This is a genomic window from Arthrobacter oryzae (assembly GCF_003634095.1).
GTDB lineage: Bacteria > Actinomycetota > Actinomycetes > Actinomycetales > Micrococcaceae > Arthrobacter > Arthrobacter oryzae.
Map to the genome: position 1 here is coordinate 680284 of NZ_RBIR01000001.1, position 57671 is coordinate 737954.

The 57671-nt window shown below is 67.8% G+C and carries 55 protein-coding genes (2 of these 55 only partly in view); 22 read left to right on the forward strand and 33 right to left on the reverse strand.

Annotated features, from left to right (window positions below):
- A protein-coding gene (locus C8D78_RS03215) for a YeiH family protein (RefSeq protein ID WP_120950402.1) crosses the window boundary here: on the forward strand, positions 1–960 show its 3' portion. 51 nt of this gene lie to the left of the window's left edge; the window shows 960 of its 1011 coding nt (coding positions 52–1011); the start codon falls outside the window, past its left edge; it ends in the stop codon at positions 958–960.
- 69 nt (positions 961–1029) lie between these two features.
- The gene (gene pepN, locus C8D78_RS03220) at positions 1030–3666 is read left to right on the forward strand and encodes an aminopeptidase N (RefSeq protein ID WP_120950683.1); all 2637 of its coding nucleotides are present in this window, start codon (positions 1030–1032) and stop codon (positions 3664–3666) included.
- Between the two features lie 26 nt (positions 3667–3692).
- On the opposite strand, the gene lplAB is transcribed toward pepN, so the two are convergent.
- From lplAB to C8D78_RS03245, 5 genes are all read right to left on the reverse strand, one after another.
- Complete coding sequence (gene lplAB / locus C8D78_RS03225) at positions 3693–4793, reverse strand: lipoate-protein ligase LplAB (RefSeq protein WP_120950403.1); 1101 nt, start codon at positions 4791–4793, stop codon at positions 3693–3695.
- Positions 4794–4918: 125 nt separating this feature from the next.
- Positions 4919–5176, reverse strand: coding sequence for a type B 50S ribosomal protein L31 (locus tag C8D78_RS03230; protein ID WP_018772953.1), 258 nt, complete (start codon positions 5174–5176; stop codon positions 4919–4921).
- Between the two features lie 238 nt (positions 5177–5414).
- Positions 5415–6224, reverse strand: a complete 810-nt coding sequence (locus C8D78_RS03235) for a TrmH family RNA methyltransferase (RefSeq protein ID WP_120950404.1) — start codon at positions 6222–6224, stop codon at positions 5415–5417.
- A 13-nt stretch (positions 6225–6237) separates the two neighbouring features.
- A complete protein-coding gene (locus C8D78_RS03240) occupies positions 6238–7023 on the reverse strand; it encodes a sulfite exporter TauE/SafE family protein (RefSeq protein ID WP_120950405.1) in 786 nt (261 codons plus the stop codon).
- A gap of 18 nt (positions 7024–7041) precedes the next feature.
- Positions 7042–7827 (reverse strand): ABC transporter ATP-binding protein, encoded by a 786-nt coding sequence (locus C8D78_RS03245; protein WP_120950406.1) that lies wholly within the window; start codon positions 7825–7827, stop codon positions 7042–7044.
- A gap of 132 nt (positions 7828–7959) precedes the next feature.
- Here C8D78_RS03245 and serB point away from each other — a divergent pair, with 132 nt between their 5' ends.
- On the forward strand, positions 7960–8898 hold the full coding sequence (gene serB, locus C8D78_RS03250) for a phosphoserine phosphatase SerB (RefSeq protein ID WP_120950407.1): 939 nt from the start codon (positions 7960–7962) through the stop codon (positions 8896–8898).
- A gap of 123 nt (positions 8899–9021) precedes the next feature.
- Here the strand turns inward: serB and C8D78_RS03255 are convergent, their stop codons facing one another.
- The 3 genes from C8D78_RS03255 to fabG form a co-directional block, all read right to left on the reverse strand.
- Positions 9022–9798: an SDR family oxidoreductase gene (locus C8D78_RS03255; RefSeq protein ID WP_120950408.1), complete on the reverse strand. Its 777-nt coding sequence runs from the start codon at positions 9796–9798 to the stop codon at positions 9022–9024.
- Between the two features lie 212 nt (positions 9799–10010).
- A complete protein-coding gene (locus C8D78_RS03260) occupies positions 10011–10430 on the reverse strand; it encodes an Hsp20/alpha crystallin family protein (protein ID WP_120950409.1) in 420 nt (139 codons plus the stop codon).
- A 241-nt stretch (positions 10431–10671) separates the two neighbouring features.
- On the reverse strand, positions 10672–11397 hold the full coding sequence (gene fabG / locus C8D78_RS03265; protein ID WP_120950410.1) for a 3-oxoacyl-ACP reductase FabG: 726 nt from the start codon (positions 11395–11397) through the stop codon (positions 10672–10674).
- 149 nt (positions 11398–11546) lie between these two features.
- On the opposite strand from fabG, the gene C8D78_RS03270 reads away from it, so the two are divergent.
- Genes C8D78_RS03270 through C8D78_RS03285 form a run of 4 tightly spaced genes read left to right on the forward strand, consistent with a single transcriptional unit; the run spans position 11547 to position 13624 of the window.
- The gene (locus C8D78_RS03270; RefSeq protein WP_120950411.1) at positions 11547–11999 is read left to right on the forward strand and encodes a DUF3099 domain-containing protein; all 453 of its coding nucleotides are present in this window, start codon (positions 11547–11549) and stop codon (positions 11997–11999) included.
- Positions 11996–12262 (forward strand): hypothetical protein, encoded by a 267-nt coding sequence (locus C8D78_RS03275; protein ID WP_120950412.1) that lies wholly within the window; start codon positions 11996–11998, stop codon positions 12260–12262. Before C8D78_RS03270 ends, C8D78_RS03275 begins: the two co-directional genes overlap by 4 nt.
- Positions 12263–13141, forward strand: a complete 879-nt coding sequence (locus tag C8D78_RS03280) for an SURF1 family cytochrome oxidase biogenesis protein (RefSeq protein WP_120950413.1) — start codon at positions 12263–12265, stop codon at positions 13139–13141.
- Between the two features lie 3 nt (positions 13142–13144).
- Positions 13145–13624, forward strand: a complete 480-nt coding sequence (locus tag C8D78_RS03285) for a YbaK/EbsC family protein (protein WP_120950414.1) — start codon at positions 13145–13147, stop codon at positions 13622–13624.
- A gap of 83 nt (positions 13625–13707) precedes the next feature.
- Here C8D78_RS03285 and C8D78_RS03290 read toward each other — a convergent pair whose 3' ends face one another.
- Complete coding sequence (locus C8D78_RS03290; RefSeq protein ID WP_120950415.1) at positions 13708–15306, reverse strand: ABC-F family ATP-binding cassette domain-containing protein; 1599 nt, start codon at positions 15304–15306, stop codon at positions 13708–13710.
- A 291-nt stretch (positions 15307–15597) separates the two neighbouring features.
- Here C8D78_RS03290 and C8D78_RS03295 point away from each other — a divergent pair, with 291 nt between their 5' ends.
- Genes C8D78_RS03295 through C8D78_RS03305 form a run of 3 tightly spaced genes read left to right on the forward strand, consistent with a single transcriptional unit; the run spans position 15598 to position 17689 of the window.
- Positions 15598–16272, forward strand: a complete 675-nt coding sequence (locus tag C8D78_RS03295) for a biotin transporter BioY (protein WP_120950416.1) — start codon at positions 15598–15600, stop codon at positions 16270–16272.
- Positions 16269–17060, forward strand: a complete 792-nt coding sequence (locus C8D78_RS03300) for an energy-coupling factor ABC transporter ATP-binding protein (protein WP_120950417.1) — start codon at positions 16269–16271, stop codon at positions 17058–17060. The genes C8D78_RS03295 and C8D78_RS03300 overlap by 4 nt, the downstream gene beginning before the upstream one ends.
- Entirely contained in the window at positions 17057–17689 is a 633-nt protein-coding gene (locus C8D78_RS03305; RefSeq protein ID WP_120950418.1) for an energy-coupling factor transporter transmembrane component T family protein, read from the forward strand. The genes C8D78_RS03300 and C8D78_RS03305 overlap by 4 nt, the downstream gene beginning before the upstream one ends.
- 449 nt (positions 17690–18138) lie before the next feature.
- Here the strand turns inward: C8D78_RS03305 and C8D78_RS03310 are convergent, their stop codons facing one another.
- Complete coding sequence (locus tag C8D78_RS03310; RefSeq protein ID WP_120950419.1) at positions 18139–19458, reverse strand: thiolase family protein; 1320 nt, start codon at positions 19456–19458, stop codon at positions 18139–18141.
- Positions 19424–20848 carry an AMP-binding protein gene (locus C8D78_RS03315; protein WP_120950684.1) on the reverse strand — a complete coding sequence of 475 codons (1425 nt, stop codon included), beginning with the start codon at positions 20846–20848 and terminating at the stop codon, positions 19424–19426. The genes C8D78_RS03310 and C8D78_RS03315 overlap by 35 nt, the downstream gene beginning before the upstream one ends.
- 58 nt (positions 20849–20906) lie before the next feature.
- Between C8D78_RS03315 and ypfJ the strand changes: the two genes are divergently transcribed.
- Positions 20907–21794: a KPN_02809 family neutral zinc metallopeptidase gene (gene ypfJ, locus C8D78_RS03320; protein ID WP_120950420.1), complete on the forward strand. Its 888-nt coding sequence runs from the start codon at positions 20907–20909 to the stop codon at positions 21792–21794.
- Positions 21795–21801: 7 nt separating this feature from the next.
- On the opposite strand, the gene C8D78_RS03325 is transcribed toward ypfJ, so the two are convergent.
- The 7 genes from C8D78_RS03325 to C8D78_RS03355 form a co-directional block, all read right to left on the reverse strand.
- A complete protein-coding gene (locus tag C8D78_RS03325; protein ID WP_120950421.1) occupies positions 21802–22449 on the reverse strand; it encodes a hypothetical protein in 648 nt (215 codons plus the stop codon).
- Between the two features lie 175 nt (positions 22450–22624).
- Positions 22625–22957 carry a metal-sulfur cluster assembly factor gene (locus tag C8D78_RS03330; protein ID WP_018772973.1) on the reverse strand — a complete coding sequence of 111 codons (333 nt, stop codon included), beginning with the start codon at positions 22955–22957 and terminating at the stop codon, positions 22625–22627.
- A 13-nt stretch (positions 22958–22970) separates the two neighbouring features.
- Complete coding sequence (sufC, locus tag C8D78_RS03335; RefSeq protein ID WP_120950422.1) at positions 22971–23768, reverse strand: Fe-S cluster assembly ATPase SufC; 798 nt, start codon at positions 23766–23768, stop codon at positions 22971–22973.
- Between the two features lie 88 nt (positions 23769–23856).
- Positions 23857–24216 (reverse strand): non-heme iron oxygenase ferredoxin subunit, encoded by a 360-nt coding sequence (locus C8D78_RS03340; protein ID WP_026537380.1) that lies wholly within the window; start codon positions 24214–24216, stop codon positions 23857–23859.
- A gap of 35 nt (positions 24217–24251) precedes the next feature.
- Entirely contained in the window at positions 24252–25538 is a 1287-nt protein-coding gene (sufD, locus tag C8D78_RS03345; protein WP_120950423.1) for a Fe-S cluster assembly protein SufD, read from the reverse strand.
- A complete protein-coding gene (gene sufB, locus C8D78_RS03350) occupies positions 25538–27001 on the reverse strand; it encodes a Fe-S cluster assembly protein SufB (protein ID WP_120950424.1) in 1464 nt (487 codons plus the stop codon). The genes sufD and sufB overlap by 1 nt, the downstream gene beginning before the upstream one ends.
- Positions 27001–27918, reverse strand: a complete 918-nt coding sequence (locus C8D78_RS03355) for a helix-turn-helix transcriptional regulator (protein WP_425266669.1) — start codon at positions 27916–27918, stop codon at positions 27001–27003. Before C8D78_RS03355 ends, sufB begins: the two co-directional genes overlap by 1 nt.
- Before the next feature lie 116 nt (positions 27919–28034).
- Between C8D78_RS03355 and C8D78_RS03360 the strand changes: the two genes are divergently transcribed.
- The 5 genes from C8D78_RS03360 to C8D78_RS03380 all read left to right on the forward strand — a co-directional run bounded on the left by C8D78_RS03360 (position 28035) and on the right by C8D78_RS03380 (position 32942).
- Complete coding sequence (locus C8D78_RS03360) at positions 28035–29003, forward strand: ABC transporter ATP-binding protein (protein ID WP_120950685.1); 969 nt, start codon at positions 28035–28037, stop codon at positions 29001–29003.
- A complete protein-coding gene (locus tag C8D78_RS03365; protein WP_244208219.1) occupies positions 29000–29812 on the forward strand; it encodes an ABC transporter permease in 813 nt (270 codons plus the stop codon). The genes C8D78_RS03360 and C8D78_RS03365 overlap by 4 nt, the downstream gene beginning before the upstream one ends.
- A 7-nt stretch (positions 29813–29819) precedes the next feature.
- Positions 29820–30764, forward strand: coding sequence for a COX15/CtaA family protein (locus C8D78_RS03370; protein WP_120950426.1), 945 nt, complete (start codon positions 29820–29822; stop codon positions 30762–30764).
- Positions 30765–30974: 210 nt separating this feature from the next.
- Positions 30975–31499: a hypothetical protein gene (locus tag C8D78_RS03375; RefSeq protein ID WP_244208220.1), complete on the forward strand. Its 525-nt coding sequence runs from the start codon at positions 30975–30977 to the stop codon at positions 31497–31499.
- A 339-nt stretch (positions 31500–31838) separates the two neighbouring features.
- Positions 31839–32942 (forward strand): acyltransferase family protein, encoded by a 1104-nt coding sequence (locus tag C8D78_RS03380; protein WP_120950427.1) that lies wholly within the window; start codon positions 31839–31841, stop codon positions 32940–32942.
- Here the strand turns inward: C8D78_RS03380 and C8D78_RS03385 are convergent.
- Both C8D78_RS03385 and C8D78_RS03390 read right to left on the reverse strand, forming a co-directional pair.
- Complete coding sequence (locus C8D78_RS03385) at positions 32939–33907, reverse strand: threonine/serine dehydratase (RefSeq protein WP_120950428.1); 969 nt, start codon at positions 33905–33907, stop codon at positions 32939–32941. The genes C8D78_RS03380 and C8D78_RS03385 overlap by 4 nt on opposite strands.
- 238 nt (positions 33908–34145) lie before the next feature.
- Positions 34146–35108, reverse strand: a complete 963-nt coding sequence (locus C8D78_RS03390) for a heme o synthase (protein ID WP_120950429.1) — start codon at positions 35106–35108, stop codon at positions 34146–34148.
- A 496-nt stretch (positions 35109–35604) separates the two neighbouring features.
- Between C8D78_RS03390 and tkt the strand changes: the two genes are divergently transcribed.
- The 6 genes from tkt (at position 35605) to pgl (ending at position 43869) form a co-directional block, all read left to right on the forward strand.
- Positions 35605–37722 carry a transketolase gene (gene tkt, locus C8D78_RS03395; protein ID WP_120950430.1) on the forward strand — a complete coding sequence of 706 codons (2118 nt, stop codon included), beginning with the start codon at positions 35605–35607 and terminating at the stop codon, positions 37720–37722.
- A gap of 63 nt (positions 37723–37785) precedes the next feature.
- Positions 37786–38901 (forward strand): transaldolase, encoded by a 1116-nt coding sequence (gene tal, locus C8D78_RS03400; RefSeq protein ID WP_120950431.1) that lies wholly within the window; start codon positions 37786–37788, stop codon positions 38899–38901.
- 6 nt (positions 38902–38907) lie between these two features.
- Complete coding sequence (locus C8D78_RS03405; RefSeq protein WP_120950432.1) at positions 38908–40545, forward strand: glucose-6-phosphate isomerase; 1638 nt, start codon at positions 38908–38910, stop codon at positions 40543–40545.
- Positions 40546–40560: 15 nt separating this feature from the next.
- Entirely contained in the window at positions 40561–42123 is a 1563-nt protein-coding gene (gene zwf / locus C8D78_RS03410) for a glucose-6-phosphate dehydrogenase (protein WP_120950433.1), read from the forward strand.
- Complete coding sequence (locus C8D78_RS03415) at positions 42120–43061, forward strand: glucose-6-phosphate dehydrogenase assembly protein OpcA (protein WP_120950434.1); 942 nt, start codon at positions 42120–42122, stop codon at positions 43059–43061. The genes zwf and C8D78_RS03415 overlap by 4 nt, the downstream gene beginning before the upstream one ends.
- Entirely contained in the window at positions 43051–43869 is an 819-nt protein-coding gene (gene pgl, locus C8D78_RS03420) for a 6-phosphogluconolactonase (protein WP_120950435.1), read from the forward strand. Before C8D78_RS03415 ends, pgl begins: the two co-directional genes overlap by 11 nt.
- Here the strand turns inward: pgl and C8D78_RS03425 are convergent.
- The 13 genes from C8D78_RS03425 to uvrA form a co-directional block, all read right to left on the reverse strand.
- Entirely contained in the window at positions 43822–44181 is a 360-nt protein-coding gene (locus C8D78_RS03425; protein WP_341867106.1) for an RNA polymerase-binding protein RbpA, read from the reverse strand. The two genes, pgl and C8D78_RS03425, sit on opposite strands and share 48 nt — an antisense overlap.
- Positions 44182–44346: 165 nt before the next feature.
- The gene (secG, locus tag C8D78_RS03430) at positions 44347–44604 is read right to left on the reverse strand and encodes a preprotein translocase subunit SecG (RefSeq protein WP_120950437.1); all 258 of its coding nucleotides are present in this window, start codon (positions 44602–44604) and stop codon (positions 44347–44349) included.
- A gap of 48 nt (positions 44605–44652) precedes the next feature.
- Positions 44653–45468, reverse strand: coding sequence for a triose-phosphate isomerase (tpiA, locus tag C8D78_RS03435; protein ID WP_120950438.1), 816 nt, complete (start codon positions 45466–45468; stop codon positions 44653–44655).
- Between the two features lie 97 nt (positions 45469–45565).
- On the reverse strand, positions 45566–46792 hold the full coding sequence (locus tag C8D78_RS03440) for a phosphoglycerate kinase (RefSeq protein WP_120950439.1): 1227 nt from the start codon (positions 46790–46792) through the stop codon (positions 45566–45568).
- Between the two features lie 10 nt (positions 46793–46802).
- Complete coding sequence (gene gap, locus C8D78_RS03445; RefSeq protein WP_120950440.1) at positions 46803–47813, reverse strand: type I glyceraldehyde-3-phosphate dehydrogenase; 1011 nt, start codon at positions 47811–47813, stop codon at positions 46803–46805.
- A 265-nt stretch (positions 47814–48078) separates the two neighbouring features.
- Positions 48079–48702 carry a superoxide dismutase gene (locus C8D78_RS03450; RefSeq protein ID WP_090956088.1) on the reverse strand — a complete coding sequence of 208 codons (624 nt, stop codon included), beginning with the start codon at positions 48700–48702 and terminating at the stop codon, positions 48079–48081.
- Positions 48703–48867: 165 nt separating this feature from the next.
- Complete coding sequence (gene whiA, locus C8D78_RS03455) at positions 48868–49848, reverse strand: DNA-binding protein WhiA (RefSeq protein ID WP_090577741.1); 981 nt, start codon at positions 49846–49848, stop codon at positions 48868–48870.
- A gap of 10 nt (positions 49849–49858) precedes the next feature.
- Complete coding sequence (locus C8D78_RS03460; protein WP_120950441.1) at positions 49859–50878, reverse strand: gluconeogenesis factor YvcK family protein; 1020 nt, start codon at positions 50876–50878, stop codon at positions 49859–49861.
- Positions 50878–51801 (reverse strand): RNase adapter RapZ, encoded by a 924-nt coding sequence (rapZ, locus tag C8D78_RS03465; RefSeq protein WP_120950442.1) that lies wholly within the window; start codon positions 51799–51801, stop codon positions 50878–50880. The genes C8D78_RS03460 and rapZ overlap by 1 nt, the downstream gene beginning before the upstream one ends.
- Before the next feature lie 118 nt (positions 51802–51919).
- Entirely contained in the window at positions 51920–53929 is a 2010-nt protein-coding gene (gene uvrC / locus C8D78_RS03470) for an excinuclease ABC subunit UvrC (protein WP_120950443.1), read from the reverse strand.
- A 116-nt stretch (positions 53930–54045) separates the two neighbouring features.
- The gene (locus C8D78_RS03475) at positions 54046–54714 is read right to left on the reverse strand and encodes a lysophospholipid acyltransferase family protein (RefSeq protein WP_120950444.1); all 669 of its coding nucleotides are present in this window, start codon (positions 54712–54714) and stop codon (positions 54046–54048) included.
- The gene (locus C8D78_RS03480; RefSeq protein WP_167467839.1) at positions 54701–55480 is read right to left on the reverse strand and encodes an HAD hydrolase-like protein; all 780 of its coding nucleotides are present in this window, start codon (positions 55478–55480) and stop codon (positions 54701–54703) included. Before C8D78_RS03480 ends, C8D78_RS03475 begins: the two co-directional genes overlap by 14 nt.
- A gap of 197 nt (positions 55481–55677) precedes the next feature.
- On the reverse strand, positions 55678–57671 hold the 3' portion of the coding sequence (gene uvrA, locus C8D78_RS03485) for an excinuclease ABC subunit UvrA (RefSeq protein ID WP_120950446.1). It continues 955 nt past the right edge of the window; only the last 1994 of its 2949 coding nucleotides appear in the window; its start codon lies beyond the right edge, outside the window; its stop codon occupies positions 55678–55680.

Genomic DNA, 57671 nt, shown 5'->3' on the forward strand with positions numbered 1-57671 from the left:
GCAGCGGCCGTTGCCGTCGCCGTCGCCGTCCATCTGCTGCTCCCCGCGGTGCCCGCAATGACCCTTGCCGTGGTGCTCGGCCTCATGGCGGCGAACCTTCCTGGCGTGGCAGCCTGGACCGCCGGGCCGGCTCGTCCCGGGCTCGACTTCGCCGGGAAGCATCTGATGCGGGCAGGAATCGTGGTGCTGGGCCTGAAGGTCAGCCTCGGCGATGTGCTCGGGCTGGGCTGGGCTGCGCTGCTGCTGGTCGCGGCCGTCGTGGCGGCTGCGTTTGCGGGCACCTACGGGATCAGCCGGCTTTTCCGGCTTCCGCCCCGCGTTTCGCTGCTCGTGGCCACCGGATTCGCGATCTGCGGGGCGTCCGCGATCGGGGCAATGGCGGCCGTTCGCCGGATCCGGCAGGAGGAAACGGTCCTGCCGGTCGCGCTCGTGACTCTGTGCGGAACGCTGGCGATCGGGGTGCTGCCGCTGCTGGCGCGGCCGCTGGGGCTCGATGCGGAGATCTTCGGGGCATGGACCGGCGCCTCGGTGCACGACGTCGGGCAGGTGGTCGCCACTGCCCAGACCGCGGGCGCCACCGCCTTGGCGGTCGCCGTCGTCGTCAAACTGTCCCGGGTGATCCTGCTGGCACCGGTGGTCGCCATCGCAGGGATCCACCACCGCCTGGGCGCGGAAGCCGACGGCGCCACCCGGCCGCCGGTGATCCCGCTGTTTGTGATCGGATTCGTGGCGTTGGCCGGCCTTCGGACCGCCGGCTGGCTGTCCCCCGCCGTCCTGGATGCCGCCGCTGCCCTCCAGGACGCCCTGCTGGGCATGGCGTTGTTCGGGCTGGGCTCGGCCGTCCGTGTGCGCCAGCTCCTGCACACCGGCGGCCGGGCGCTGCTGGCCGCGCTCGCGTCGTGGCTCTTGATCGCCCTGCTGGGCCTGGGCGCCGCCTTCCTGATGTTCCCGGCTACCTGACGTCCGTACCTTCCAGAGGTCCCCCGGCGGCGTGATCCGGCACACAGGCTGCCGTGATTAGATAGCTTGGTGTCGAACCAGAATCTAAGCCGCGACGAGGCCGCGGACCGCGCCGCCCTCATCACCACGCACAGCTACGACGTCTCCCTTGATGTCCGGCAGGCCGCTGACCCCAGCGTCGCCGGCTACCAGAGCCGCAGCGTCATCACGTTCTCGGCCAGCGAGCCTGGCGCGTCCACCTTCGTGGACTTCATCGCGGGCAGCGTGCACAGCGTCTTCCTCAACGGCAAGGGCCTGCCCGTCGCCGACGTCGTGGACGGTTCCCGGATCCGGTTGGAGAACCTGCAGGCCGAAAACCAGGTCACCATCACCGGGACCGCCCTGTACAGCACCTCCGGTGAGGGCATGCACCGCTTCGTTGATCCCGCCGACGGGCAGTGCTACCTCTATACCCAGTACGAACCCGCGGACGCCCGCCGGGTGTTCGCGAACTTCGAGCAGCCCGACCTGAAGGCCGAGTTCACGTTCCACGTCATGGCACCCTCGCACTGGCAGGTGTCCTCCAATGGCGCCGAGGTCCTGCGCACCGAGCTGACGAGCGACCCGGCCACGAGCCGCTGGGACTTCGCCCCCACCAAGGCGATGTCCACCTACATCACCACCGTCCTCGCCGGACCGTACTTCAAGGCGGAGGACGCCTGGAGCGGCACGCTGGCCGACGGCACGGTCCTCCAGGTCCCGCTGGCACTCTACTGCCGTGCCTCCATGGCCGCTTCCTTCGACGCCGGGGAGCTCTTCAGCCTCACCAAGAACGGGCTGTCCTTCTTCAACGAACTCTTCGACTTCCCCTATCCGTGGGGCAAATACGAACAGGCATTCGTGCCCGAGTACAACCTGGGCGCGATGGAAAACCCGGGACTCGTGACCTTCACCGAAAGCTACGTCTTCACTTCCCGGGCCGCAGACTCGCAGTACCAGGCCCGCGCCAACACCCTCCTGCACGAGATGGCGCACATGTGGTTCGGCGACCTCGTCACCATGAAGTGGTGGGACGACTTGTGGCTCAAGGAATCCTTCGCCGACTACATGGGCACCTTGGGTGTGGACCGCACCACGGACTGGGACACGGCCTGGGTAAATTTTGCTAACAACCGCAAAGCCTGGGCCTACGTCCAGGACCAACTCCCCACCACGCACCCGATCGTCGCCGACATCCCGGATCTGGAGGCCGCGAAGCAGAACTTCGACGGCATCACCTACGCCAAGGGCGCCTCGGTGCTCAAGCAGCTTGTGGCTTACGTCGGGTTCGAGGCGTTCATTGCCGGGTCCCGACGGTACTTCCGCGATCATGCCTACGGCAACACCACCCTCGCCGAGCTGCTGGCGGCGCTGAGCGATGCGTCCGGGCGCGACCTCGCCGAGTGGGCGCGCCAATGGCTCCAGACCTCCGGCATCTCGACCCTTTCGTGCGAGATCAGCCAGTCCGACGCAATCACCCGGGACGGGGATCCGCTCAGTGCCGTAGCCGTACTGCAGGACGCCGTGGATCCGGCCACCGGCCGGCAGGAGCCGCGGCCGCACCGCCTGCGGATCGGCCTGTACAACGTTGACGGCGCCGGCGCCCTGGTCCGCACGGACAGCGTCGAAACAGACCTCAGGGGTGCCCGGACCGAGGTGACCGCCCTGGCCGGCAAACCTAGGCCGGCATTGCTGCTGGTCAACGACGACGACCTCAGCTACGCCAAGGTCCGGCTGGACCCGCATTCCGAAGCCACCGTGCGCGAGTCCTTGGACAAGCTGCGCGACCCCATGGCGCGGGCGCTGTGCTGGACGGCGCTCTGGGACTCTGCCCGCGATGCGGTTACGCCGGCTTCGCTCTATGTCGACGCCGTCCAGCGGTTCGGGCCGGCCGAACCGGGAATCGGCGTCCTGCTCAACGTGCTGGGCAACGCCTCGACGGCGGTGGAACGGTATGTCGCCCCGGGACAGCGGGACGCGGTGCGCCGGGGCTTCCTCACCGCCGCGGCCGAACAGCTGCAGGCGGCAGCGCCGGGATCCGACCAGCAACTGGCCTGGGCCCGGACGTTGGCTTCCACCAGCCGCTACGACGCCGGCCGCCTCGACCTGGTCCGCGGCATCCTGGACGGCAGCACGGTGATCGAGGGCCTCGCGGTGGACGCAGAGCTGCGCTGGAACTTCTGGCATGCCCTCGCGGCACACGATCAGGCCTCACCGGACCAGCTGGACCAGGAACTGGCCCGCGACAACACTGCGGCGGGCAAGTCCGGGCACGCCACGGCCCTCGCTGCCCGGCCGCAGGCGTCCGTCAAGGCGGCAGCTTGGGAGGCCGCCGTCCACGGCACGGGGCTGTCCAACCAGCTCCTGAGCGCCACCATCGCAGGGTTCAACACCGGCGCGGCGCCGCTGCTAGCCGAATTCATCGAACCGTACTACGAGTGCCTCGAGCAGGTCTGGGCGGACCGGAGCATTGAGATCGCCGGCCGGATTGTCCGCGGCTTCTATCCCGCGGGACAGGACCTCGACGGCCAGGGCGGAACGCCCGGGACCCACCCCGTGCTGGTCCGCACCGACACCTGGCTTTCGACCCATCCGGATGCCCCGCGGGCCCTGCGGCGCATCGTCATCGAACAGCGCAGCCATCTGGACCGGTCGCTCGCGGCGCAGACGCTCTCGGCGGGCTTTTAAGGAACGGGCTTTTATGGAACGGGCTTCTATGGAACGCGGTGCAGCCACTCCGCTGTGCCGAACTTGGTCCGCACGCGATGGCTGGCGGCCTCCAGCTCGGCGTCGGTGACTTCGGACGGCGTCGCGCTATAGCGTTCGGTAAAGACGTCCATCATGGCCGCGACGATCTCGGCGCGGGCCATGCCGGTCTGACGCCGGAGCGGATCCACCCGCTTCTTGGCGCTCCTGGTGCCCTTGTCCGACAGTTTCTCCTGGCCGATCCTCAGCACCTCGACCATCTTGTCGGCGTCGATGTCGTAACTCATGGTGACGTGGTGCAGCATCCCGCCGTTCGCGAGCCGCTTCTGGGCCGCGCCGCCGATCTTGCCGTGCTCGGTCGCGATGTCGTTGAGCGGCACGTAGAAGGCGCTGATGCCGACCTTTTCCAGGGCCGCCATCACCCAGGCGTCCAGGAAACTGTACGAGTCCGCGAAGCTGATGCCGTCCACGAGGGTCTGCGGGAGGTAAAGCGAGTAGGTGATGCAGTTGCCGGCCTCCATGAACATCGCTCCCCCGCCGCTGATCCGGCGGACCACGCTGATGCCGTGCCGGGCCACGCCCGCGGGGTGGAGTTCATTGCGCACCGACTGGAAGCTTCCGATCACCACGGACGGCTCTTCCCAGTCCCAGAACCGCAGCGTGGGGTTGCGCCGGCCGGCGCCCACTTCCTCCGTGAGGACCTCGTCCAGGGCGACGTTGACGTGGGTGGGCAACACGGACGGGCCGATGATGTTCCAGTGGTGGTCCGCCCAGCCGGTCGCCTTCGCCAGGGCACGGCGCACGGTGACCGCGACGGCGTCGGTCGAAAAACCGAACAGCACGGCCCCTTCGGGCAGGGCGGCGCTCACGGCAGCCGCGATATCGGCGGCGCTCGAATCCGTGGGCAGTCCGGTGAGCGCCCGGTTGATCTCCGGCAGTGCCTCATCCGGTTCCAGGAAGAAATCGCCGCTCAGCGAGACGTGGGCCAGCACGCCGTCCACGACGTCGAAATCGGCGACCACCAGCTTGCCGCCGGGGACCTTGTACTCGCCGTGGTGACGGCCGCCGTCGTCGTTGCCGGAACCGGGGGCCAGAGGAAGGGATGTCATGACATCCATCCTGCCGCATGCGTCCGGGAACCCGCGAGACCGCGACGCCGGGAATGCGGCAGGTACGCAAGAAGGCCCGCACCGTTGCCGGTGCGGGCCTTCCATAAGACCTTGGGGAAAGAAGGTTACTTCTTGCCGCCGAAGCCCTTGAAGCGAGCGTTGAAGCGCTCGACGCGGCCTGCGGAGTCCATGATGCGCTGCTTACCCGTGTAGAACGGGTGGGACTCGGAGGAGATTTCGACGTCGATGACCGGGTAGGTGTTGCCGTCTTCCCACTCGATGGTCTTCGAAGAAGACACGGTGGACTTGGTCAGGAACTTGACGCCGGAAGCCAGGTCGTTGAAAACAACAGCTTCGTACTTCGGGTGGGTATTAGACTTCATAATTGGACCTTTGTTCGCACAACTGGATTTTGCCAGCTGCCAGGTATGAATGGGATAGCCGGCGGAATGTACCGGACGGCCAGCTATCAATCATAGCCGATGGCGCGCGGGCTGACGAACACCGTCGGCGCACGTCAGCCCGGCCCGGCAGGGGCTCGTTTCAAGGGTTCGCCGCAGTGATTCGCTGCAATGGTTCGCCGCAATGGTTCGACTCAGCCGTTCGACTCAGCTGATCGACTCAGTCCCGCGGGCGGAGCTCCCAGAACGCCACCGCCGACGCCGCAGCGACGTTGAGCGAATCCACCCCGGCGCGCATCGGGATCTTCACGGCGAGGTCGACGGCGGCCAGGGTACCTTCGCTCATGCCTGCGCCTTCGGTCCCCAGCACCAGGGCCAGCCGTTCCGGCCGGCGGGCGGCGAGCTCGTCGAGGTCGACGGCGTCATCCGTAAGTTCCATGGCCGCCACTGTGAAGCCCTGTTCCTGGAGCGCGGCGAGGCCTTCGGTCCAGTCCTCCAGCCGGGCCCACGGAACCTGGAACACTGTGCCCATGCTGACCCGTACGCTACGCCGGTACAGCGGATCCCCGCAGCGCGGTGAGACCAGCACAGCGTCCACGCCCAGGGCCGCCGCGGAGCGGAAGATGGCCCCCACGTTCGTGTGGTCCACGATGTCCTCCAGCACCGCGACGCGGCGGGCCCCCGCCAGGAGGTCCGCCAGCGGCACCGGCGCGGGCCGGTGCATGGCCGCCATGGCGCCCCGGTGGAGGTGGAAGCCGGTGATTTCCTCCAGCAGGGCGGCGGAGCCGATATAGGCCGGCACGTCCGGGTACTGCTCAAAGACATCCGCCAGGTCCTCGGCCCACTTCTCGGCCAGGAAGAAGGACCGCGGCCGGTGCCCCGCCGCCAGCGCCCGGCGCAGCACGCGGGAGGACTCGGCGATGTAGAGGCCTTCGGCGGGTTCCCGCACCTTGCGCAGGTGCACGTCCGTGAGCTTCGTGTAGTCGGACACCCGAGGGTCGTCTGCAGATTCGAGGTGGTAAAAGGTCACGGGCGGGTCATTTCTATTTGAACAGATTGGCAATCATGAAACCCAGTGCAACCAGGCCCAGGACGAAGATAACCCCGCGCAGGACCACCGGGGAGAGCCTGCGTCCCACTTTGGAGCCGATCACGCCGCCGATCAGGGAGCTCACGGCGATCAGTCCGACCACAGGCCAGTCGATCCGGTCGAAGGCGAAAAGAAGGTAGGAGCACGCTGCGACGACGTTCACGCCCAGGACCAGGATGTTCTTCATCGCGTTGGCGTTCTGGATGGTCCCGGTCATGAACACGCCCAGGATCCCGACCAGCAGGATGCCCTGGGCCGCGACGAAATAACCGCCGTAGACCCCGGCAAGGTACACCAGCCCCACGAGCAGGACACCGTGGCGGCGGTCCCGGATGGCGTGTTCCGGGTTTTCCTCCCGGTCTTTCACCCACCGCTGGAGCCGGGGCTGGAACGCCACCATCAGCAGGGCCAGCACAATCAGGACGGGGGCGGCGTAGTAGAAGACTTTTTCGGGCAGGTGCAGCAGCAGGTAGGCGCCGGTAACGGCGCCCAGCAGCGAGGCCGGGAGGAGCCGGAGAAGCTGCCGGCCGCGCCCTGTCAGTTCCCTCCGGTAGCCCCAGGCGCCGGCGGCGTTTCCGGCCACGAGCCCCATGGCGTTGCTGATCGAGGCGGTGACGGGAGGGTAGCCGAGGGCGATCAGCACCGGGAAGGTGACCAGGGTGCCGGAACCGACGACGCTGTTGATGGTGCCCGCCCACAGCCCGGCGAAGAAAATGAAGACGCTATTGAGGAGCTCCACGCGCGGTCAGCGGCCCCGTCAGCGGCTGGCGGTGGCGGTGTACCGGCCGGCGTTGACGGTGATGTCCAGCGGCAGGCCGAACGTTGCACTCAGGTTTTCGGCCGTGAGGACCTCCGCAAGCGGCCCCGAGGCCACCACACCGCCGTCGCGCAGGAGCATGGCATGCGTAAAGCCCGGGGGCACTTCTTCGAGGTGATGCGTGACCAGGACGATCGCGGGTGCGGCCTCGTCGCGGGCGAGTTCGCTCAGGCGTTCAACCAGGTCCTCCCGGCCGCCGAGGTCAAGGCCCGCCGCGGGCTCGTCGAGGAGCAGGAGTTCAGGATCGGTCATGAGGGCGCGGGCGATCTGGACGCGCTTGCGCTCGCCCTCCGAGAGCGAGGCGAAGGCGCGGTTGAGCAACGGTCCCATCCCCCACTCGTTCAGCAGCCCAAAGGCGCGGCGCTCGTCGTCGCGCTCGTAGCCTTCGCGCCAGCGTCCGGTCACGCCGTATGCGGCGGTGACCACCACGTTAAGGACCTTTTCCTGCTCGGGGATCTGGCTCGCCAGCGCGGCGGAGGACAGCCCGATCCGGGGCCGGAGTTCGAAGACGTCGACGGCGCCGAGGACTTCCTCGAGGATTCCGGCCTTGCCCGACGTGGGGTGGATCCGGGCGCCGGCCAGCTGCAGCAGAGTGGTCTTGCCGGCGCCGTTGGGACCCAGGATCACCCAGCGTTCGCCTTCCTTGACCTGCCAGTCCACCTTGTCCAGGAGCGTCTTCGCCCCACGTACAACGCTGACGCCGGCCATTTCAAGAACTTCACTCATAGGAGTAGACACTAGGACAAAACAGCGGATGACTGATAACCGGCGCCGTGGCATGCCGCGGCGCGTCACCGGGCCGTCGCCGGCGCGCAACGAATTCGGGCCGTCAACCGCCTGCTCGCTAGGATTGAGGCCATGACTTTGAACGTGACCGCAGTCAGCTACGGCCTGAAACTGTCCCTGCCCGACATCCAGCGGCTGCGATCGCTCCTGGCGGCCGCGGGGCTGAGCGTCGGCGAGGAAACCCGCGGCGGCGACGGCCGGTTCGAGGTGTACGCGGCGGACTGCGTGCTGCCCTCCCCTGCGCCGGGGGCCGGAGCGGCCGCTGACGCCGCGTCCCGGACGAACACCGCGGCCCTGCTGGCCGGCCCGCGCCGGGCGCTGGCGGAGTCCGGGATCGACGGCGTGGACACGGCACTCGTTCCGGCCGCACTGCGCGGCGCGGCGCGGAAGTTCCTGATTATGGATGTGGACTCCACGTTGATCCAGCAGGAAGTGATTGAGCTCCTGGCCGCCTATGCGGGCAAGCGCGAGGAAGTGACGGCGGTGACCGAGGCCGCCATGCGCGGCGAGCTGGACTTTGCCCAGAGCCTGCATGCCCGGGTGGCGGTGCTGGCGGGGCTGCCATCCGACGTCGTGGAGAAGGTCCGCGCCGAGGTCAGGCTCACCGACGGCGCCGCCGAGCTCGTGGCGGCGTTCCAGGCCGCCGGCCATGCCGTGGCCGTGGTGTCCGGCGGCTTCAACCAGATCCTCGAGCCGATCGCCGAGGACCTCGGGCTGCGGTACTGGACCGCCAACGAACTCGAAATCGTTGACGGCGCACTGACGGGCAAGGTGATCGGCGACGTCGTCGACCGTGCCGCCAAGGAGAAGTACCTGCGCGAATGGGCCGCCGCCGAGGGCATTCCCATGGAGCACACGATTGCCGTGGGCGACGGCGCCAACGACCTCGACATGCTTGGCGCCGCCGGAATAGGGGTGGCCTTCAACGCGAAGCCGGCCGTCCGCGCGGTCGCGGACGCCGCCGTCAACCTGCCGTACCTCGATGCGGTGCGGTACATCGCCGGGGTTTAATGCGTTAGCCGTCGCATTGGTCGTTGTTTTGGTGCTGTTGCTTTAACGGCAGGTGGCACGTCACGGCGATTTTCCTGGGAACATTGCCGTGACGTGCCACTGCCGGACAGCCGGCCGGGGCTCCTAGCTGGAACTCTTCTCCGCTGCCTGGGCTGCGGTCTTATCGAAGTAGTCGGCGCCGCCGACGTATTCGGTGTGCCCGGTCTCGACGTCGGCCGTGGCCATCTTGGCGACCTCGGCGGCAAACTCCTTGACCGAGTAGAGCTTGCCGGCCTCGGCACGGCGGGCCTCGATGGCGCCGGGGTTGGAACGGTCAAGCAAGGTCGCCGTGACGGTGCCCTCGATCATGTCGCCGGAAACGACGACGAGCGAGATGCCCTTGTTTGCCAGGTCCGGGACCAGGCCCCGCAGGGCGTCCTCGCCGGCGCGCTTGCTGCGGGCGACGGGCTCGTACTCGGGCATGGTGGTCACCGTGTTGATGAAGTGTGCCTGGTGGCTGGTGACGAAGACCACGCGGGAACCTTCGGGCATGAGGGGCACAGCGGCGTTGAGCATGTTCACCTGCGCGTCCCGGTTCAGCTTCAGCGCGTAGCCCTCTTCCATGCCGGTCTCCATGCCGCCGGAGGCGTTCAGGACCAGGAGGTCGAGCGAGCCGAAGTTCTCCATGGCGGCACTGGCCAGCGCCTGGACGCCTTCCTGGGTGGTCAGGTCCGCCCCGATCGCCACAGCGCGGCCGCCGGCGGCCTCGATCTCCGCGACGACCTTGTTGGCACGCGGCGCTTTCTGGCGGTAGTTCACCACCACGGCCGCCCCTTCGGCGGCGAGGAACTTGGCGACTTCCGCGCCGATTCCGCGCGACGAACCGGTCACGATCGCAGTCTTGTTCTCCAGCAGTCCCATACAAGCTCCTTTGTTCCAAACGTCCAAACACTGAGGGTCTGCAATCCATCATGCCAGCGAATTGCAGCTTTCCAGTTGTTCAGCGTCCACAAAGAAGCCCCGGCGGCGTAGTTCCCGGGGCATGGCGGACCGGCTGCACCGAACGCCCCGCCGCCCGGCCGACAGCGGAGGAGGTTCTGGGATCAGCGAGTGCCGCCTCGACCAGCGCCGTATCAGCTGCGGTCGATGGGGATCTTCCTGGTGGTTTCAACGGGCGCCACCTGGGGTGCAGGCGCGCGGACCTCCAGGACGCCGTCCTTGTACGTGGCGGTGACGTCTTCTTCCTTCGACCCGGCAGGCAGCGCGATGCTTCGTGAGGCCGAGCCGTAGCGGAATTCCGAGCGGTAGCCGGTCTTGCTCTTTTGCTCGGACTTTTCCTCCCGCTCCACCGAGATGTTCAGCATGCCCTCGCTAACCGAGACGTCGACGTCTTTGTCGGGATCGATCCCGGGCACCTCCGCCCGAACCACCAGGGTGTTGCCCTCCTGGAACTGCTCGATCTTGATGCTGGGCGCCAGCGTCAGATCGCCTTCAAGGAAGCGGCGTACCGGTTCCAGCATGTCCGAGGGCGTCCATTTGCTCAGATCACTCATGATGTTCCTCCTGCGTCCACGCCCCTGCCGCGGCAGGTCAGGGGCTGTGAAGCCATTACACGCTCCCGGGGCGGCACTGCCAAGGGCAAAAGGGCCCGGCGTCAAGGAATCAGTCGGCCGTCCCTTGATGGAGATGGAGACGACGACGGCAGGCGACGGCGGTATCCACCGTCGCCTGCCTGTCCCCGCCACACCAGGCACCGCCTGTGCGCGCGGGACGGCCGTGGGTCGTCGGTGGTGCCTAGTGGCCCATGCCGAGGCCGCCGTCGACCGGAATCACCGCACCGGAGATGTAGGAGGCCTCGTCGCTGGCGATCCAGCGCACGACGTTGGCGACCTCGGACGCCTCGGCGAACCGCCCGGCGGGGACCTTGGTCAGGTAGTCCTTCTGAGTGGCCTCGGGCAGCTCGGCCGTCATGTCCGTGTTGATGAAGCCGGGCGCCACCACGTTCGCGGTGATGCCGCGGCCGCCGAGCTCACGGGTGAGTGACCGGGCGATGCCCACGAGGCCGGCTTTCGAGGCGGAGTAGTTGATCTGGCCCGGAGCGCCGTACAAGCCGGACACCGAGGAAATCAACACCACGCGGCCCTTGCGGGCCCGGATCATGCCCTTGGACGCGCGCTTGATGACGCGGAAGGCGCCCGTAAGGTTCGTGTCGATCACGGACGTGAAGTCGTCTTCGCTCATGCGCATCAGGAGAGTGTCCTTGGTGATGCCGGCGTTGGCGACCAGTACTTCCACGGGACCGTGGGCGGCTTCGACCTCGGCGAACGCAGCGTCGACCGATGCTTCGTCCGTGACGTCCGCCTTGACCCCCAGGATGCCCTCCGGCAGCACCGACTCGCTGCGGAACGTGACCGCCACCTTGTCGCCGTTGGCCAGGAACGACTCGGCGATGGCCAGGCCAATCCCGCGGTTTCCGCCGGTGATCAGGACGCTGCGGCCGGTGGTGGGTGTCTCAGACATGTGGGGCTCCGGATTCTGCGGCGGGGACGGCCGCGCTGGGGGCTGGATTTTTCCTGCCTCCGATCTTAGCGTCCGGTTGGCACGCGTTTGGGCGGCTCCGCCGATGGTGAGAGAATCGGAGTAAGCCTTGGGAGCGTGATCTGACAGCCGTGACACTCAAAAACCGACCCGGTGTTCCTGTGCCCGGGAGGCCGGACGCCGAGTCCGGCGACACCGAGGTGCACAGCATCACGGACGCCGCTGCCGCGCACTCGGACGAGATGCGCCAGCGGATGATCAAGTACGCCATCGCCATGGGCATCCGCATGGTCTGCCTGATCCTCATTTTTGTCGTGGATGGCTGGTTCAAGCTCATCCCGGTTCTCGGCGCCGTATTCCTGCCATGGGTGGCCGTGGTGATCGCCAACGGCAGCGACAAAGCCGAAATTCACAGTGACTCCCTCCTGGACTATGCGCCGCGGGTAGAGCTGGACGCCCCGGCGACGGCGGAGACGGCCGGGACGGCCGCCAAGGACGACGACGACGCCTCGGCGACTCTGCTGCAGGGCGAGCTGATCGATGATGAGAACGACAACGACACGCACGGACGGGCAGCTCCATGAATCTCTTTGACCTGGCCGGGAACGGCGGCGGCGCCGCCGCGGCCCCCGGAACCGTCTGCTCCCGGAAGGCCTGCCGCGCCGCGGCGGAATGGCAGCTCCTGTGGAACAACCCCAAGATCCACACCCCGGAACGGCGCAAGATCTGGCTGGCATGCGGCGAGCACCGCGCCTGGCTTGAGGACTACCTCCAGACCCGCGGACTGTGGAAAGAAACGGCCGCCCTCGGCACCGTGCCCCTCGACCCGTCAGGCAGGATCGGCTGAATGTACCGCTTTCTCTTCTCCAGTAAGTGGCTGGGGTACTTGTTGCTGGCCGCAATCTTCGCCGCAGGCTGCGTGGGCCTGGGCCGGTGGCAGATGGACCGGCGCGCCGAAACCCTGGCCGAAATCAACCGGGTGGTCTCGAACTATTCAGCCACTCCCGTGCCCTTCGCCACTATCCGGGACCAGTTCAGCCGGCTCGATCCGGCCCGCGAGTGGACCCAGGTGGAACTGAAGGGACGCTACGACGTCGCCGGCCAGCGCGTGGTCCGCAACCGTCCGCTCAACGGCCAGCCCGGCTACGAGGTGGTGGTTCCGTTCAAGCTCGATTCCGGCGAAACCGTGGTGATCGACCGCGGCTGGCTGCCGATCGGCAACAACACCCCGGGCCACCCTGATTCCGTGCCGGCACCGCCGCAGGGACCAACGACCGTCGTCGCCCGGCTCAAGGCGGGCGAGCCCGCGCTTCAGCGCGGCGCCCCCGACGGCCAGCTGGCCTCGATCGACCTCGCCTCCTATTCCACCCAGCTCGGCTATCCGCTCCTGACAGGCGCATACGGCCAGCTTGCCTCCGAGTCGCCGTCCGTGCAGGCCATGCCTTTCCCGTTCCCCAAGCCGTCCACGGATGAGGGCACCCACCTCTCCTACTCACTGCAGTGGTTCGCCTTCGGCGTGCTGATGTTCGTCGGATTCGGCTACGCGGCCCGGCAGCAGGCCCGCAATGCCGCGATTGACGCGGAGGACGCCGAGGCCGAGGCCGCCGAGGGTGTGTTCCTGCATTCGAGCGGGCCCGCGGTGCGACGCCGCCAGGCCCCCCGCAAGCGCAAGAACGCCACGGCGGAGGAAGAGGAAGACGCCATTCTGGATGCCCAGGGATTCTGACCCGTGAATCCTGAGAGCCTTCCCGCGCCCGTGGCCAATGTGAAGCGGGCGCTCGTTGCGTTGGGCGCCCGGGACACTGTGACGGTGTTCGATTCGAAGGTCCCGACGGCGGCGGCCGCGGCTGCCGCGCTGGGCTGCGACGTGGCGGCCATCACCAACAGCCTCGTGTTCGACGTCGAGGGCGCGCCGCTGCTGATCCTGGCCAGCGGCTCGGCCAAAGTGGACGTCCACAAGGTTGCCGAGCAGCTGGGGACCGGCAAGATCCGCCGGGCCACCCCCGAGTTCGTCTTGGAGCACACGGGCCAGGAAGTCGGCGGTGTCGCCCCGGTCGGCCATCCGGAGAAGATCCGGACCCTGCTCGACGAGTCCCTGTCAGTCCACCGTGTCCTGTGGGCAGGGGCGGGCGACCACAACTCGATGTTCTCCATCAGCTACGAAGACCTGCACCGGATCACGGGCGCGGAAGAGATGCCGGTCCGTTAGCTCCCCCACTGGCCAGATGACCGCTAGCGGAGCGACGCGGCAAATCGAGCGCGGTGCGAAGCGTAAGGCGAGCCTGGGCCGCCTTACGCCAGCGTGATCAGGTCCAGGTAGTCTTCGTTCCAGTGGTCCTCGATGCCGTCGGGAAGCAGGACGACGCGTTCCGGGTTGAGCGCCTCGACGGCACCCTCATCGTGGCTCACGAGCACGACGGCGCCGGTGTAGTTGCTCAGGGCGCCGAGGATTTCGGCGCGGCTGGCGGGGTCCAGGTTGTTGGTGGGCTCGTCGAGGAGCAGCACGTTCGCGCTCGAGGCCACAATGGTGGCCAGCGCCAGCCGGGTCTTCTCGCCGCCGGAGAGCACACCGGCGGGCTTGTCGACGTCGTCGCCGGAGAACAGGAACGAACCCAGGATGTTGCGCACCTCCGCGTCGTTCATGTCCGGGGCGGACGAGCGCATGTTCTGCAGCACGGAGCGGTCCACGTCGAGCGTCTCGTGCTCCTGGGCGTAGTAGCCCACCTTCAGGCCGTGGCCGGCGACGACCTCACCGGTGTCCGGTTTGTCCACGCCGGCGAGCATGCGCAGCAGGGTGGTTTTGCCGGCGCCGTTCAGGCCCAGGATGACCACCTTGGATCCGCGGTCGATCGCGAGGTCGACGTCGGTGAAGATCTCCAGCGAGCCGTAGGACTTGCTGAGCCCGTCCGCGGTCAGCGGGGTCTTGCCGCACGGGGACGGATCCGGGAAGCGCAGGGCCGCCACCTTGTCCTGCGCGCGGACGGCTTCGAGTCCGCCCAGCAGGCGTTCGGCCCGCTTGGCCATGTTCTGCGCGGCGACGGCCTTGGTGGCCTTGGCGCGCATCTTGTTGGCCTGGTCGATCAGGACCTGGGCCTTCTTCTCCGCGTTGGCCCGCTCCCGCTTGCGGGCGCGCTCGTCGGTTTCGCGCTGGGTGAGGTAGCGCTTCCAGTCCATGTTGTAGAAGTCGATCCGGGCGCGGTTGGGATCCAGGAGGAAGACCTTGTTCACGGTGGCCTCGAGCAGCTCGGTGTCGTGGCTGATGACGATCAGGCCGCCCTGGTGGTTCTTCAGGAACTCCCGGAGCCAGGAGATGGAATCGGCGTCAAGGTGGTTGGTGGGCTCATCGAGAAGCATGGTCTCGGCGTCCGAGTACAGAATGCGGGCCAGCTCCACACGGCGTCGCTGTCCACCGGAAAGGGTCTTGAGCGGCTGGTTCAGCAGGCGGTCCGGCAGGGCGAGGTTGGAGCAGATCGCCGCGGCCTCGGCCTCGGCAGCGTAGCCGCCGGCGGCCAGGAATTCCGATTCCAGCCGGTCATAGCGGTTCATCGCCTTCTGCTGGACCGCGGCGTCCTCGCTCGCCATCTCTTCGTGGGCCAGACGGAGTTTGCCGACGGCAATGTCCAGGCCGCGCACGGACAGGATCCGGTCCCGTGCGAGCTGTTCCATGTCCGGGGTGCGCGGATCCTGCGGCAGGTAGCCGATCTCCCCGGTGCGCGTCACCTTGCCCGCGGCGGGCAGGCCTTCACCTGCGAGTACGCGGGTCAGCGTGGTCTTGCCTGCACCGTTACGGCCGACCAGGCCGATCTTGTCTCCCTTGTCGATCCGGAAGCTCACCTGGTCCATGAGGAGGCGGGCGCCGGCGCGCAGTTCGAGATCCTGGACGGTAATCAATGCAGGTAAGGCCTTTCACAACAGGGAACGCCGCGGCACAACGGGTGGAGTCTGGGCGGGGCCGGGGCAGGGCGGTGCGAGAGCACGGCCTCTACAAGTCTACCGGCACCACCTCCGCCCCATGACATGGGCCGGACCGCCGTCGGCGCGGGCGCCTCGCCCCGCCAATTGGCGGCGCCCTCCAGCATCCGGGACGTCGGTTAGTAGGGCACCTACAAAAACCCCGGTGCGCCCCGCCCGTACAGTCGGAATCACCAGACCGCTTTCCACGCAGCACTCGACAGGAACACCATGACGCAGACCGACCCCACCGTTACAGCCCTGAGCCCGCGCCGGAGCCGCTGGAATGCCACCGACCTTGGCCTGATCGCCGTGTTTGCCGCCCTGGTGGCCGGTTCCGCGCTGATTGCCGCCATTCCGGTCGGCGGTCTCGGCGTTCCCATCACGCTCCAGACCCTCGCCGTCATCCTCACGGGGCTGTCTCTGGGCCCGGGGCGGGCCTTTGCGGCGGTCGGCCTTTACCTGCTCCTGGGCCTCGCCGGCCTCCCCATCTTCAGCGGCGGACGCAGCGGGCTGGGCGTTCTCGCCGGGCCCTCCGCCGGTTACATCATCGGGTTCCTGTTGGCCGCCACTGCGGTGGGCGGGCTCGCCGCCGTCGTGCTTCAGCGCACCGCCCACCGCACCGGCCGGCTGCGCGCTGTCCTTCTGTTCGCCGCCGCCATGGTGAGCAGCATCATCTTCATCCACGGCCTCGGCATCCTCGGCATGATGGTCAACGCCAAGCTGGACTTCCCCAAGGCCTTCCTGGCCGACCTCGCGTTCTACCCCGGTGACATCGTCAAGAATGTCCTGGCCGTCAGCTTCGCCCTGGCCCTGCACAAGGCCTTCCCGGATCTCCCGCTCCGCCGCGTCCGATCGGCTGACGACCGATCGGCTGATGTCCGGAAGGCTGATGTCCGGCCGTGAGCCGCATCCTTCTGGACCGGGTGACGGTACGGGTCTCGGTCGACGGCCGCCCCGCACCCAAGACGCTCCTCCAGCAGCTCTCGCTGGACCTCACGGAACGGCGGATCGGGGTCATCGGCGCCAACGGCTCCGGCAAATCCACCCTCCTGCGGCTCCTCAACGGGCTCGTGGCTCCGAGCGAGGGCACGGTCCGGGTGGACGGGGCCGACACCGTCCGCGCAGTCCGGGAAGTCCGCCGCCGCGTGGGCTTCGTCTTCACGGACCCGCTCTCCCAGCTGGTCATGCCCACCGGACGCGAGGACGTGGATCTGTCCCTGCGGCGCTCCATCCGCAACGCTGCGGAACGCCGGGCCCTCGCCGAATCCGCCCTGGAACGGTTCGGTCTGCTGCCCCTGGCGGACCAGAGCATCTACGAACTCTCCGGCGGCGAACGCCAGCTCCTGGCGCTGGCTGCAGTCCTGGCCGTGGACCCGGAGGTGCTGGTCCTGGACGAGCCGTCCACGCTCCTGGACCTCCGCAACCGTGAACTCCTTCGGCGCACGCTCGCCGGGCTCCGCCAGCAGGTCATCCTGTCCACCCACGACCTCGAACTCGCCCAGGACATGGACCGCGTCCTGGTGGTCGACGCCGGGAGGATCGCGTTCGACGGAGGGCCGGCCGCCGCCGTCGCGCACTACCGTGCCTTGAGCGCTGAGGGCCTGCCAGCCGGGGGTACCGGCTCGGCGGGTGCCGTGGTTGCCGACGGTGCCGGTGTCTCGCCAGGGCGGCCCCGCCCGGGGCAGCCGTGAGCGGGCACGGCTTCCTCCTGGCCGCCTATGTGCCGGGCACTTCCTTGATCCATCGGTCGCCGCTTTGGCTGAAGTTCCTGCTGGTGGTCGGCTGCGGAATGGCCTCGTTTCTGATCGCCGACTGGGCGGTGGCGGCCGCCGCGCTGGCCGTGTTGTGCGGGGTATTTCTGCTCAGCGGAGCGGGGGCGGCCCGGCTGTTCCGGGCGGTGCGCCCGGTCCTGCCGGTCCTGTTGGCGATCGGCCTCTTCCAGTGGTGGCAGTTGGGGGCGCCCACCGCCGCGCGGATCGTGCTGAACGTGCTGATTTGCGTTGTGGCGGCCTCGATCCTGACCGCCACCACCCCGGTGCAGGAACTGCTGGACGGCGTGGCCTCCCTGGCCCGGCCGTTCCGGCGTCTGGGTGCGGACCCGGAGCGCTTCGCACTGACCATTGCCATCATGCTCCGCAGCATCCCGTTCGTTGCGGAGGCCTTTTCAAATGTGCGCGATTCCGCCCGCGCCCGTGGGCTCGAACGCAATCCGCGGGCCCTTGTGCTGCCCGTGATCATCACCACGGTGGCCTTCGCCCGGCAGACCGGCGAGGCCCTCGCAGCCCGCGGACTGGGTGAGCCCGGGGACGCGGACGACTAATCCACGCCTGACGCCCACTCGTGCAGTCCTCCGAGTGCCGCAGGGCCGCCTGCCCAGTGGACATGCCCCCTGCGCAGGAAATGCGCTCCCCGAGCGTGCGACATGCCCTCCCCTGGCCGCATCAGCTGGACAGATTGCCGCAATGTCCCGTGCCCGAGCCCAGCACTGGACATGTCCCCTCCGGATGGCCCGCTAAGCCGCCGCACGAGGGCCCGGCCAGTGGACATGCCCTCCCCTCGCCGCAGCGGCTGGACAGATTGCCGCAATGTCCCGTGCCCGAGCCCAGCACTGGACATGTCCGGTGGCGGGGGTGCGGGGCAGCGCATGTCCCGTGCCGGCCAAGGGGCATGCCCTTTAGTGCAGGCATCCGTAGGACATATGCCCACTATGTCCACCGGCCGCCGCGAAAAATGGGCATGTCCCCTGGGGGAGGCGGGCTGGGTGGTCTGCTAGGCGAGGCCGCGGTACCCGAATAGCGCCGCCGTGCCCATGCCGCCTGCGATGCTGATCATCGCCAGGGCAAGCTGGCCCTGCTCCCGGGAGCTGCGCGCCTGGGCCAGCAGACGGGTCACCAGGACCGCGCCCGAGGCCCCGTAGGCGTGCCCGAGCGCTAGGGCCCCGCCGTCGAGGTTGGCACGTTCCGGATCGATCCCCAGCTGGTCGAAACAGGCGAGTGTCTGCGACGCGAAGGCCTCATTGAATTCCACCAGGCCCACGTCCGCCGCCGTCAAGCCGTGCGCGGCCAGGAGCCGTTGGGCCGACGCGGCCGCGCCGATGCCCAGGAGCTGCGGCGACACCCCGGCCGTGTCGGTTCCCAAGACCAGCAGCCCGTCCGCGGCGCCCAGATGCCGCGCCCGCTGCACGGACGTGATGACGACGGCGGCCGCGCCGTCCGCGTCGGAGCATGAGTTTCCGGCCGTAACGGTGCCGCCGCGGGCGAATACCGGCGGGAACCGGGCCATCAGGGCCGGTCCAAGGCTGGACCTGGGGCCGTCGTCGGCGCCGACGGATGCTCCGGGCCCTGCGGCGAGCGGGACGAGCTCGGCGTCGAACCTTCCGGCAGCCGCGGCGGCCAGGGCCCGGCGGTGGCTGCGGAGCGCGAATGTGTCCTGTTGTTCCCGGCTGACGCCGTAGTGCGCGGCGACATTCTCGGCAGCCACTCCCATGTCCGGATCGCCGAGGCTGAGCGGGGCGAACTGGGCCCGGCTGTAGTAGTCCGGGGTGCCGTCAGCGTTGCGGTGCGCCCGGAGCGGGGCGGTGCTGATGCTCTCCACGCCGCCGGCCAGGTAAAGAGGGTTGCCACCCGCCGCGACCAGCCGCGAGGCCAGGACGATAGCGTCCAGCCCCGATCCGCACTGCCGGTCCACCGTGATGCCCGGCACCGTGACGGGCAGGCCTGCCTCCAGTGCGGCGAGCCGTGCCACGTTCCCGCCGCCGCCCACGGCGTTGCCGATCACGACGTCGGCCACGGACTCCGGGCCAAGTCCCGCACCCGCGTCGGCGAGCAGGCTGCGGAGCACCGGAGCGAGGAGTTCGTGGGCCCGCAGTCCCTTGAGGGCGCCGCCGGCGCGGCAGAGCGGCGTCCGGCGGGCGGCAATGATGACGGGCTGCCTGTCCTCCGGCAGCAGTCCGGGGAACGGCCCCCGGGGAGAAGGCGGGTGCCAGGACGCCTCCGGCCATGAGACAAGCGGCGCAGGAGGCACTGCCGACGCGGGCGCGGGGTCCGCGCGCTGCTCAGCCAAGGCGCCGGATCCGGGAATCGTTCCCATTCACCCAGTCGAGCAGAAGCTGCCGGCTGATCTTGCCCCGGTCCGTGAGGGGCAGTTCCGCCAGGGCAAAGTACTCCAGGGGGCGTTTGTTGCGGGCCAGAACATCCTCGATGCCGGACTTCAGCTGGGTGGCGGTGACCGCCCCATGGGAGGGAACCACGGCCGCCACCACGCGCTGGCCGCGGAGGTCATCGGCCATGCCGGCAGCCACGGCGGCCGCGACGCCCGGGACGGAGGCCAGCGCCATTTCGACTTCGTGCGGGTAAACGTTGGTGCCGGCGGTGATGATCATGTCGGAGCGGCGGCCCAGCATGTGCAGGGTCCCGTCCGAAAGGTACCCCTGGTCTCCGACCGTGTACCAGCCGTCGAAGCACCGCAGGGCCTCGCCGTCGTCACCCCAGAGATAGCCATTGCTGACCATGCCGCTGCGGACACAGATGTTGCCGTCCCCGCCGTCCGGGAGCTCGGCGCCGCGATCGTCCAGAATGCGGATGTCGACGCCGGGGAACGGCTTCCCGATGCCTGTCCCGCCCGGCTCGGCGGCCTCGCCCGGCCGCAATCCGGCGCCCGAGACGAAGCTGAGTTCTGAGGCGCCGTAGTACTCGAAAATGGTGGCGTTGGGGGCCCACCGCCGGGCCGCCTCCAGTGTGCGGGCATCCAGCTTGGACCCGGCGCAGATGATGCTGCTGATGCCGGAGGCATCGACCCCGCCGGCCAGCCCCCGCTCGCTGAGCAGCCGGAGCGTGGTGGGGACCAGGACCAGCCGGGTGATGCCGTCGTGGCTGACTGCCGCGTGGGCGGCGCCGACGTCGAAGTGGTCCAGGGTGTGGAATTCCGCGCCGGCGTACAGGCATTCGGCGAGGGCATAGAGGTTCAGGCTGGCCGCGAGCGGCCCGGGAGCCAGGGTCTTGTCGGCCTGGGTCAGACCGAAGAATTCGATCGAGGCGTCGAACGATTCCTGCCACGACCGCCGCGAGCGGGTGAACGCCTTGGGCACCGAGGTGGTGCCCGAGGTCAGGCCGATCAGGAACGAGGCCTCGGGCGGACCGTCAACAAGATCCGTCCCCCGTGTCAGCACCGGTGTCCGCGCCGGGTCCGGCCCGGCGTGGCCGACGCCGGCGATCCGGGCGGTGAGCGCATCCTGCAGCTGGACTGGCCACGCGGGGTCCAGCACGGCGCACTGGCGCCCGCCCGCGACGGCGGCCGCGAACTCCACGGCGAAGCGGATTGAGTTGTGTTCGGACAAGACGGTGACGGCGGGCGCCGCCGGCACCAGTGCCGCAGCCTGGTCGCGGAGGCGGCCCCAGGTGAGGCGCGTTCCGGCCACGACGACGGCAGTTTCGTCGGGGCGGTCGTCGGCCCAGCGCTGGAGTCTGTCGAGAAAAGGCATCGCCCCAACTTTACCGTTGCCAGCAATGCCGGCCGCCTGTGCGCGATATTGTGACTGCATGAGCTTCAATGACAATGCCCCGCTGGATTCGTCCCAGGTCCAGGACCGCCGGGGCATGGGCCGCGGCCCGATGATCGGCGGCGGGATCGGCGGCGGCATCATCCTGCTGCTCGCCGCCCTGTTCGGAATCAACCCCAGCCTCCTCGAAGGCCTCGCCGGCGCCACCCAGGACCCCCAGTCGCAGAGCCAGGGCTCCGCCCCCGCGTGCAAGACCGGTGCCGACGCCGATGCGCGCCTCGACTGCAGGATCACCGGCACAGTCAACAGCCTGAACGCCTTCTGGCCCGCGTACCTGGTCCGGTATGACACGAAATACCCGCGGCCTAAGGCCGTGATCTTCAGCGGGGGAACCAGTACCGGCTGCGGCGCCGCGACCTCCGAGGTGGGACCGTTCTACTGCCCCGTCGACACCACCGCGTACTTCGATCCGGGCTTTTTCCAGGAACTCGTGGACCGGTTCGGCTCGTCCGGCGGACCGCTGGCACAGGAATACGTGGTGGCCCACGAATTCGGCCATCACATCCAGAACCTGCGCGGCACCCTCGACCGGGCACAGCAGGACCCCCAGGGCCCGCGGTCAGGAGGCGTCCGGGTCGAACTCCAGGCCGACTGCTATGCGGGGCTGTGGGCGCACTACGCATCGACGCAGCCGGATCCCAAGACCGGCCAGCCCTACCTGGAGCCTTTCACCGGCAAGGACGTGCAGGATGCGCTCTCGGCCGCCTCGGCGGTGGGCGATGACCGTATTCAGAAGGCCGCCACGGGCCGCGTCTCGCCTGAGTCCTGGACCCACGGGTCCAGTGCGCAGCGCCAGAAATGGTTCTACCAGGGTTACACCACCGGGGACCTAAACAAGTGCGACGCCTTTGCCGTGTCAACGCCCTGAGGCACCCCTAAGGCTTCAGGCGTGCGCCGCCCCGCGCCGCGCCGCGCCGCGCCGGAACTTCCACGTAGGTCAGGAATCCGGCGTGGCCCAGATGCCGGTGTTTCGGGTGCCATACCGGCCGGTACAGGTGCCCGAACGGGTCCATCACCCGGACGGTGTCCAGCCGCTCGTTCCCGGCCAGGAGGCGGTCGACGTCGGCCAGTGCGCTGCGCCGCGTCGAAAGCCCGTCGATGTCCAGGCCCCACAGCCCGAGGTCGGCGTCGGTCCGGCGTTCGAGCTGCAGCGTCTCGAACAGTCCCGCCACGAGGTCGGCGAGCCCGGGCGCGTCGGCGCGCTGCAGCCGGTGCCGGTCGGGGTGCACCTCACGGGCATCGGCCAGGGCCTGGCGCAGCCAGTGGAACTCCACGCGCCCCAGCGGCGGTCCGATCCGCAGGTGCCGGTTCTCGTCCAGCTCGAGCCGGTAGGTGCGGGCGTTGCGGTCAATGATGCAGGGGGCCTCGCCGACGTATTCAAGGTCGGCCAGGAGTTCTTCCCGGGACCGGTAGTAGGAGAACTCGCCACTGTCCTCGACCACGACGAAGTCCGCGCCGGTACCGCCCGACGGGGGTGTCGGGCCGGGGCCGCCGGCATCCGGCCGTGGTGGGGTGACGTCCATTCCCAAGGGTCTCCTGTCGCAGGGATCCGGTCCGCCGCCGGTGCCGCGGCGGACTCGATGTCTTTATCAGACCACCGCGACGGCAATATGGGAACACAACAACGACGCCGGCCCACCGCGGTGCGGTGGTCCGGCGTCGTTCACTGCCCGGGCTGTGCCCGTTGGTGCGTGGGACCTAGATGTTGAAGCCCAGGGCGCGCATCTGATCGCGGCCGTCTTCGGTGATCCGTTCCGGACCCCATGGCGGCATCCATACCCAGTTGAGCCGCCAGTCGTCCACAATCCCGTCCAGCGCCTTGCCGACCTGCTCCTCGATGACATCGGTGAGCGGGCAGGCGGCTGTGGTGAGTGTCATGTCGATCAGCAGGGCGCCGTCGTCGTCTGAGTACTTCAGACCGTAGAGCAGGCCAAGATCAACGATGTTGACCCCGAGTTCCGGGTCGATCACATCCTTGAGTGCCTCTTCGACATCCTCGAGGCCCGTGCGGGCCACATTGAGTTCGGTCATCGTGAAGTCCTAACTAGGCCTGGGCTGCCGCGTCTGCGGCAGCGATGGTGGCCGCCCCTGCGCCGGTGGCGTAGCGGTCGTAGCCTTCTTCTTCGAGGCGGTCCGCGAGCTCCGGGCCGCCCTCTTCCACAACCTGGCCATCAACGAACACGTGCACGAATTCCGGCTTGATGTAGCGCAGGATCCGGGTGTAGTGCGTGATGAGCAGGGTGCCCATGTTGCCCTCGGCGTGGGCGCGGTTAACACCCTCGGAGACAACCTTCAGTGCATCGACGTCGAGGCCCGAGTCCGTCTCGTCGAGGATGGCGAACTTCGGCTTGAAGAGCTCCAGCTGGAGGATCTCCACGCGCTTCTTCTCGCCGCCGGAGAAGCCTTCGTTGACGTTGCGCTGGGTGAAGTCAGCGTCGATGCGCAGCTGCGCCATGGCGGCCTTGACGTCCTTCGTCCACGTGCGCAACTTGGGCGCTTCGCCGTCGATGGCCGTCTTGGCGGTGCGCAGGAAGTTCGTCATGCTCACGCCGGGAACCTCGACGGGGTACTGCATGGCCAGGAACAGCCCGGCGCGGGCCCGCTCGTCGACGCTCATCGCGAGGACGTCTTCGCCGTCGAGCGTAATCGAGCCCGAGGTGACGTTGTAGCGCGGGTGTCCGGCGATGGTGGACGCGAGCGTGGACTTGCCGGAGCCGTTCGGGCCCATGATGGCGTGCGTCTCGCCGGTCCTGATGGTCAGGCTGACGCCCTTCAGGATTTCCTTGGTGCCCTGCTCGGTGTCAATGCTGACGTGCAGGTCCTTGATCTCAAGAGTAGACATGTGCCTTGTTCTCCTCTGCACCGTGCCCTCCGGCACCGTGCGGTTTCTTGTCGATAAGTTTTAGTGTGCGGGCTGCCGGCGGCGGCAGCTAGCTGAAGTTCGGGGCCTCGGCGCCGTTGAGGACATTGGTGAAGTCCACATAGACCTCGTCATCCACGACGGTCACGGCAAAGACGGGAACAGGATCATAGGCCGGCAGCTGAAGCGGCTCGCCGCTGCGGAGGTCGAACTGGGAACCATGGCCCCAGCACTCGATCTTGCAGCCTTCGACCTCTCCCTCGGACAGCGAGATGTCCGCGTGCGAGCACGTGTCTCCGATGGCATGGATCTCCCCCATCGAGTCCTTCACGATCGCGACGGGATAGTCATCGATCAGGATCCGCAGCGCCTGCTTGAGTTGGATCTCACTGGCGTTGCAGACCAGCTCGCCCTTTGGCTGTTCAGTCATTGATGTGTTCCCTGTGTCCTCTGATGCCGTGCTGTCTAGTGGTTCGTTGCCGCGAGTTCGCGCTCGACAGCGTCCGTGAGGCGCTCTTCGATGGCCGGAACCTTGATCTGCTGGATGATCTCGTTCAGGAAGCCACGGACCACCAGGCGGCGGGCCACCTCTTCCGGGATGCCGCGGGCCATCAGGTAGAACAGGTGCTGGTCGTCAAACCGTCCGGTGGCGCTGGCGTGGCCGGCGCCGGCGATCAGGCCGGTCTCGATCTCCAGGTTCGGCACGGAATCAGCGCGCGCGCCGTCGGTCAGGACCAGGTTGCGGTTGGCCTCGTACGTGTCGGTGCCTTCGGCCTCCTTGCGGATCAGGACGTCACCTACCCACACGGTGTGCGCGTTGCGGCCCTGGAGGGCACCCTTGTACAGCACGTTGGACTTGCAGTTGGCGACGGCGTGGTCCACGAACAGGCGCTGCTCGAGGTGCTGGCCGGCGTCGGCGAAGTACAGGCCGAACAGTTCCACTTCAGCGCCGGGGGCGGTGAAGCGTGCCGACGGCGTGACGCGGACAAGGTCGCCGCCGAGGCTGACGACGATGTGCTTGAACTTGGCGTCGCGGCCGAGCTTGGCCTGCTGGGAGGACGCGTGCACGGCGTCATCGTTCCATTCCTGGAGCGAGATGACGGTGAGCTGGGCGCCGTCCTCCACGAGGATCTCGATGTTTTCCGAGACGACGGCGGTGCCCTGGTGGTCCAGGACGACGACGGACTTGGAGAACTTCTCCGCGATGATCACGACGTGCTGCGCGGAGGCCTCGGTGCCCTGGCCGGTCAGCAGGACGCTGACCTCGCCGTCGGCCTGGACCTCGGCGGGAACCGTGATCACGGTGGCCTCGGTGAAGTTCTCCCAGGCGTTGGCGGACACGCGGTCCTCGGGGATGGCGGCGGAGCCGATCCGGCGGTCGTCACGGCCGACGGTCTCGACAGTGACGCTGTCCGGAGCGGTGACGCTCACGGTCGGTGCGGCACCGTTGAGGACCTCGGTGTGCAGGCCGCGGAGGCGCTTGAGCGGGGTGAATCGCCAGTCCTCTTCCATGCCGGTCAGCGGCTTGAAGTCCGCCAGCTTGTAGGAGGTGAGGCGGCCGGCGCGGGAGCTGTCCGGAATGCCGACGCCGCCGCCGTGCGAGTGGCGCTTGACGGCCTCGCCGGCCAGCGGCGACTTGGACGCCGCGGCGTTCAGCGGTGACAGGCTTTCGCCTTCCTCGGTGAAACCGTTGATGAACGGCTGGGCTGACGGCGCGCCGATGCGGGCCTTTTCAGTAGTGATGTCAGTCATTAACCGACCGATCCTTCCATCTGCAGTTCAATCAGGCGGTTCAGCTCGAGGGCGTATTCCATCGGCAGTTCGCGGGCAATGGGCTCGATGAAGCCGCGGACGATCATCGCCATGGCCTCGTCTTCGCGCATGCCGCGGGACATCAGGTAGAACAGCTGTTCTTCGCTGACGCGCGAGACCGTGGCCTCGTGGCCCATGGTGACGTCGTCCTCGCGGATGTCGATGTACGGGTAGGTGTCCGAGCGGCTGATGGTGTCCACCAGGAGGGCGTCACAGCGGACCGTGTTGGCCGAGTGCTTGGCGCCTTCGCGGACCTGGACCAGGCCGCGGTAGGCCGCGCGGCCGCCGCCGCGTGCCACGGACTTGGAGACGATCGAGCTCTTGGTGTTGGGCGCGATGTGGACCATCTTGGAGCCCGTGTCCTGGTGCTGGCCTTCGCCAGCGAACGCGATGGACAGGGTCTCGCCCTTGGCGCCTTCACCGACGAGGTAGACGGCCGGGTACTTCATGGTGACCTTGGAACCGATGTTGCCGTCGATCCACTCCATGGTGGCGCCTTCTTCGCAGATGGCGCGCTTGGTGACCAGGTTGTACACGTTCGTGGACCAGTTCTGGATGGTCGTGTAGCGAACGCGGGCGCCCTTCTTCACGATAATTTCCACGACGGCGGAGTGCAGCGAATCCGAGGTGTAGATCGGCGCCGTGCAGCCTTCGATGTAGTGGACGTAGGAGTCCTCGTCGGCGATGATCAGCGTGCGCTCGAACTGGCCCATGTTTTCCGTGTTGATGCGGAAGTAGGCCTGCAGCGGGATGTCCACGTGGACGCCCTTGGGCACGTACACGAAGGACCCGCCGGACCAGACGGCCGTGTTCAGCGAAGCGAACTTGTTGTCGCCCACCGGGATGATGGTGCCGAAGTACTCCTGGAAGATCTCCGGGTGCTCGCGCAGCGCCGTGTCCGTGTCCAGGAAGATGACACCCTGCTGTTCCAGGTCCTCGCGGATCTGGTGGTAGACCACCTCGGACTCATACTGGGCCGCGACGCCGGAGACCAGGCGACTGCGCTCGGCTTCCGGGATACCCAGCTTCTCGTACGTGTTACGGATGTCCTCGGGAAGGTCTTCCCACGTGGCGGCCTGCTTCTCGGTGGAGCGCACAAAGTACTTGATGTTGTCGAAGTCAATGCCGGAGAGGTCCGCACCCCAGGTGGGCATGGGCTTGCGGTCGAAGTACTTCAGCCCCTTGAGGCGGAGGTCCAGCATCCATTCCGGCTCGCTCTTCTTGGCCGAAATGTCGCGGACAACGTCCTCGTCGATGCCGCGGCGGGCGTTGGCCCCGACGTCGTTCTTGTCGGCCCAGCCGTACTCGTAGGTGCCGATTCCGTGGAGCTCGGGATTCTTCTCGAGAATCTCCGAAATCACAGTAGAGTCAGCAACCTTCTTCTCTGATAGTTGGTCCGTCATCACGGCCTTTCTTGCAGATGGTTGGATACTTCGTCCGGGTTGCCCGGGGCTGCGGGACGGGAAGTCCCGACGGCGGCCGGACGGCCCGTAGGTATGTGGGTGGTGCAGACGTGCCCGCCGCGCGCGAGGGTGGACAGCCGGCGCACGTCGACGCCCACCAGCCGGGAGAAGACTTCCGTCTCCACATCGCAGAACACGGGGAACTGGGCGGCCAGGTGCTGGATGGGGCAGTGCCCCTGGCAGAGCTGGACGCTGGACAGGGCGGCCGGAAGCGGCGCCTTGGCTTCGATCGACTGGGCCGAGGCGACGAAACCGTCGCGACTCAGGGCCTCGGACAGGATCTGCGCCCGGGCCGCGATGTCCGGTCCGGCCTGCTCGATCTCGGGTGCGTAGCGGCGTTCCATGTCGGCGAACCGCTCGACGGCGAACTGCCGGACCGCCTCGGGGCCGGCTGCCTCGCCCAGGCGGCGCAAGGCTACAGTGGCGATATCGAGGTAGTCGTTGCCCAGGCTCGACTGTCCCTGGGAGCTGAGGACGTAGCGGCGGGCGGGGCGTCCCGCGCCGGCACCGGCCCGGGCAGCCCGCTTGACCTCAATCACTCCGGTGCGCGAGAGGTGGTCGAGGTGGCGGCGCACGGCAGCCGGGGTGAAGCCCAGGAGGTCGCCGAGTTCGGCGGCGCTGATGGGTCCGTGCTCCAGAACGGCGTTGAGGACGCGGTCGCGCGTTCGTTCCTCGGCGTCGTGGGGGTGGCTGGCGCCGGCCGCGGGACCTGCGTCCGGCACGACGGTCACGTGCGCCCGGGCCGACCCAACGCGCGCGGGACCGCGGCCAGGGTTGCGGCCCGGTACGGCAGCGGGCGCGGCGGCTCCAGACACGGCTGCTCCAGACGCAGCTGTTCCAGAAGCAAGGGGGCTCATGGAATACACAACACAATCATGTCGTAATTTACTCCACCGATCCAGTAAGGCATGACTTGCCTCCCGGCACGGGCCATCCCGAGGGAACCCCGTACTACATCACGTAGAATGCTGTGGTGCGATCTCCCGAATCCCCCGTTCTGACCATCAACGGGCTCGTCAAGGATGTTGGTCCACTGCCCACCCTCGACGGCAAGATGCTGCGTGTGGTCAGCGGACTGTCCCTCATTGCCGAACGCGGCCAGGTCACCGCGCTGCTGGGCGCCAATGGTGCCGGCAAGACCACCACCATCGAATGCGCCCAGGGCCTGCAGAGGCGGACCGCCGGCAGCATTAGCCTGTTGGGCCAGGATCCGGACACCGCCGGAGCCGGGCTCCGGGCGCGCGTCGGGGTCATGCTGCAGGACGGCGGCCTGCCGCCGTCGGCCCGCCCCATTCCGCTGCTGCGGCACATCGCCGGCATGTACCAGGACCCGTGGCCGGTGGATGAGCTCATTGCTCGCCTGGGCATCGACTCCTTCAGCCGGACGTCCGTACGGCGCCTGTCGGGCGGCCAAAAGCAGCGCCTGGCCCTGGCCGCCGCACTGGTGGGCAACCCGGAGGTACTTTTCCTCGACGAGCCGAGCGCCGGACTGGACCCGCAGTCCCGCCAGATGGTCTTCGACCTCATTGCCGAGCTGCGCAACAGCGGGATGGGAATCATCCTGACCACCCACCTCATGGACGACGCCCAGCGCCTGGCGGACTACGTGTACATCATCGACGCCGGCCGCAACGTGGCCGAGGGCACCGTCGCGCAGCTCCTGCGCCACGAGCTTCCCGCCGGTGACGACGGGCAGCACATCCGCACCCTGCTCTTCGAGACCGAACCCGGACTGGACTTCACCGGAGTGCTTCCCGACGGCGTCGACATCACCGAGGCGCGGGCCGGCAGCTACGCCGCCACCGGCGCCCTCACCCCCGCCGACCTCGCCGCGATCACCGCGTGGTGGGCTGCTCGGGGAATCATGCCCAGCTCGCTGAGCCTGGAGGCACGCAGCCTCGAGGACGTCTTCCTGGACATCTCCGGAAGGGAGATCCGATGACCCGCGTTTCCGGCAGCGCACCCCTGGGGAGCGCACCTCTGGGGAGCCCGGCGCGAACCGCGGGCGGCCGCGCGCCCGCTCCGTTGCTGCGCCGCATCCTGCTTCAGGGCCAGTACGAAACCATCACGATGCTCCGCAACGGCGAGCAGCTGATCCTCGCGATCGTGCTTCCGCTGCTGGCCATGGTCGGCCTGACCGTGACACCGCTGCTGGACGGACTCGGTCCAAGCCGCATCAACGTCGCCGTTCCCGGCATCCTGGCCCTGTGCGCCATGTCCACCGCCTTCACCGGCCAGGGCATCGCCACCGGCTTCGACCGCCGGTACGGCGTCCTGCGCTTCCTGTCCACCACTCCCCTGGGCCGCACCGGACTCATCGCGGGAAAGGTGCTGGCCGTCCTGGCCGTATTGTTCCTGCAGGTCCTGGTCGTGACAGCCGTGGCGCTGATGCTGGGCTGGCAACCCAACGCCGCAGGCTGGCTGCCCGGCCTGGCAATACTGGTCCTGGGCGCGGCGTCCTTCACTGCCCTGGGGCTGTTGGTCGCCGGAACGGTCCGGCCGGAAGCGACGCTGGCCATCACCAACCTGCTCTGGATCCTGCTCGGCGCGCTGGGCGGGATTGTCATCCCGGCCGAACGGCTCCCTGCACTCTCACAGGCTGTGGTGCATTTCCTTCCCTCCGGCGCGCTGGGGCAGGCGCTGCGGGATGCTTTCCTGTACGGCAGCGTCAACGCTGGCGCCGTCCTTGTCCTGCTGCTCTGGACGGCGATCGCCGGCGGCGCAGCAATCCGTTGGTTCAAGTGGAATTGAGAAAACTGTGAGCACGGCGTCACGCACTCCCCGGATCATCTCCGGCTTCACCTCCCGGCTGCCCGTCGAGGTCGACAACAGGATCAGGCGACTGGCCGTGTTGTCCCTCATCGGCCAGATTGTCCTGGTGGTGACCGGCGGCGCCGTCCGGCTGACCGCGTCGGGCCTTGGCTGCCCGACCTGGCCGCGCTGCACGGAGGGGTCCCTCGCGACCACACCGGAAATGGGGTTCCACGGCATCATCGAATTCGGCAACCGGCTCCTGACCTTCGCCCTGGCCGCCGTCGCCGTGATGATGCTCGTCTACCTGTGGAACCTCCGCAAGGAACGCCGCGACCTCTTCCTGCTGGCTCTCGGCCTGCTCGCCAGCATCCCGGCCCAGGCCGTGATCGGCGGCATCACGGTGCTGACGCAGCTGAACCCGTGGGTCGTGGGCCTGCACTTCCTCGTCTCCATGGCCCTCGTGGTCCTCGCGACCCTCCTGGTGAACCGCGCCTACGGCCGCACCGGCAAGGCCCGGACCGTGCAGCTTCCGGCCCTTCCGGGCGCCGCACGGCCCGTGATGACCGCCGTCGCATTCTTCGCCGCCCTGGCCGTCTGCCTGGGCGTGGTGGTGACCGGGGCCGGCCCGCACGCCGGTGACGCCAACGCCCCGCGGAACAACCTCGACTGGGACCTGTTCGCGCACATCCACGCCATGCCCGCCTATCTGGTGACCGCAGGCGCCCTGTTCGGCGTGTTCCTCGTGGTCCGGGGCCGGATCCAGGGGCCGTTCCGCTCCGCGGTGTTCATGCTGCTGGGCGTCACGGTGCTGCAGGCCGTCATCGGTTTCACGCAGTATTACAACGGCATCCCGGCCCTGCTGGTCGGCGCGCACATGCTGGCGGCGGCACTGCTGATGAGCGCGGCTACCAACGCCGCTGACCTGGCCCGCTCCAGCCCGGTGCAGTAGGCAACCACCGCCGCTCTCCGCCATCAAGCAACGCGGGGTCACTTACGGCCCGTCCGGCACCTCCGGGCCGGCCGTAAGTGACCCCGCGTTGTTTTGGTATGGCTCCGGCGGGATTGTCAGGAGCACTATGAGATGGCATGGATTTGGACCGTCGCGGTTGTGAGCCTGAGTGCGTTCACTCCTGCGATGCTTACCGGAAGGCCTTTTCACATGAATGCGATGGAACCCGCCGCGCCTCCCGCGGCCTCTGCCCGCCACCGCGCGGCGAGTCTCAAAGAGCGCGTCTACATCATTTTTACGAGCCTGGCCGTGGTGTTGGCGCTTCGAAGCCATGCGGACGAGACGTCGCCCGCGGCCGCCGCGGCAACGCTCAGCATCGTGGTGATCGGCTCCTTGCTGGGGATCTTCGTGGCCGACCTCCTGAGTCACCTGACGGTTCATTCGAAACTCCCCACCGGCGAAGAACTGCATCGTATGATCGCGATCAGCGCCGAAGGCCTCGGCGTCCTGGTCACCCCCTTGCTCCTCCTCGCGGCCGCCGGCTTGGGGCTGTTGTCGACGGCTGCAGCCCTCGCATGGGCGATCGTGGTGCTCGTGGCCTCGCTCGCCATCGTGGGGTTCCTCGCGATCCGGCGCCTGGAGATCCCGCTCCATCACAAAGCCGCCATCATGTTCGCGGAGGTCGTGTTGAGCCTCCTGGTGATCGGGCTGGAACTGCTGGCCCACAACCTTTGAGCACGGCCCGGCGACCCCGCCTGCACGGGCGGGAAGGTCCGCCCGGAGGGCCGGAGTCAGGTTTCGCTCAGCCGCGTCTGGAATACTTGGTCATGGCGCAGGACTGGCGCCGCATTCGCGTTCATTCAGATCCACTTGCAGATCCAAGAGAAGAGGAACGGCTCGCCGTGCCCCGATTCAGCAGGAATCGTCGGCCGGCCTGACAGAGGTAGCGGAGGCCACATGGCGTTACTAGTTGGTGAAAGCACCACAACAGCAGCACCAAACACGACAGCCCACGAGACTGCGGCGCAGCAAACGAAAGCGCAGCAAACGAAAGCGCGGCCGCGGCTGGATGGCTTGGACGTTCTCCGCGGTGCTGCCGTCGGCGCCGTCCTGCTGGGACATTCGTGGCCGGGCATATTCCAGGGCGCAGGCATCATCGGCGTGATTGTGTTCTTCGTGTTGAGCGGTTACCTGATCACCAACGTGCTGCTCCGGGACATCGAACGGCACCGGCAACTGCGGTACGGCCGTTTCTACGCGCACCGGGCCTTCCGGCTGGTGCCGGCACTGATCTCGCTCCTGGGGGTCTACGCCGTCGTGGAACTTGCCACGGACGTCCTCGGCGACCGATCCAAGGGAATCGTCGGCTACACCGTCCTCGCCGGTCTCGGCTACCTCAAGGACCTGCCGCTGCCCTTTGACGTCAGCATGGCCATCGGACCGCTCTGGACCCTGGCAGTGGAAGAACAGTTCTATCTGATCTGGCCCACGCTGCTGGAGCTCGCCCTGCGCCGCAACCGCCAGGGGCGGCTGATTGGCTGGTCCGCCGCCGTCGCCGTGTCCCTCATGAGCGCGAGCGTGCTGGCGATGCTAATCCTGGCCCCGCAGCTTCACGCCCTGGTCTACGCGCTGCCGACCACATGGGGGCTGGGACTGATCATCGGTTCCGCCCTGCGCCTCTACAGGGTGCGGGTTTTCGGCTGGTTCTCCGACCCCCAGTTCAGGTGGGCGGCGCTGCTCGGCTCGGTGGCTGTCCTGGCCGCGCTGGCCTACTTCCCCAAAGCCAACGAGACGCCGGCCTTCTTCTTTATCGGGGGCCCGCTGGCCATGTTTGCGTCAGCGGCCCTGGTAGCACTGGCCGCCTCCCGGACCGCCGTGATGCCGCGATGGACCCGGCCCCTCCAGCTGCTGGGAACCGTGTCCTACGCCGCTTACCTCTGGAACTACGTCGTCATCCTCTGGCTCAACGGAGGTTCGACGGCAGACCTTCCGCCGCTCGTGGCGGTCTCGGCCATCCTGTTGACCCTGCTGATCGCGGTCATCAGCTGGCACACGGTCGAAAGGCTGGGTCGCATCGCGCGCGCCCGCTTCGACAAGCGCTACCCGGACGTCCGCCCGCCTGCCGGCAAGGCCGGTACCGGGCCCGAGCCGGCCTCCGCGGAAATAGCCGCGGGCTAGGCACCTCCGCGGGCGTCGCCGCCGACGTCGGGCTGGATCTCCAGCGTGCACGGATCGGTGTTGGCTCCACAGACGATGACCGCCACGCGTTCGCCATCGCCGGGCACGTAGGCCCCGGAGGCAAGCGCGGCGAATGCGGCCGCGGCGCCGTATTCGGCGGGGATACGGTACTCGCTCCACAACTGTGACCGCGCCGCGGAAATCGCTGCATCGTCCACCAGGGCCAAGGCCGGCGGGACACGTGAGGCCATGCCGAATGCAATCTCGCCCAGCCGCCGGGCACCCAGGGAATCCGCGGCAATCCCGGAAACGGCCACGTCCACGGGGTGCCCCGCCTCCAGGGCCGCGTGCAGGGTAGGGATGCTGAAGGGTTCAACCGCGACGACCCGGGCACGGCCCTCCGCCGCCGCGGCAACTCCCGCATACAGTCCGCCGCCGCCAACCGCGACGATGACCGTGTCGATGGCGGGCTCATCCCGAAGAATCTCCTCGGCGACAGTGCCTGCACCGGCCGCGATTTCCAGCTGATCGTAAGCATGGCAGAACAGGGCACCGCTGGTTTCCACATGCTCCATGGCGGCTGCGAACGCCTCGGCGTACTCTGAGCCGACCTGACGGACAGTCGCCCCGTACGCCAGGAGGCGGGCAACCTTCACCTTCGGGGCGTTTTCCGGCACGAACACGGTCGCCGGAACTCCGAGCACCGCCGCGGCATGGGCATTCGCCAGGCCCGCGTTCCCGCCGGACGCCGCCACTACGCCAACCACCGGGTCCAGTTCCCCGCGCTCCCGGGCGGCGAGAAGCCGGTTGAAGGCGCCCCTGGCCTTGAAGACGCCGGTGTGCTGCATGAACTCGCATTTGAACCACACGGGGGCCGCCGCCGTGCCCCCGCGGAGCAAGGGAGTGTGCCGGACATAACCCTCTATCCGTCTTTCCGCGCCGAGCACGTCGCTGCGGTTGATCATTGGCTCTCCCTTGGATTGCGATCGTTATTCCGCCGCGGTCCCAGCTCGGTCGTGGTCACAGTTCAGTTCGTGGTCACAGTTCGTTCGTGGTCCCAGTTCGGACGTTGGTCATGGCTCAGTCCGTAACGATACTGCGCTCAAACTCCGAACGCTCCCTCACCACGGGTGAGGGAGCGTTCCTGGAACATCTTCGACGAACGACCTTCGGTGAAGGACCGGCCGTGAGGGTACGGGGGCGTCAGCCGCCCATGACTGCGGAGCCGACGAACGGGTCCACGGCCAGGGCGATGAAGAGCAGCGTGAGGTAACTGATGGAGCCATGGAAGACCTTCATGGCTCCCTTGTTGGAGACATCGCCGGCCTGGGCGCGCTGGTAGAGAGCGTGCGACTCATACAGGAACCACGCACCGGCCGCGACGGCGGTCACCGTGTAGACCCAGCCCGCGCCGCCCGCCGGGATCATCAGCAGCGAACACGCCACCATGGCCCACGCGTACAGGACCACCTGCACCGAGACCACTTTGGCGCCGGCAATTGCACCCAGCATCGGCACGTTGGCGTTGCGGTAGTCCTCGCCGTAGCGCATCGACAGCGGCCAGTAGTGCGGCGGGGTCCAAAGGAAGATCACCATGAACAGCACGACGGCGGGCCACTGGACGGTGTTGGTCACAGCGGCCCAGGCGATGAGGACGGGGAAGCAGCCGGCCGCTCCGCCCCAGACGATGTTCTGGGCCGTGCGCCGTTTGAGGATCATCGTGTAGATCACCACGTAGAAGACAATGGCGCCGAGTCCCAGCCACGCCGACAGCGGGTTGGCCCCGAACCAGAGGATGGCGATCGCGGCCGCGCCCAGCAGCCAGGAGAAGACGAGGGCTTCGCGGGGGGTCACCTCGCCGGTGACCAGCGGGCGGTTTTCCGTGCGGTGCATGAGCTTGTCGATGTCACGGTCGATGTAACAGTTGAAGGCGCCGGCGGAGCCTGCCGCGAACGCACCGCCCACCAGCGTGGCCAGAATCAGGCCGACCGACGGGAACCCTCGCTGCGCGTAGATCATGGTGGGCAGGGTGCTGACGAGCAGGAGCTCGATGACACGGGGTTTCGTGAGCGCCAGGTAGGCCTTTGCTTTGCGGCCGAAGCCCATTCTTCCCGGGGCCCGGGAGGCGTTCAGCGGCGTATTAGTTGTGCTCACGGTGGCAGTCACTCTGTTCTGTCTGGCTGGGCAGTTCTGTCTGGCTGGGCAGCCCCGGGTGGATTTCGCAACGCTTTTCTTGCTGCGGGACGGGCTTCGTGCTCGGCGCACACCCGTGTCCTTGCCCCAGTCGAAGGCCACCACCCATCATACCGTGACGCTGCCTGCCGCCGGGCCGCCGCCGGGGCCGCATGATTCCGGCGTGTTAACGCGGGCTCACGGGCGCGTTGGCGGGCGGTGATTCATATAAGCGAAATCAGGTCCATTTGGTGAGATATACGCTGACCACCAAGTGGAATGGGACTAGGCTGTCTTTAGATCAGCGCACACGGGAACGCCTACAGGCAATTGCCGAACAGGCCGCTTGCGTCTGCGTCTGAATGATAGATCAACGTTTCGATGGTGAACGGCTGGTACGAACCGCAGCGGGCACCGAACTGTGCCCGAGGCAGGACCGAGCGTACCGCCGGCCGTCAGCACAGAGAGGGGCCCGGTTTTCGTGCCACATTTGGAAGAGCAAGAACTGTCATGGACTACCTTGGATCAGCGCGCCGTGGACACTGTCCGCGTGCTGGCCGCGGATGCGGTGGAGAAGGTCGGCAACGGCCACCCCGGTACCGCGATGAGTCTGGCGCCGGCGGCGTACCTTCTCTTCCAGAAGCTGATGCGCCACGACCCGAAGAACCCGGACTGGCTCGGCCGTGACCGGTTCGTGCTGTCTCCGGGCCACACCTCCCTGACCCTGTACATCCAGTTGTTCCTCTCCGGGTACGGCCTGGAACTGAAGGACCTGGAGGCGCTGCGCACCTGGGGTTCCCTGACCCCGGGGCACCCGGAGTACAAGCACACCGCCGGCGTGGAGATCACCACCGGCCCGCTGGGTCAGGGCCTGGCCTCCGCGGTGGGCTTCGCCTACTCGCAGCGCCGGATGCGCGGCCTGTTCGACGCCGACGCCCCGGCCGGCACCAGCCCGTTCGACCACACCGTATGGGTGATCGCCTCCGACGGCGACCTGCAGGAAGGCGTCACCTCCGAGGCGTCCTCGCTCGCCGGACACCAGGAACTGGGCAACCTCGTGGTGATCTACGACGAGAACCACATCTCGATCGAGGACGACACCGACGTCGCTTTCACCGAAAACGTCCTGGCCCGCTACGAGGCCTACGGCTGGCACACCCAGCGGGTCGACTGGACCCGGACCGGCGAATACAAGGAAGACGTCGCCGAGCTCCACGCGGCGCTGCTCGCGGCGAAGGCCGAGACGGGCAAACCCTCGATCATCTCGCTGCGGACCATCATCGGCTGGCCGGCGCCGAAGAAGCAGAACACCGGCAAGATCCACGGCTCGGCCCTGGGCGCGGAAGAGGTCGCGGCCCTGAAGAAGGTTCTCGGCTTCGATCCGGAGCGCGCGTTCCAGGTCGACGAGGATGTCCTGTCCCACACCCGCGAGGCCGAGGCCCGCGGCGCTGCCGCCCGCACCGCCTGGCAGAGCAGCTTCGAGGCCTGGCAGTCCGCCAACCCGGACAAGGCGGCCCTGCTGGAGCGCGTCGAGGCCAAGAAGCTTCCCGTCGAGCTCGACGCCGCGCTGCCGGTCTTCGAAGCCGGCAAGGACGTCTCCACGCGCGCCGCGTCGGGCAAGGTCCTCAACGCGATCGGCCCGGTCATGCCCGAACTCTGGGGCGGCTCCGCCGACCTCGCCGAGTCGAACAACACCACCATCGAGGGCGCACCTTCCTTCATTCCTACCTCCCGCTCCACCGCGGCCTGGAAGGGCAACCCCTACGGCCGGGTCCTGCACTTCGGCATCCGCGAGCACGCCGCCGCCTCGATCGTGAACGGCATCTCGCTGCACGGCCGGACCCGGGCGTTCTCCGGCACCTTCCTGATCTTCTCCGACTACCAGCGCCCCGCGATCCGCCTCGGCGCCCTGATGGGCGTCCCGTCGCTGTACGTGTGGACCCACGACTCGATCGGCCTCGGCGAAGACGGCCCCACCCACCAGCCCGTGGAACAGCTTGCTTCCCTGCGCGCCATCCCGGGCCTGGACGTGGTCCGCCCGGGCGACGCGAACGAGGTCGCCGCGGCGTGGAAGGTCATGCTGGAGAACCATGACAACCCAGCCGGCATCGTGCTGACCCGTCAGAACATCCCCACCTGGGCCCGCGGGGAGGGTGACGCCGCCGGCGACACCTTCGGCTCCACCGCCGGCGTCGCGAAGGGCGGCTACGTCCTCGCCGAAGCCTCCAAAGACGGCGCCACCGTCCCGGCGCAGGTCATCCTGATCGGCACCGGCTCCGAGGTCCAGCTCGCCGTGTCCGCACGCGAGGCCCTGCAGGCCGAGGGCATCGCCACCCGGGTCGTGTCCATGCCCTGCGTGGAATGGTTCAACAAGCAGGACCCCGCCTACCGCGAGGCCGTGCTCCCCACCACCGTGAAGGCCCGCGTCTCGGTCGAAGCCGGACTGGCCCTGGGCTGGAAGGAATTCGTCGGCGACGCCGGCCGCTCCGTCAGCCTCGAGCACTTCGGCGCCTCCGCGGACTACAAGCGCCTCTTCCAGGAGTTCGGCATCACCGCCGACGCCGTCGCCGCCGCCGCGAAGGACTCCCTCGCCACCGTCACAAACTGACCCACCACCACGGTTCCGGGGGTCCTTGCGCCCCCGGAACCCACCATTTTCAGGAGTTATGACATGACTACCCCCACCCAGCAGCTGTCCGACGCCGGCGTCTCGATCTGGCTCGACGACCTCTCCCGCGGCCGCCTGCAGACCGGTACCCTGCGTAAGCTCATCGAAGAGAAGAACGTCGTTGGCGTCACCACCAACCCGTCCATCTTCCACGCAGCCATCACCGCGGGCACGGACTACGACGCCGTCATTGCGGCCCAGGCCGCGGCCGGCGCCACCGTCGAAGAGACCGTCTTCGAAATCACCACCACCGACGTCGCCGACGCGTGCGATCTCTTCGCTCCCGTCGCCGCCGCCACAAAGGGCGTCGACGGCCGCGTTTCCATCGAGGTGGATCCGCGCCTCGCCTGGGACACCGCCGGCACCATCGCCGAAGCGAAGCACCTGTACAAGAAGGTCAACAAGGACAACGTCCTGATCAAGATCCCGGCAACGCTCGAAGGCCTCGAGGCCATCACAGCCACCCTGGCCGAAGGCATCAGCGTCAACGTGACCCTGATCTTCTCGCTGGAACGCTACCGCGCCGTGATCAACGCCTTCCAGTCCGGCCTCGAACAGGCCAAGGGCAACGGCCACGACCTCTCCACGATCCACTCCGTCGCGTCCTTCTTCGTCTCCCGCGTCGATGCGGAAATCGACAAGCGCCTCGATGCAATCGGCACCGACGAAGCCAAGGCGCTCAAGGGCAAGGCCGGCCTGGCCAACGCCCGCCTGGCCTACCAGGTCTACCAGGAGCAGTTCTCAACCGAACGCTGGACGCTCCTTGCCGAGGCCGGCGCCCTTCCGCAGCGTCCGCTGTGGGCTTCCACCGGTGTGAAGGACCCGTCCTACCCGGACACCCTCTACGTCACCGAGCTCGTCGCACCCGGCGTGGTCAACACCATGCCGGAGAAGACCCTCGACGCCACGTTCGACCACGGCACCGTCACGGGCGACACCGTCACCCGCGGCTACGACGACGCCAACGCCACGCTGAACTCCCTCGACGCACTGGGGATCTCCTACAACGAGGTTGTGGCCCTGCTTGAATCCGAGGGCCTGGACAAGTTCGTGGCCAGCTGGAAGGAACTGCTGGGGGACGTCGAAGGCGCCCTGGCCTCTGCACGGAAGGCTTCCTAACCCACCATGAGCACACTCAGCTACGACGCCAGCGGCGCAGCCCGCCAGGCCCATGAGCAGCACCTGCCCGCACTCCTGGCAGACCGCATCGCCACCCGGATCTTCGCGAAGGACCCCACCCTCTGGGGGCCCGATGCCGAGGCCGAGGCCGCTGTCCGGTTGGGCTGGGTCGAGGCGGCCACCGTCTCCCAGCCTCTGGTCGGCGGCATCCTGGAACTCCGCGACGCACTGCGGGCCGAGGGCGTGAGCCGCATCGTCCTTTGCGGCATGGGGGGATCCTCCCTGGCGCCCGAGGTCATTGCGGGCACCGCTGGCGTCGAGCTGACCGTGCTGGACAGCACCGATCCCGAACAGGTCAGCGCCGCCCTGGCGGACCGCCTGGCCGAAACGGCCATCGTTGTGTCCTCCAAATCCGGCTCCACCGTGGAAACCGACTCCCAGCGCCGCATCTTCGAGCAGGCATTCACGGATGCCGGCATCGACGCAAAGAGCCGCATCATCATCGTCACCGACCCGGGCTCGCCGCTGGACAAGGCGGCGCGTGAGGCCGGCTACCGCGCCGTCTTCAACGCCGATCCGAACGTCGGCGGCCGTTTCTCAGCGCTGACCGCCTTCGGGCTGGTCCCCTGCGGGTTGGCCGGAGTGGACATCCAGGCCTTCCTGGACGAAGCCGAGGAAGCCGCCGAAATCCTCAATGACGACTCGGAAGACAACATCGGGCTGGCCTTGGGCACCGCCCTGGGCGGCACCAGCCCGTTGCGCAACAAGATCGTCATCGCCGAAGACGGCTCAGGAATCGCGGGCTTCGCCGACTGGGCCGAACAGCTCATCGCCGAATCCACGGGCAAGCTGGGCACCGGCGTGCTGCCGGTCGTGGCCGGCCCCGCCTCCCCCGAAGCAACGCTTGGGGCCCCGGATGTCCTCGTTGTCCGGCTCGTTGCGGCGGACGCCGACGACGTGCAGCTCGGCGAGAACGAGGTCGCCATTGCCGGCGGCCTCCCCACCCAGATGATGGTCTGGGAATTCGCTACCGCGGTGGCCGGCCGGCTGCTGGGCATCAACCCGTTTGACCAGCCCGACGTCGAGGCCGCCAAAATTGCCGCCCGCGGCCTGCTGGACGCTCAGCCGGAGCCGACGCCGGCCAACTTCACCGACGGCGCCATCGAAGTCCGCGGCGGAGCGTGGCTCGGCAACGCGGCCACCGCTGCAGAGGCCGTCGGCGCCCTGCTGGCCGAACTCGGCCCGGACAGCTACCTCAGCGTCCAGGCCTATTTCGACCGGATCGCCTACGCGGAGCTCGAAGGCGTCCGGGACCAACTGGCGGCCGTCAGCCGCCGCCCGGTCACGTTCGGCTGGGGCCCGCGCTTCCTGCACTCCACGGGCCAGTTCCACAAGGGCGGACCCGCAATCGGTGTGTTCCTGCAGGTCACAGCCGCCTCCGCAACGGACCTCGCCATCCCGGACCGTCCCTTCACGTTCGGCGAACTGATCTCGGCGCAGGCCGCGGGTGACGCGCAGGTCCTCTCCGACCATGGCCGTCCGGTCCTCCGGCTGCACCTGGCTGACCGCGCTGCAGGGGTGAAGCAGTTCCAGGAACTCATCACCTCCCTTGCCGGCCAGCCAGCATCCTCTACTGAAAGCTAAGGCACCCAAGCAACCATGCCAGAAACCTACAACGGCGGCAGGAACACGGCCGGCCGCGGGCGCAATCCGCTCCGGGACCCCCGTGACCGCCGCCTAAACCGAATTGCCGGACCGTCATCGCTGGTCCTTTTCGGCGTGACCGGGGACCTCGCCCGCAAGAAGCTCATGCCGGCCGTGTACGACCTCGCCAACCGGGGACTGCTGCCGCCGAGCTTCGCCCTGGTGGGCTTCGCCCGCCGTCAATGGGAGAACGAGGACTTCGCCGCGGAGGTCAAGGAGTCCGTCAAGGCGTACGCCCGGACCCCGTTTGATGAAACGGTCTGGAAGCAGCTCTCCGAGGGCATCCGGTTCGTGCAGGGCGAGTTCGACGACGACGAGGCGTTCAAGCGGCTCTCCGACACGATCGACGAGCTCGACGAACAGCGCGGCACGCGGGGCAACCATGCGTTCTACCTCTCCATCCCGCCGAAAGCCTTCGAACAGGTCTGCCGGCAGCTCTCCAAACACGGCCTGGCCCAGGCCGAAGGTGACAAATGGCGCCGCGTGGTGATCGAAAAGCCGTTCGGGCACGACCTCGAATCGGCCCGCCAGCTCAACGACATCGTTGAGTCGGTGTTCCCGCCGGACGCCGTCTTCCGGATCGATCACTACCTGGGCAAGGAGACGGTGCAGAACATCCTGGCACTGCGCTTCGCCAACCAGCTCTTCGAGCCGCTCTGGAACGCCAACTACGTCGACCACGTCCAGATCACCATGGCCGAGGACATCGGCACCGGCGGCCGGGCAGGCTACTACGACGGCGTGGGCGCGGCCCGCGACGTCATCCAGAACCACCTCCTGCAGCTCCTGGCCCTGACGGCCATGGAGGAACCGATCTCCTTCAACGCCGATGACCTGCGGGCCGAGAAAGAAAAGGTCCTCGCGGCCGTCCGGCTCCCCGAGGACCTCTCCACCCACTCTGCCCGCGGACAGTTCACGGGCGGCTGGCAGGGCGGCGAGGAGGTCCTGGGCTACCTGGAGGAAGAGGGTATCCCGGCCGATTCGAAGACCGAGACGTTCGCCGCGATCCGCGTGGACATCAACACCCGGCGCTGGTCCGGCGCGCCGTTCTACCTGCGCGCCGGCAAACGGCTGGGGCGCCGGGTGACGGAGATCGCCGTCGTGTTCAAACGCGCGCCGAACCTGCTGTTCACCGACCACGGCGAGGACGACTTCGGCCAGAACGCCGTCGTCATCCGGGTGCAGCCCGACGAGGGCGCCACCATCCGGTTCGGGTCCAAGGTCCCGGGCACCCAGATGGAGGTCCGCGACGTCACCATGGACTTCGGCTACGGCCACTCCTTCACCGAGTCCAGCCCCGAAGCGTACGAACGCCTCATCCTCGACGTGCTGCTGGGCGAACCCCCGCTGTTCCCCCGGCACGCCGAGGTCGAACTGTCCTGGAAGATCCTTGACCCCTTCGAGGAATACTGGGCGGGCCTGGCTGAACAGCCCGAGCCTTACCGACCCGGCAGCTGGGGCCCCGCCTCCGCTGACGAACTCCTTGCCCGCGACGGACGAACCTGGAGAAGGCCATGATCGTAGATCTTCCCGACACCACCACCTCCAAGATTTCGAAGAAGATCATGGCCCTGCGCGAGCAAGGCGGCGTGATCGCCCTGGGCCGGGTGCTGACCCTCGTGGTCGTCACCCGTTCCGGGCTCGAGGAGGAGGCCATCGAGGCCGCCAACGAGGCCAGCCGGGAACACCCGTGCCGGATCATCGTCCTCGCCGACGCCGGGGCGTCCGCCCCGACCCGGCTGGACGCCCAGATCCGGGTAGGCGGCGACGCCGGGGCTTCCGAGGTCATCCTGCTGCGCGGTTACGGCGAACTCGCCGAGGAAAGCGAATCCCTCGTCGCGGCGCTGCTGCTCCCGGACGCCCCGATTGTGGCCTGGTGGCCGCACGGCGCTCCCCGGAACGCCTGCCAGACCTCGATCGGCAGCATCGCACACCGCCGCATCACCGACTCCGCCAACGAGGCGGACCCGGTAGGGGCGCTGGAAAACATCCGCCGCACCTACAAGGCCGGAGACACCGACCTCGCCTGGACCCGCCTGACCAACTGGCGCATCCAGCTGGCCGCGGTCCTGGACCAGGTGGACGATTCCCCGGTGACGGCTGTCACCGTCGAAGGCGCCTCGGACTCCCCCAGCACCATCCTGCTCGCGGCCTGGCTCACACTGGCACTGGACGTTCCGGTGACGATCGTGGCGGACCCGGCCGGAACCGGCATCCGCCGCGTCCGCCTGAGCCGGCCCGGTGGCGACATCCAGCTCTTCCGCCCGGGGCTGACCGTCGCGGAACTGACCCAGCCGGGCCAGCCCGCGCAGCGGATCTCCCTGCCGCGACGCAGCCTCAAGGACTGCCTCGCCGAGGAACTCCGCCGCCTGGATCCGGACGAAGTCTTCGGCGAAGTGATTACTATGGGACTGCCACGTACCAATCTAAGGAGTGTCCGTCCCAGTGAGCGCTGACCCGAGAGTAAGCATCCATCCTGACTCGACTGTCCTGATGGCTGCGATCGCCGCCCGCCTGATCACCAAGCTGGTCGACATCCAGGACCGGCACGGCGAGGCAACGGTGGTGCTTACCGGGGGCACGATGGGCATCGGTTCGCTCAAGGCCGTGGCCGAGTCTGCGGCGGCGTCCGCCGTCGACTGGTCCAAGGTCAACTTCTGGTGGGGAGACGAGCGCTTCCTGCCGGCGGACGACGCCGAGCGCAACGCCCGCCAGGCCCATGAGGCCCTGCTGTCCCGCATCGCCGTCGACCCGGCGCGCGTCCACATCCCCGGTTCCTCCGATGACTTCGAGAGCCCGGAGGAGGCTGCGGCGGACTATGCCCGTCGTCTGGCTGTTGCGGCCGCCGCCGAGCACGCCGCGGACATGTCCGACGACCGGCCGGAACGCCCGGCACGACTCCCGCGCCTGGACATTGTCCTGCTCGGCGTCGGCCCCGATGCGCACGTCGCGTCGCTCTTCCCGGAGCAGGCCGGCATCCGCGAGAAGGAACTCACAGTCGTGGGCGTGCGCAACTCGCCCAAACCGCCGCCGGGCCGCGTGTCACTGACCCTGCCGGCTATCAATACGGCCTCTGAGGTATGGATGGTGGTGGCCGGAGAGGACAAGGCCGGTGCCGTCGGCCTAGCCCTGGCGGGCGCCAACCCGGTGCAGGTTCCCGCGGCCGGGCCTCGCGGCCGCCGCGAAACCCTGTGGCTGATTGATGAAAACGCGGCCTCACGGGTCCCGGAGCAGCTCGTCCGGAAGGGTCCGTCCGGCGCGTAGCCGTTCCAGCGCTCCGGCCAGCACGTCTTCGGCGTCCTGGCTGGAGCGCCGCTCTTTAACGTATTCCAGGTGCGTCTTGAAGCCCTCGGACGGCGTGTCATCCAGGGCGAACTTCGTTTCGTCGCGGGTGGCGGTGCCGCCGCAGCGCCGGCAGTCCCAGACGCCCGGGATCTGGTCCTCTGGCAGTTGGGCGAACACGAGCGACGTGTCGTGGCCCTTGGCGCACCAGTAGGAGACACGAATACGGGGCTGGCGTACGCCGGCCCCGTTGAGTGGCTCGTGACGGGGCGAGGCCCCCTCGGTCGCGCCCACGCGGATTCCTTTGAATCCGGAAGCAGAATGCAGCATCGGGAACTCCTGGCTACTTAGCTGGTGGAATGGTGCTTGCCTCCAGCAGTGTAGTTCGCGAGTTCCCGATGCCGGGAGGGCCGCAAGACCCCTTATGAAGTTTTTGGGAACGATGCCCTAAACGATGTCCTAGGAGTCGGCGCCGGTGCTGAATCGCATCAGCAGGCCGAGGGCGATGATCACGACGCCCCAGGTGACCCCGAGGATGATCGTGAAGCGGTTGAGGTTCCGCTCCGCGACGCCAGAGGAGCTCAGTCCGGAACTCATGCCGCCGCCGAACATGTCCGACAGGCCGCCTCCGCGTCCCTTGTGGAGCAGGATGAGCAACGTCAGCAGGAGGCTGGTGATGCCCAGGAGGACCTGCAGAATGACATGAAGAACGTCCACGACGGCCTTTCAGAAGAATTGGATTGCGGGGGCCAAGCTGTGTCCGGACTAATCCGTCAACAGGTGACTCTCGAACCTGACAATATTAGCAAACTCGGCAGCGTCCAGGCTGGCACCGCCGACCAGCAAGCCGTCGACGTCGCGTTCCTTCAGGATGGAGGCCGCGTTGTTCGCCTTGACCGACCCGCCGTAGAGCAGCCGGGTCTTGGCTGCGACGTCGGCCCCGAACAGCGTGGACAGTTCGGCGCGGATGGCTGCGCACATTTCCTGCGCGTCCTCCGGGCCGGCGACCTCGCCCGTGCCGATGGCCCAGACGGGCTCGTATGCGACGACAAGCTCGGCGGCCCGCTCCGGGGTGAGGCCGTCGACGCCGGCGCGCAGCTGGGCCAGCGTGTGGTCGACGTGGGTGCCGGCCTGCCGGACCTCGAGGCCTTCACCGACGCAGAGGACCGGAGTGATGCCGTGCTTGAATGCGGCCTTGGTCTTGGCGTTGAGGACGGAGTCCGACTCGTTGTGGATGGTGCGGCGTTCGCTGTGGCCGACCAGGACGTAGCTGCAGCCGAGCTTGGCCAGGAACTGCCCGGAGATATCACCGGTGTAGGCGCCGGAGTCGAACTGGGAGAGATCCTGGCCGCCGTAGGCGACGGCGAGTTCGTCGCCCTGGACGAGGGTCTGGACGCCACGAAGGTCCGTGAACGGCGGGAAGACTGCAACCTCCACCCGGCTGAAGTCGTGCTTGGCGTCGGACAGGGTCCACGCAAGCTTCTGCAGGAGGGTGATGCCCTGGACATGGTCCATGTTCATCTTCCAGTTGCCGGCGATGAAGGGCTTGCGGTCGAATTTACCGTTGGTTGACGTGGTCACGTGATCTCCAAGTGCTTGTCGTGGGGACAGCAGGCAGGGTGCCCGGATCCTTGCGGAGGGGCACCCTGCCGGCTCGTTTGCCTGGCGGCTGGTGCTTCTAGCGGTCGAGGACGCTCAGGCCCGGGAGTTCCTTGCCTTCAAGGTACTCCAGGCTTGCGCCGCCGCCGGTGGAAATGTGGCCGAACTGGTCGTCGGCGAAGCCGAGGGTCCGGACCGCGGCGGCGGAATCGCCGCCGCCCACCACCGTGAAAGCATCGGTCTCCGTCAGCGCCTGGGCGATTGCCCGGGTACCGGCGGCAAAGGCCGCGAATTCGAACACGCCCATGGGACCGTTCCAGAACACCGTCTTGGCGCCCTCGATCCGGTGCGCGAACGCCGCGGCCGACTCCGGCCCGATGTCCAGCCCGATGCCCTGGGCGCCGAAGCTGCTGGACTCAATGGCGTCGGCGGAAATCGTCTCGTGCTCGGCGTCGGCGGCGAACTTGCTGGCCACCACAACATCGGTGGGGACAACGAACTCGGTGCCGGCGTCCGCTGCCCGCTTCAGGTAGTCCTGCACGACCGGGATCTGGTCCTCTTCGAGCAGGCTGCCCGCGACCTTGTGGCCCTCGGCGGCGAGGAACGTGAACAGCATGCCGCCGCCCACGAGGATCGTGTCCGCCTTGCCGATGAGGTTGTCGATAACGGCGAGCTTGTCCGAGACCTTGGAGCCGCCGAGGACGACGACGTAGGGCCGCTGGGTGTCGGTGGTGAGCTTGCGCAGCACCTCCACCTCCGTGCGGACGAGGTCGCCCTGGTAGGACGGCAGCCGGGTGGCGACGTCGTACACGCTCGCGTGCTTGCGGTGCACGGCACCGAAGGCATCATCGACGAAGGCGCCGTTGTCACCGGTGAGGGCGACGAGTTCGTCCGCGAAGGCGCCGCGTTCGGCGTCGTCCTTGGAGGTTTCGCGTGCATCGAAGCGCACGTTTTCCAGGACCAGCACTTCGCCGTCCCGGAGCGCCGAGGCCAGCTCCCTGGCCGACTCGCCCACCGTGTCGGCGGCCAGCGAGACCTTGAAGCCGGCAAGCTCGGCCAGCCGCGCCGCCGCGGGCTTGAGTGAGTACTTGTCCTCGGGGGCGCCCTTGGGGCGGCCCAGGTGTGCTGTCACCAGCACGCGGGCACCGGCATCCGTCAGCTTCGCCAGCACTGGCAGGGAGGCCTTGATCCGGCCGTCGTCAGTCACTGTAGAGCCGTCGAGCGGCACGTTCAGGTCACTTCTGACCAGAACGTACCGCCCGCGGACACCATCAGCGATCAGTTCGTTGAGGGTGTGGAATGTCATGAGTCTTACCCTAGCCCAGCTTGGACGCGACAAGCTCCGTCAGGTCCACGAGGCGGTTGGAGTAACCCCACTCGTTGTCATACCAGGAAACAACCTTGACCTGGTTGCCGATCACCTTGGTCAGGCCCGAGTCGAAGATGGACGATGCAGGGTCACCCACGATGTCCGAGGAGACGATCGGCTCGTCCGTGTAGGTCAGCAGGCCCTTGAGCTCTTTGCTCTCGGAGGCGGCCTTGAGGGCGGCGTTGACTTCCTCGACGGTGGTCTCGCGGGAGACCGTGACCGTCAGGTCCGTGGCGGAGCCGGTGGGGACCGGGACACGGATCGCGTAGCCGTCGAGCTTGCCCTTGAGCTCCGGCAGGACCAGGCCGATTGCCTTGGCCGCACCCGTGGAGGTGGGGACCATGTTGATGGCGGCGGCGCGGGCGCGGCGGAGGTCGTTGTGCGGACCGTCCTGGAGGTTCTGGTCGGCGGTGTACGCGTGGATGGTGGTCATCAGTCCGCGCTCGATGCCGAAGGCGTCGTTGACGACCTTGGCCAGCGGGCCGAGGCAGTTGGTGGTGCAGGAGGCGTTGGAGATGATGTGGTGCGCGGCGTCGTCGTACAGTCCGTCGTTGACACCCATCACAATCGTGATGTCCTCGTTCGAGGCCGGGGCGGAGATCAGGACCTTCTTGGCACCGGCGTCGATGTGCTTCTGCGCGTCGGCCGCCTTCGTGAAGAAGCCCGTGGATTCGATGACGATGTCGACGCCAAGCTCGCCCCAGGGCAGCTTGGCGGGGTCGCGCTCGGCGAGGACCTTGACGGTCTTGCCGTCGACGACGATGTTGCCGTCCTTGACCTCGATGGATTCCGCCAGGCGACCGCCCACGGAGTCGTACTTGAAGAGGTGAGCGAGGGCTTCCGGGCTGGTGAGGTCGTTGACCGCAACGATCTCAAGGTCTGCGCCCTGTGCGAGGGCGGCGCGGAAGTAGTTGCGGCCGATACGGCCAAAGCCGTTGATGCCAATACGGGTCGTCACGTTTTCAGTCTCCTTGGTGCTCTTGCGAGCACGACTAGTTGAGAAGGCGTTCAAGCCAACTAACAGATCCCGCACGCCATTGGGCAGAGATAATTACCAGATCGGAGGACGACCAGCCACGTTGCTGAAGGCTAACCGCCTTCCGTGATCCATCTTACGTTTAACTGGGACCGCCCCCGCAAGTGCAGGGGCAGTCCGTCCACATTTCGGGCTGAACGGCCCGTAATGTGAGGTTTGTTACAAGCGCGAGTCGGTCAGATCACACTTAGAGGGTGATCAGGCCCGTCGCGTTCTTGCGGGCGGCGTCGAAGCGCTTGGCGACGTCGGCCCAGTTCACGATGTTCCAGAACGCCTTGACGTAGTCGGCCTTGACGTTGACGTAGTCCAGGTAGAAGGCGTGCTCCCACATGTCCAGCATCAGCAGCGGGGTGGTGCCGAGTGCGACGTTGCCCTGCTGATCGTAGAGCTGCTCGATGACCAGGTTGCCGCCGATCGGCTCGTAGGCCAGGAAGCCCCAGCCGGAACCCTGCAGGCCCAGCGCCGCGGCGCTGAACTGGGCGCGGAAGGCGTCAAACGAGCCGAACGCGTCATCGATGGCTGCCGCGAGCTCGCCCTCGGGCTTGTCGCCGCCGTCCGGGGACAGGTTCTTCCAGAAGACGGAGTGGTTGATGTGGCCGCCGGTGTGGAACGCGAGGTCCTTGGAGAGGCGGTTGATGTTGGCGAAGTCGCCCTTCTCGCGCGCCTCGGCCAGCTGGGCGAGGGCGTTGTTGGCGCCGGTCACATAGGCGGCATGGTGCTTGCTGTGGTGCAGCTCCATGATCTTCGCGGAGATGTGCGGCTCCAGTGCTGCGTAGTCGTAGTCGAGCTCAGGCAGTACGTACTCGGTCACAAAATCCTCCAATGTCGTGGACAGGTTGTCCGGTTCGGTAACTCTCGGATTGTGCATCCGGATGGGCAAGCACCCGGAAGTGTGTGGTGAACCCGGGATCCGGTGGGCATAACCTCCGATGCCGCCGAGGTATTTCCACCAACTGGATCTGATTCTAGGGGCGGGCTAGTCGTCGAGCATCTCCGGCGTCACATTGGCCTCCGTGCCCGGGATGCCGAGGTCCTGGGCCCGCTTGTCCGCCATGGCCAGAAGCCGGCGGATCCTTCCGGCGATGGCGTCCTTGGTCATGACGGGGTCGGCGAGGCGGCCCAGCTCGTCCAGGCTGGCCTGTTTGTGCGCGACCCGCAGCTCGCCGGCGTATTTGAGATGGTCCGGGACGTCGTCGCCGAGGATTTCCAAGGCGCGGTCCACCCGCGCGCCGGCGGCCACCGCGGCCTGGGCGGAGCGGCGCAGATTGGCGTCGTCGAAGTTCGCGAGCCGGTTGGCCGTGGCACGGACCTCCTTGCGCATGCGGCGTTCCTCCCAGACCATGAGCGCGTCGTGGGCGCCCATGCGGGTCAGCAGCGCGGCGATCGTGTCGCCGTCGCGGATGACCACGCGGTCCACTCCCCTGACCTCGCGGGCCTTGGCCTGGATGCCGAGGCGGCGGGCGGCGCCGACGAGGGCCAGGGCCGACTCGGGGCCGGGGCACGTGACCTCCATGGCGGAGGAGCGGCCGGGCTCGGTGAGCGAGCCGTGCGCCAGGAAGGCGCCGCGCCAGACGGCCTCGGCGTCCGCGGCGGATCCATTGACCACCACGGAGGGCAGACCGCGGACGGGCCGGCCGCGCGCGTCCAGGAGCCCGGTCTGGCGGGCCAGGGCCTCGCCGTCGCGGACCACGCGCACCACGTAGCGGCTCCCGCGGCGCAGGCCGCCGCCGGAGACGACGATGATCTCGCTCTGGTGGCCGTAAACCTCGGCGATCGCGGCACGCAGCCGCCGGGCGGTCGATGCGAGGTCCACCTCGGCCTCGATCACGATCCGGCCCGAGATGATGTGCAGCCCGCCGGCGAAGCGGAGCATGGCGGAGACCTCGGCCTTGCGGACCGAGGATTTCTTGATATCCAGACGGGAAAGTTCTTCCTTGACTGATGCTGTCAGTGCCATGGCACCTTTCCTAACTATTCCCGAAAATATCGTGGTACGCCGTCGCCAGCCGCAGCGGATCGTGGACCGGACGGCGACCAGACGCCCCCACTTTACCCAAGACCACCTCGGCACCGAGCATCCCGGCCGCCTGCTGGAAGTCGGGCATGTCCTTGATCGACGCCGGATCGGCCAGGACGACGTCGATCGTAAAGTCCGGCGCGTACTCGCGGAGCACCCGGAGGTGGTCGGCGGCGGTCATGCCCGCGGTCTCCTTGGTGTCCGTGGCGAGGTTCATGGTCAGGCAGCGCCGGGCGGCCGTGTTGCACAGGGCCTCGCGCATTTCCGGGAGCAGCAGGTGGGGCAGCACGGATGTGTACCAGGAGCCCGGGCCCAGGATGACCCAGTCGGCCAGCTCGATTGCGGTCAGCGCCTCCATGCACGCGGGCGCGTTCTCGGGCAACAGCCGGACATGCTCCAGGGACCCCGCCACGGCGCATTTTGCCTGCCCGGTCAGGGTCTGCAGGGCCGTGGTGCCGTCCGAAGCCGTGACCCGCACCTGGCCTTCGATGGTGAGCGGGATGCTGGACATCGGCAGGACCTCGCCGCGGGCGCCGAGCAGGGCTCCGGCCCATTTGAGGCCGACCACCGTGTCGCCCAGCAGCTCCCAGAGGGTGACGATCAGGAGGTTGCCCATGGCATGTTCGTCGAGGGAACCGCCGGGGCCCTTGCCCGGGGCGAAGCGGTGCTGCATGACGTCGCGCCAGGTGCGGCCCCAGTCGGTGTCGTCGCACAGCGCGGACAGGGCCATGCGGAGATCGCCGGGCGGCAGGACGCCGTACTCCTCACGGAGCCGGCCGGAGGACCCGCCGTCGTCCGCGACCGTGACGATCGCGGTGAGTTCGGAGGTCAGCAGCCGAAGCGCGGATAGCGACGCGGACAGGCCGTGGCCGCCGCCAAGCGCCACCACGGAGGGGCCCTTGTCCTGTTGGCTGGCGAAGGCCGCGCTGGCGGGCGGGACCAAGGGCAGGGGGCCGGTCAGCAGCGCCATTACTCGCGGCCTAGGTCCCGGTGTGTCGTCGTCACGGTGACGCGCGGATACTGCGCCAGCCGCCGGGACAGCTCGACGGCCACCGCCACGGAGCGGTGCTTTCCGCCGGTGCAGCCCACGGCGATCGTGGCATAGTGCTTGTTCTCGCGCCGGTAGCCGTCCAGGACCGGTTCGAGGGCCAGGACGTAGCGTTCCACGAAGTCACTGACGCCCTGGGCCTCCAGGACGTAGTCGCTGACGTCCTTGTCCAGTCCGGTATGCGGGCGCAACTGCGGCACCCAGTGCGGGTTTGGGATGAAGCGGGCGTCGGCGACGAAGTTGGCGTCCACCGGCAGCCCGTACTTGAAGCCGAAGCTCATGACGTTCAGCCGCAGCGCCACCGGTCCCGTCTCACTGAAGAGTTCCGTAATGGCCGTCGCGAGGCCGTGGACGTTCAGCGAGGACGTGTCCAGGACAATGTCCGCGGTGTCCTTCAATTCACGGACAAGCTCGCGCTCCGCGGCAATCCCGTCCAGGATCCGGCCCCCGCCTTGGAGCGGATGAGGCCGCCGACCCTGTTCGAAGCGCCGGACCAGGACGTCGTCGTTCGCGTCGAGGAACAACACGCGGAAGGTCACGCCGGTCGCCTCCAGGGCGCGCAGGGCCGCGCGCATGTCGGCGAACAGCTCATTGCTCCTGACGTCCATCACGACGGCGAGCTTGGACATTGAGTGCGGTGTCCGCGAGACCAGTTCCGCGAGCGTGCCCAGCATCTGCGGCGGGAGGTTTTCCACCACGTACCAGCCATGGTCCTCAAGGGCGTCGGAGGCGGTGCTCCGGCCCGCTCCGGACATTCCGGTCACTACGAGCAGTTCGGCCTCAACGGGTTTGACGGGTGTCATGCCGTCCGTATCCGTCCCGGATCCTGCCGTCGACTCTGCCATCAGTGAAGTCCCATCTTTGCCTGTGCGATCTGCTTTTTCGCTGAAGTATGCCGGGCAGCAGTGATGCCGCCCGGGCGGATACCCAAGTCTTTACCCTAGCTAAGTTTGGCGGTGCTAGCTAAGCGTCAAGGATTTCACCCGTGGTCATGTTGACCGCCGGAACCGCGGCGGCTGCCTCGCCGCCGTCGGCAGTGAAGTGCCGGACGATTGCGGCGGCCAGGGAAGGGCCGATTCCCTTGGCGCCCGTGAGCTCGTCCAGTGTCGCGGCTTTGATGCCCTTGACGGACCCGAACTCGGCCAGGAGGGCCTTGCGTTTGGACTCCCCCAGCCCGGGCACGCCGTCGAGCGCGGAAGCCGTCATGGCCTTGCCGCGCTTTTGTCGGTGGAAGGTGATGGCGAAGCGGTGGGCCTCGTCGCGGATCCGCTGCAGCAGGTACAGCCCGGCCGAGGCGCGCGGCAGGATCACGGGGAAGTCGCTGTCCGGCAGCCACACTTCTTCGAGCCTCTTGGCCAGGCCGACGACGTACACGTCCTCGATGCCCAACTCCGCCAGTGCCCGGGCGGCGGCGTTGACCTGCGGCTTTCCGCCGTCGACGACGACGAGGTTGGGAGGGTAGGCGAACTTGGAGCGCGGCGCCGGCGTGGTGGAGTCGGCGACAGCCGCCGCTGTTGCCGCTTCCAGCGCTGCCTGGTGCGCAGGCTTCGCAGCGGCCGCCGCCTGCTCGTTCTTCTCGTCGAGATAGTGCCGGAACCGCCGGGTCAGGACATCGTGCATGGCCGCGGTGTCGTCGTTGGCCGCCGCGCCGGTCACGCCGAACTTCCGGTAGTCGGACTTCTTCGGCAGGCCGTCCTCCACGACCACCATCGAGCCGACCACGTTGGTGCCCTGGACATGGGAGATGTCGAAGCATTCGATGCGGAGCAGCGCCACCGGGAGCTCGAGGGCCTCCTGCAGTTCCTGGAGGGCCTGGGAGCGCATAGTAAGGTCACCGGCACGCCGGGACTTGTGCAGTTTGAGGGCGTGCTCGGCGTTCTCGCGGACCGTGGACATGAGCGCGGCCTTGTCACCGCGCTGGGGAACCCGGACGTCCACCCGGGCTCCGCGCAGCCCGCTGAGCCATTGCGTGAGTTCCTCGGCGTTGCTGGGCTCGGCGGGAACCAGGACTTCCCGGGGCAGCCTGCCCTGCAGCCCGGCTTCCTCGCCGTAGACCTGCTGGAGCAGATGTTCGACGAGCTCCGGGGTGGTGGAGTCCTCGACTTTTTCCACCACCCAGCCGCGCTGGCCGCGGATCCTGCCGCCGCGGACGTGGAACACCTGGACGGCGGCCTCAAGCTCGTCCTCGTGCAGCGCGAAGACGTCCGCGTCGGTGCCCTCGGCGAGGACCACGGCGTTGCGCTCGAAGACTTTTTTCAGCGCCACGATGTCGTCCCGGAGTCGCGCCGCGCGTTCGTAGTCTAGCTCGGCGACCGCGGCGGCCATCTCCCGTTCCAGCCGGTTGACGAACGGCTTGGCTTCGCCCGCCATGAAGGTGCAGAAGTCCTCGGCAAGGGCCCGGTGGTCCTCGGCGGAGATTCGGCCGACGCAGGGAGCGGAGCACTTGTCGATGTAGCCCAGCAGACAGGGCCGGCCGCTGGCCTCGGCGCGTTTGAGCACGCCGGCGCTGCAGCTGCGCACGGGGAAGACCCGCAACAAGGTGTCCATGGTGTCCCGAATCGCCCCGGCGGTGTAGGGGCCGAAATACCGGGTTCCCTTGCGCCGGTCACCACGCAGTACCTGGACGCGCGGGTACTTCTCCCCCATCGTCACGGCCAGGTACGGGTAGGTCTTGTCATCCCGGAACATCACGTTGAAGCGCGGCGTGAATTCCTTGATCCAGGTGTATTCCAGCTGCAGGGACTCGAGTTCGCTGCCCACCACGGTCCATTCGACACTGCTGGCCGTGTGCACCATCGCGTAGGTCTTCGGCAGGAGCCCGGCCGGGTTGGCGAAGTAGGAGTTCAGGCGCGAACGCAGGTTCTTGGCCTTGCCGACATAGATCACCCGGCCGTGCGGGTCGCGGAAGCGGTACACGCCCGGATTGGTCGGAATCTCACCCGTCTGGGGTCGGTAACTCGCTGGATCTGCCACGGTACAAGTCTACTGAGCCGACGGCGGTGACATGGCACCTGTCCGGCCGCGAGCCCCGGGGCCGGACGAGCCCGCGGGCCGGCAGAGCCCGGGCACGCCGGGCACAGCAGGCGGGCCTATTCGACCGTTTTGCTTTGGTTGTAGCTTGCGGAGCGTTCCTGGCCGCTCAGTTCCGCGATCGCGTCCATGATGCGGTCCGTGACCTGGCGACGTGCCGGCAGGGAGTGGTCCGGTCCGGTCTTCTCGAAATACAGCGGTTCGCCGACCTTCATCGTGAAGTGCTGCGGCTTGACGGATTTGCTGTCCGCGGGCTGCAGGTGTTCCGTGCCAATCAGGCCCACCGGGATGACGGGGGCGCCCGTGGTGAGGGCCAGCCAGCCGACCCCGGTCCGGCCGCGGTACAGCACGCCGTCGCGGGAGCGCGTGCCTTCGGGGTAGATGCCGATGCCGCGTCCGGCGTCGAGGATGTCCAGCAGTGTCTTCAGGGCCTGGACGCTGGCCGCCTGCTCGCCGCGCTCCACCGGGATGGAACCCACGGCTTCGAAGAAGGACTTCATGACCTTGCCCTTGACTCCGCCCGTGGTGAAGTATTCAGCCTTCGCAAAGAAGGCAACGGGCCGCGGCATGAGGGCCTGGACTATCACGCTGTCCAGGAAGGAGAGGTGGTTGGGGGCAACGATGAACGGCCCGTCCTTGGGCACGTTTTCCAGCCCGATGACCGTGGGGCGGCACGTGGAAGAGATGAGCCGGCGCGTGGTCCAGCGGATTGCGTCAAACATTTCCATGGGTGTGCACCTCGTTCAGGGCTGTGGTCCCCGGGCGTTCGGAGAGCCTGGCGATCGTCGCGTGGAGCGCCGCGGCGGTGTGCACGATCTCGACGGCACCGGCCGCGTGCAGTTCCCCGTCGGGCGCAAAGCCCCAGCCTACGCCGATGCAGTCCAGTCCGTTCGCAGCCGCCCCGGCCACGTCCTGTGCCCGGTCCCCCACCATGACGGCCCGGCCGGGCGACGCGGCGGAAGCCGACGCCAGGTCCGAGAGCGCTGCCGCAACGATTTCGGCCTTTCCTTCGGGTACAGAGCCTTCGGGTACAGAGCCTTCGGCGACGGGCCCCGCGTCCGGGACGCCGGCCGCCTCGTCAGCGGCGGACCCGCGGATGGTATGGAAGAGCCCGGCGATGCCGTGGTGCGCCAGGACGGTGCGGGCCAGTCCTTCCGGCTTCTGGGTGGCGACGGCGATCGGGCGCCCGGCTGCCACGAAGTCCTCGAGGAGGCCGCGGATGCCCGGGTAGAGCCGGCCCTGGGCGATGCCCGTCGCAATGTAGTGCGCCCGGTAGATCCTGACGGCTTCGGCCAGCAGGGCCTCGGGGACGCCGGCGATTTCTGTGAGGGAATGACTCAGCTTGGGACCAATCATGGCGTCCATCCGGGACTTGCCCGGAACCGGGAGGCCGAGTTCGGTGAGGGCCGCGGCGATTCCGTCCGTTATCCCGCCGGCCGGATCGACAAGAGTGCCATCAAGGTCGAAGATCACGGGCACTGTTGTATGCGTCACCGGCTTAGTTTCTCACGAGTGAGCGGATGCCAGAAATTCGCATGCTCCCTCGGGAATACATCAGCGGCACCCGTCCCGGAGCCGGAGGGAGAAGCGCGCGTCGCCGCCCGCGCGTCCCCCGCCCGGTTCACCCGCGCCACGGTACTCCCTCGGCCCCGTCCTCCCCGGCAGTACCTTACGGTCCCCGACGGCGGTTCTCAGGCCAGGAGATCGGCGAGGAACGCGGCCGTGTGGCTTTCGGTGGACTTGGCCACTTGCTCCGGGGTTCCGGAGGCGACCACCCGGCCGCCGCCGGAACCGCCGTCCGGGCCAAGGTCCACAATCCAGTCGGCGCTCTTGATGACATCGAGGTTGTGCTCGATCGTGATCACCGTGTTGCCCTTCTCCACGAGTCCCTGCAGCACCATGAGGAGCTTGCGGATGTCCTCGAAGTGCAGGCCCGTGGTGGGCTCGTCCAAAACGTAGACGCTCCGGCCGTTGGAACGCTTCTGGAGCTCGGCCGCGAGCTTGACCCGCTGGGCCTCGCCGCCCGAAAGCGTGGTGGCCGGCTGGCCCAGCCGGACGTAACCGAGTCCGACGTCGACCAGCGTGTTGAGGTGCCGCGCGATCGGGGAGAAAGCCGCGAAAAACTCGGCCCCCTCCTCGATGGGCATGTTCAACACGTCCGCGATGGTCTTGCCCTTGTAGTGGACCTCCAGGGTTTCGCGGTTGTACCTGGCCCCGTGGCAGACCTCGCAGGGGACGTAAACGTCCGGCAGGAAGTTCATCTCGATCTTCAGGGTGCCGTCGCCGGAGCAGGCCTCGCAGCGGCCGCCCTTGACGTTGAAGGAGAACCGGCCCGGCAGGTAGCCACGGACCTTGGCCTCGGTGGTCTCGGCGAAGAGCTTCCGGATGTGGTCGAACACACCGGTGTAGGTGGCCGGGTTGGAGCGCGGGGTGCGCCCGATGGGGCTCTGGTCGACGTGCACCACCTTGTCCAGGTGTTCGAGGCCCTGGACGGACTTGTGCCGGCCGGCCACCTGCTTCGCGCCGTTGAGCTTGTTGGCGAGCACTTTGTAGAGGATTTCGTTGACCAGGGTGGACTTACCGGAGCCGCTGACGCCGGTGACCGCGGTGAAGAGGCCGAGCGGGAAGCTGGCGTCGACGTTGAGGAGGTTGTTCTCCTTCGCCCCGACCACCTTGAGTTCGCGCTTCTTGTCGTACTTGCGCCGCTTCTTCGGGATCTCGATTTTCTTGCGCCCCGCGAGGTAGTCGCCGGTCAGCGAGTTCGTGTTCTCCAGCAGCGCCTGGTAAGAGCCGGAGTGGACCACCATGCCGCCGTGCTCGCCGGCTCCGGGTCCGATGTCCACCACCCAGTCGGCCTCCTGGATGGTGTCCTCGTCATGCTCCACCACGATCAGGGTGTTGCCGAGGTCACGGAGCCGGGTGAGGGTTTCGATGAGGCGGCGGTTGTCCCGCTGGTGCAGGCCGATGGAGGGCTCGTCCAGGACATAGAGCACACCCACCAGGCCCGAGCCAATCTGGGTGGCCAGCCGGATGCGCTGGGCCTCTCCGCCGGACAGGGTCCCGGAGGGGCGCTCCAGGTTCAGGTATTCGAGCCCGACGTCGAGGAGGAAGGTCAGCCGGGCCTGGATTTCCTTGAGGACCTGGTTCGCGATCTGGGCCTCGCGGCCGGTGAGGACGAGGTTGTCCAGGAAGTGCGCGCATTCGCGCATGGGCAGCGCGGCGACCTCGGCGATGGACTTGCCGTTGATCAGCACCGAAAGCGATGCCGGGTTCAGGCGCGCGCCGTTGCAGGCCGGGCACGGGACCTGGCGCATGTATTCCTCGTAGCGGTCGCGCGCCGAATCCGAATCGGTCTCGCCGTGCTTGCGGTGGACGTACTGCACCACGCCTTCAAAGCCGGTGCTGTACTTGCGTTCCCGGCCGAAGCGGTTGCGGTACTGCACCACCACCTTGTGGTCCTTGCCGTGCAGCACCGTCTGGCGGACGTCGGCGTCGAGCTTCTCCCACGCGGTGGTCATGGAGAATCCGAGCTCCTTGGCGAGGCCGCCCAGCAGCCGGTTCCAGTACTCCGTGGTGGCGGTGCCCAGCGACCACGGCGCAATGGCCCCCTCGGAGAGGGAGAGCTCCGGGTTCGGGACGATGAGTTCCTCATCCACCTCGAGCTTGGTGCCGATGCCGCTGCACG

Coding starts and splice junctions, on each gene's coding strand:
- C8D78_RS03405 (WP_120950432.1), top strand. CDS start 38,908: ATGAGCACACTCAGCTACGACGCCAGCGGCGCAGCCCGCCAGGCCCAT.
- C8D78_RS03475 (WP_120950444.1), bottom strand. CDS start 54,714: ATGGAAATGTTTGACGCAATCCGCTGGACCACGCGCCGGCTCATCTCT.
- C8D78_RS03330 (WP_018772973.1), bottom strand. CDS start 22,957: ATGACCGAACTCAATGTGGCCCGCACGGGCCTCGAGGATGTCGAAGAG.
- C8D78_RS03385 (WP_120950428.1), bottom strand. CDS start 33,907: ATGATCAACCGCAGCGACGTGCTCGGCGCGGAAAGACGGATAGAGGGT.
- sufD (WP_120950423.1), bottom strand. CDS start 25,538: ATGACTGACATCACTACTGAAAAGGCCCGCATCGGCGCGCCGTCAGCC.
- C8D78_RS03230 (WP_018772953.1), bottom strand. CDS start 5,176: ATGAAGTCTAATACCCACCCGAAGTACGAAGCTGTTGTTTTCAACGAC.
- C8D78_RS03245 (WP_120950406.1), bottom strand. CDS start 7,827: ATGAGTGAAGTTCTTGAAATGGCCGGCGTCAGCGTTGTACGTGGGGCG.
- ypfJ (WP_120950420.1), top strand. CDS start 20,907: ATGAGCTTCAATGACAATGCCCCGCTGGATTCGTCCCAGGTCCAGGAC.
- sufB (WP_120950424.1), bottom strand. CDS start 27,001: ATGACGGACCAACTATCAGAGAAGAAGGTTGCTGACTCTACTGTGATT.
- C8D78_RS03260 (WP_120950409.1), bottom strand. CDS start 10,430: ATGAGTGATCTGAGCAAATGGACGCCCTCGGACATGCTGGAACCGGTA.
- sufC (WP_120950422.1), bottom strand. CDS start 23,768: ATGTCTACTCTTGAGATCAAGGACCTGCACGTCAGCATTGACACCGAG.
- rapZ (WP_120950442.1), bottom strand. CDS start 51,801: ATGGCAGAGTCGACGGCAGGATCCGGGACGGATACGGACGGCATGACA.
- serB (WP_120950407.1), top strand. CDS start 7,960: ATGACTTTGAACGTGACCGCAGTCAGCTACGGCCTGAAACTGTCCCTG.
- C8D78_RS03255 (WP_120950408.1), bottom strand. CDS start 9,798: ATGGGACTGCTGGAGAACAAGACTGCGATCGTGACCGGTTCGTCGCGC.
- C8D78_RS03325 (WP_120950421.1), bottom strand. CDS start 22,449: ATGGACGTCACCCCACCACGGCCGGATGCCGGCGGCCCCGGCCCGACA.
- whiA (WP_090577741.1), bottom strand. CDS start 49,848: ATGGCACTGACAGCATCAGTCAAGGAAGAACTTTCCCGTCTGGATATC.
- lplAB (WP_120950403.1), bottom strand. CDS start 4,793: ATGACATCCCTTCCTCTGGCCCCCGGTTCCGGCAACGACGACGGCGGC.
- C8D78_RS03460 (WP_120950441.1), bottom strand. CDS start 50,878: ATGGCGCTGCTGACCGGCCCCCTGCCCTTGGTCCCGCCCGCCAGCGCG.
- C8D78_RS03440 (WP_120950439.1), bottom strand. CDS start 46,792: ATGACATTCCACACCCTCAACGAACTGATCGCTGATGGTGTCCGCGGG.
- C8D78_RS03355 (WP_425266669.1), bottom strand. CDS start 27,918: ATGAGCCCCCTTGCTTCTGGAACAGCTGCGTCTGGAGCAGCCGTGTCT.
- C8D78_RS03415 (WP_120950434.1), top strand. CDS start 42,120: ATGATCGTAGATCTTCCCGACACCACCACCTCCAAGATTTCGAAGAAG.
- fabG (WP_120950410.1), bottom strand. CDS start 11,397: ATGTCTGAGACACCCACCACCGGCCGCAGCGTCCTGATCACCGGCGGA.
- C8D78_RS03315 (WP_120950684.1), bottom strand. CDS start 20,848: ATGCCTTTTCTCGACAGACTCCAGCGCTGGGCCGACGACCGCCCCGAC.
- C8D78_RS03275 (WP_120950412.1), top strand. CDS start 11,996: ATGAATCTCTTTGACCTGGCCGGGAACGGCGGCGGCGCCGCCGCGGCC.
- C8D78_RS03375 (WP_244208220.1), top strand. CDS start 30,975: ATGAATGCGATGGAACCCGCCGCGCCTCCCGCGGCCTCTGCCCGCCAC.
- C8D78_RS03280 (WP_120950413.1), top strand. CDS start 12,263: ATGTACCGCTTTCTCTTCTCCAGTAAGTGGCTGGGGTACTTGTTGCTG.
- C8D78_RS03295 (WP_120950416.1), top strand. CDS start 15,598: ATGACGCAGACCGACCCCACCGTTACAGCCCTGAGCCCGCGCCGGAGC.
- C8D78_RS03340 (WP_026537380.1), bottom strand. CDS start 24,216: ATGACTGAACAGCCAAAGGGCGAGCTGGTCTGCAACGCCAGTGAGATC.
- C8D78_RS03365 (WP_244208219.1), top strand. CDS start 29,000: ATGACCCGCGTTTCCGGCAGCGCACCCCTGGGGAGCGCACCTCTGGGG.
- tal (WP_120950431.1), top strand. CDS start 37,786: ATGACTACCCCCACCCAGCAGCTGTCCGACGCCGGCGTCTCGATCTGG.
- zwf (WP_120950433.1), top strand. CDS start 40,561: ATGCCAGAAACCTACAACGGCGGCAGGAACACGGCCGGCCGCGGGCGC.
- C8D78_RS03310 (WP_120950419.1), bottom strand. CDS start 19,458: ATGGGAACGATTCCCGGATCCGGCGCCTTGGCTGAGCAGCGCGCGGAC.